The sequence below is a fragment of the Microbispora amethystogenes genome (assembly GCF_016863015.1).
GTDB classification, from domain to species: Bacteria; Actinomycetota; Actinomycetes; order Streptosporangiales; family Streptosporangiaceae; genus Microbispora; species Microbispora amethystogenes.
In genome coordinates this window covers 56959-114629 of the sequence record NZ_BOOB01000046.1, presented here as the reverse complement: position 1 = coordinate 114629, position 57671 = coordinate 56959, and the positions used below count along the sequence as shown (strand labels likewise).

Annotated in this window: 42 protein-coding genes (1 of these 42 running past the window's edge); 25 read left to right on the top strand and 17 right to left on the bottom strand. The window is 73.0% G+C overall.

Annotated elements, in window-relative coordinates; genetic code table 11:
* Nucleotides 1–380: 380 nt before the first annotated feature.
* A complete protein-coding gene (locus tag Mam01_RS28425; RefSeq protein WP_204288216.1) occupies nt 381–1319 on the top strand; it encodes a ribonuclease Z in 939 nt (312 codons plus the stop codon).
* 4 nt (nt 1320–1323) lie between these two features.
* Here the strand turns inward: Mam01_RS28425 and Mam01_RS28420 are convergent, their stop codons facing one another.
* A complete protein-coding gene (locus tag Mam01_RS28420; protein WP_204288215.1) occupies nt 1324–2031 on the bottom strand; it encodes a class III extradiol ring-cleavage dioxygenase family protein in 708 nt (235 codons plus the stop codon).
* Between the two features lie 60 nt (nt 2032–2091).
* On the opposite strand from Mam01_RS28420, the gene Mam01_RS28415 reads away from it, so the two are divergent.
* From Mam01_RS28415 to Mam01_RS28375, 9 genes are all read left to right on the top strand, one after another.
* A complete protein-coding gene (locus tag Mam01_RS28415; RefSeq protein ID WP_204288214.1) occupies nt 2092–2625 on the top strand; it encodes a methylated-DNA--[protein]-cysteine S-methyltransferase in 534 nt (177 codons plus the stop codon).
* Nucleotides 2626–2653: 28 nt separating this feature from the next.
* Nucleotides 2654–3565: a tRNA (adenosine(37)-N6)-dimethylallyltransferase MiaA gene (gene miaA, locus Mam01_RS28410; protein WP_239101690.1), complete on the top strand. Its 912-nt coding sequence runs from the start codon at nt 2654–2656 to the stop codon at nt 3563–3565.
* A 9-nt stretch (nt 3566–3574) separates the two neighbouring features.
* Nucleotides 3575–4387 (top strand): diaminopimelate epimerase, encoded by an 813-nt coding sequence (gene dapF, locus Mam01_RS28405; protein ID WP_204288213.1) that lies wholly within the window; start codon nt 3575–3577, stop codon nt 4385–4387.
* 101 nt (nt 4388–4488) lie between these two features.
* Nucleotides 4489–5256 carry an SCO6745 family protein gene (locus Mam01_RS28400; protein ID WP_239101689.1) on the top strand — a complete coding sequence of 256 codons (768 nt, stop codon included), beginning with the start codon at nt 4489–4491 and terminating at the stop codon, nt 5254–5256.
* Nucleotides 5257–5309: 53 nt separating this feature from the next.
* Nucleotides 5310–7625: a tetratricopeptide repeat protein gene (locus tag Mam01_RS28395; protein WP_239101688.1), complete on the top strand. Its 2316-nt coding sequence runs from the start codon at nt 5310–5312 to the stop codon at nt 7623–7625.
* Between the two features lie 510 nt (nt 7626–8135).
* Nucleotides 8136–9206, top strand: coding sequence for a quaternary amine ABC transporter ATP-binding protein (locus Mam01_RS28390; RefSeq protein WP_225311885.1), 1071 nt, complete (start codon nt 8136–8138; stop codon nt 9204–9206).
* 2 nt (nt 9207–9208) lie between these two features.
* Nucleotides 9209–11167, top strand: a complete 1959-nt coding sequence (locus Mam01_RS28385; RefSeq protein ID WP_239101687.1) for an ABC transporter permease — start codon at nt 9209–9211, stop codon at nt 11165–11167.
* Nucleotides 11164–12144 carry an ABC transporter substrate-binding protein gene (locus Mam01_RS28380; protein WP_204288212.1) on the top strand — a complete coding sequence of 327 codons (981 nt, stop codon included), beginning with the start codon at nt 11164–11166 and terminating at the stop codon, nt 12142–12144. Before Mam01_RS28385 ends, Mam01_RS28380 begins: the two co-directional genes overlap by 4 nt.
* 184 nt (nt 12145–12328) lie before the next feature.
* Nucleotides 12329–13288 carry an ABC transporter substrate-binding protein gene (locus Mam01_RS28375; protein ID WP_204288211.1) on the top strand — a complete coding sequence of 320 codons (960 nt, stop codon included), beginning with the start codon at nt 12329–12331 and terminating at the stop codon, nt 13286–13288.
* Nucleotides 13289–13603: 315 nt separating this feature from the next.
* Here the strand turns inward: Mam01_RS28375 and Mam01_RS28370 are convergent, their stop codons facing one another.
* On the bottom strand, nt 13604–14548 hold the full coding sequence (locus Mam01_RS28370; protein ID WP_204288210.1) for an SDR family NAD(P)-dependent oxidoreductase: 945 nt from the start codon (nt 14546–14548) through the stop codon (nt 13604–13606).
* Between the two features lie 102 nt (nt 14549–14650).
* On the opposite strand from Mam01_RS28370, the gene Mam01_RS28365 reads away from it, so the two are divergent.
* Together Mam01_RS28365 and Mam01_RS28360 are read left to right on the top strand one after the other, a co-directional pair.
* Nucleotides 14651–15496 carry a helix-turn-helix transcriptional regulator gene (locus Mam01_RS28365; RefSeq protein WP_204288209.1) on the top strand — a complete coding sequence of 282 codons (846 nt, stop codon included), beginning with the start codon at nt 14651–14653 and terminating at the stop codon, nt 15494–15496.
* A gap of 186 nt (nt 15497–15682) precedes the next feature.
* On the top strand, nt 15683–16441 hold the full coding sequence (locus Mam01_RS28360; RefSeq protein ID WP_225311889.1) for an HNH endonuclease family protein: 759 nt from the start codon (nt 15683–15685) through the stop codon (nt 16439–16441).
* Between the two features lie 100 nt (nt 16442–16541).
* On the opposite strand, the gene Mam01_RS28355 is transcribed toward Mam01_RS28360, so the two are convergent.
* The 11 genes from Mam01_RS28355 to aceB all read right to left on the bottom strand — a co-directional run bounded on the left by Mam01_RS28355 (nt 16542) and on the right by aceB (nt 31869).
* The gene (locus tag Mam01_RS28355; protein WP_204288208.1) at nt 16542–19568 is read right to left on the bottom strand and encodes a DUF6493 family protein; all 3027 of its coding nucleotides are present in this window, start codon (nt 19566–19568) and stop codon (nt 16542–16544) included.
* The gene (locus Mam01_RS28350) at nt 19565–20977 is read right to left on the bottom strand and encodes an SWIM zinc finger family protein (protein WP_204288207.1); all 1413 of its coding nucleotides are present in this window, start codon (nt 20975–20977) and stop codon (nt 19565–19567) included. Before Mam01_RS28350 ends, Mam01_RS28355 begins: the two co-directional genes overlap by 4 nt.
* A gap of 81 nt (nt 20978–21058) precedes the next feature.
* The gene (locus Mam01_RS28345; RefSeq protein ID WP_204288206.1) at nt 21059–22081 is read right to left on the bottom strand and encodes a CU044_5270 family protein; all 1023 of its coding nucleotides are present in this window, start codon (nt 22079–22081) and stop codon (nt 21059–21061) included.
* A gap of 2 nt (nt 22082–22083) precedes the next feature.
* Nucleotides 22084–22821: an RNA polymerase sigma factor gene (locus Mam01_RS28340; protein ID WP_307820145.1), complete on the bottom strand. Its 738-nt coding sequence runs from the start codon at nt 22819–22821 to the stop codon at nt 22084–22086.
* Between the two features lie 145 nt (nt 22822–22966).
* Complete coding sequence (locus Mam01_RS28335; RefSeq protein ID WP_204288205.1) at nt 22967–24955, bottom strand: FHA domain-containing protein; 1989 nt, start codon at nt 24953–24955, stop codon at nt 22967–22969.
* A gap of 103 nt (nt 24956–25058) precedes the next feature.
* Nucleotides 25059–25295 (bottom strand): DUF2277 domain-containing protein, encoded by a 237-nt coding sequence (locus Mam01_RS28330; RefSeq protein ID WP_204288204.1) that lies wholly within the window; start codon nt 25293–25295, stop codon nt 25059–25061.
* 103 nt (nt 25296–25398) lie between these two features.
* A complete protein-coding gene (locus Mam01_RS28325) occupies nt 25399–26127 on the bottom strand; it encodes an IclR family transcriptional regulator (RefSeq protein WP_239101695.1) in 729 nt (242 codons plus the stop codon).
* Nucleotides 26128–26129: 2 nt separating this feature from the next.
* Entirely contained in the window at nt 26130–27401 is a 1272-nt protein-coding gene (locus Mam01_RS28320; RefSeq protein ID WP_204288203.1) for a (Fe-S)-binding protein, read from the bottom strand.
* The gene (locus Mam01_RS28315) at nt 27401–28804 is read right to left on the bottom strand and encodes an FAD-binding oxidoreductase (RefSeq protein ID WP_204288202.1); all 1404 of its coding nucleotides are present in this window, start codon (nt 28802–28804) and stop codon (nt 27401–27403) included. The genes Mam01_RS28320 and Mam01_RS28315 overlap by 1 nt, the downstream gene beginning before the upstream one ends.
* Nucleotides 28804–30255: an FAD-linked oxidase C-terminal domain-containing protein gene (locus tag Mam01_RS28310; protein ID WP_150937032.1), complete on the bottom strand. Its 1452-nt coding sequence runs from the start codon at nt 30253–30255 to the stop codon at nt 28804–28806. Before Mam01_RS28310 ends, Mam01_RS28315 begins: the two co-directional genes overlap by 1 nt.
* A 24-nt stretch (nt 30256–30279) precedes the next feature.
* Nucleotides 30280–31869 carry a malate synthase A gene (gene aceB, locus Mam01_RS28305; protein WP_204288201.1) on the bottom strand — a complete coding sequence of 530 codons (1590 nt, stop codon included), beginning with the start codon at nt 31867–31869 and terminating at the stop codon, nt 30280–30282.
* Nucleotides 31870–32014: 145 nt separating this feature from the next.
* On the opposite strand from aceB, the gene Mam01_RS28300 reads away from it, so the two are divergent.
* Nucleotides 32015–32701, top strand: a complete 687-nt coding sequence (locus tag Mam01_RS28300; RefSeq protein ID WP_204288200.1) for a DUF4097 family beta strand repeat-containing protein — start codon at nt 32015–32017, stop codon at nt 32699–32701.
* 33 nt (nt 32702–32734) lie between these two features.
* Here Mam01_RS28300 and Mam01_RS28295 read toward each other — a convergent pair whose 3' ends face one another.
* Nucleotides 32735–34090, bottom strand: a complete 1356-nt coding sequence (locus tag Mam01_RS28295) for an FAD-binding oxidoreductase (RefSeq protein WP_204288199.1) — start codon at nt 34088–34090, stop codon at nt 32735–32737.
* A 153-nt stretch (nt 34091–34243) separates the two neighbouring features.
* On the opposite strand from Mam01_RS28295, the gene Mam01_RS28290 reads away from it, so the two are divergent.
* Nucleotides 34244–37600: an ATP-binding protein gene (locus Mam01_RS28290; protein ID WP_204288198.1), complete on the top strand. Its 3357-nt coding sequence runs from the start codon at nt 34244–34246 to the stop codon at nt 37598–37600.
* A gap of 144 nt (nt 37601–37744) precedes the next feature.
* Here Mam01_RS28290 and Mam01_RS28285 read toward each other — a convergent pair whose 3' ends face one another.
* Nucleotides 37745–39109: an FAD-binding oxidoreductase gene (locus tag Mam01_RS28285; RefSeq protein WP_204288197.1), complete on the bottom strand. Its 1365-nt coding sequence runs from the start codon at nt 39107–39109 to the stop codon at nt 37745–37747.
* A gap of 208 nt (nt 39110–39317) precedes the next feature.
* On the opposite strand from Mam01_RS28285, the gene Mam01_RS28280 reads away from it, so the two are divergent.
* From Mam01_RS28280 to holA, 9 genes are all read left to right on the top strand, one after another.
* On the top strand, nt 39318–42788 hold the full coding sequence (locus Mam01_RS28280; protein ID WP_204288196.1) for an ATP-binding protein: 3471 nt from the start codon (nt 39318–39320) through the stop codon (nt 42786–42788).
* A gap of 102 nt (nt 42789–42890) precedes the next feature.
* A complete protein-coding gene (hflX, locus tag Mam01_RS28275; RefSeq protein ID WP_239101686.1) occupies nt 42891–44294 on the top strand; it encodes a GTPase HflX in 1404 nt (467 codons plus the stop codon).
* Between the two features lie 492 nt (nt 44295–44786).
* Nucleotides 44787–45995: an imidazolonepropionase gene (hutI, locus tag Mam01_RS28270; protein WP_150937044.1), complete on the top strand. Its 1209-nt coding sequence runs from the start codon at nt 44787–44789 to the stop codon at nt 45993–45995.
* 74 nt (nt 45996–46069) lie between these two features.
* Nucleotides 46070–46924 (top strand): DegV family protein, encoded by an 855-nt coding sequence (locus Mam01_RS28265; protein ID WP_204288194.1) that lies wholly within the window; start codon nt 46070–46072, stop codon nt 46922–46924.
* Between the two features lie 175 nt (nt 46925–47099).
* Nucleotides 47100–48146, top strand: a complete 1047-nt coding sequence (locus Mam01_RS28260) for a ComEA family DNA-binding protein (RefSeq protein ID WP_204288193.1) — start codon at nt 47100–47102, stop codon at nt 48144–48146.
* Entirely contained in the window at nt 48146–50665 is a 2520-nt protein-coding gene (locus Mam01_RS28255) for a ComEC/Rec2 family competence protein (protein WP_239101685.1), read from the top strand. Before Mam01_RS28260 ends, Mam01_RS28255 begins: the two co-directional genes overlap by 1 nt.
* A gap of 369 nt (nt 50666–51034) precedes the next feature.
* Complete coding sequence (locus Mam01_RS28250; protein WP_204288192.1) at nt 51035–51556, top strand: hypothetical protein; 522 nt, start codon at nt 51035–51037, stop codon at nt 51554–51556.
* Nucleotides 51557–51921: 365 nt separating this feature from the next.
* A complete protein-coding gene (locus Mam01_RS28245) occupies nt 51922–52206 on the top strand; it encodes a hypothetical protein (protein WP_204288191.1) in 285 nt (94 codons plus the stop codon).
* A gap of 186 nt (nt 52207–52392) precedes the next feature.
* Nucleotides 52393–53358, top strand: coding sequence for a DNA polymerase III subunit delta (gene holA / locus Mam01_RS28240; RefSeq protein WP_239101684.1), 966 nt, complete (start codon nt 52393–52395; stop codon nt 53356–53358).
* 231 nt (nt 53359–53589) lie between these two features.
* Here the strand turns inward: holA and rpsT are convergent, their stop codons facing one another.
* The gene (gene rpsT, locus Mam01_RS28235) at nt 53590–53862 is read right to left on the bottom strand and encodes a 30S ribosomal protein S20 (RefSeq protein WP_150937054.1); all 273 of its coding nucleotides are present in this window, start codon (nt 53860–53862) and stop codon (nt 53590–53592) included.
* A 138-nt stretch (nt 53863–54000) separates the two neighbouring features.
* Complete coding sequence (locus Mam01_RS28230) at nt 54001–55101, bottom strand: glycoside hydrolase family 18 protein (RefSeq protein ID WP_204288190.1); 1101 nt, start codon at nt 55099–55101, stop codon at nt 54001–54003.
* A 133-nt stretch (nt 55102–55234) separates the two neighbouring features.
* Between Mam01_RS28230 and lepA the strand changes: the two genes are divergently transcribed.
* Both lepA and Mam01_RS28220 read left to right on the top strand, forming a co-directional pair.
* Nucleotides 55235–57058 (top strand): translation elongation factor 4, encoded by a 1824-nt coding sequence (gene lepA / locus Mam01_RS28225; RefSeq protein WP_373868730.1) that lies wholly within the window; start codon nt 55235–55237, stop codon nt 57056–57058.
* A 70-nt stretch (nt 57059–57128) separates the two neighbouring features.
* Nucleotides 57129–57671: the 5' portion of an MOSC domain-containing protein gene (locus Mam01_RS28220; RefSeq protein WP_204288188.1), read on the top strand. 105 nt of this gene lie beyond the right edge of the window; 543 of the gene's 648 nt are visible here — the first part of the coding sequence; it begins with the start codon at nt 57129–57131; its stop codon lies beyond the right edge, outside the window.

Genomic DNA, 57671 nt, shown 5'->3' with positions numbered 1-57671 from the left:
CGAAAGACCCTTCTCGTCCGAAGCGCGGGCCGGCGGTGGGTGAGTGGGCGGCGGAGGACGCCGCCAGGTCCTGACCGGGCATGACGGCCAGGACGACGCCGAGTCCGGCGATCGCGGTCACACCGATCGCGCCCGTCAGGGCGAGAACGGTGCTACTGCCGCGCCGATGCCGTGGGGTGGGGGAGTTTTCCGGCAAGGTCGTTTTCTTCCATGTGACAGTGTGTCGGTCTCGACCCTCATTTTGCCCGCCCCGTACGGAGTCCAGCGCCGGTTCCCCCGATTTCCGGGAACTCCAGATATGCCGCTTCCAGCGGAATTCGATAAATATCCTCGTAAGTCGGCCTGAACGAAGTCCGAGCGCGGGACTTAGCATCGGCGGTGTGTCCGTACGTGAACTCGTCGTCCTCGGCACCTCCAGCGCCGTGCCCACGCGCCACCGCAACCACAACGGCTATCTGCTGCGCTGGGACGGCGAGGGGTTCCTGTTCGACCCGGGGGAGGGCACGCAGCGGCAGATGCTGCACGCCGGGGTGAGCGCCCACGACGTCACGTGGATCTGCGTCACCCACTTCCACGGAGACCACTGCCTGGGGGTCCCCGGCGTCGTCCAGCGGATCGCCAGAGACAAGGTGACCCACGAGGTGCGGGCGGCCTATCCCGCGGGCGGCGAGACGTACTGGCGCAGGCTGCGCAACGCGTCGGCCTTCGCGGACACGGACGTGATCACTCCCCGGCCGGTCTCCGGCGAGCTGACGCGGTGGCCGGCGGGGCCGGTGACGCTGACCGCGCGCCCGCTGTCGCACCCCGTCCAGTCGTACGGCTACCGCGTGGACGAGCCCGGCGGGCGCCGCATGCTGCCCGGCGAGCTGGAACGGCGGGGCGTGCGCGGGCCGATGATCGGAGAGCTCCAGCGGCGCGGCTCGCTGACCCTCCCCGACGGGTCGGTGGTCACGCTGGAGGACTGCAGCGCGCCCCGGCCGGGGCAGAGCGCCGCCTTCGTGATGGACACCCGCCTCTGCGACGGCGCGTTCGCCCTGGCCGAGGGGGTCGACCTGCTGGTGATCGAGTCGACGTTCCTGTCGGGTGAGAGCGTGATGGCCGCGCAGTACGGGCACCTGACGGCGGCGCAGGCCGGGCGGATCGCGGCGGCCGGCGGGGTGCGGTGCCTGGTGCTCACCCACTTCTCCGAGAGGTACACGACGGCCGACGAGCCCAGGTTCGTGGACGAGGTGCGCAAGGCCTACTCGGGCGAGGTGGTGACGGCCCGCGATCTGATGCGGGTGCCCGTGCCGAAGCGGAGCGCCGAGGCGGGCGGCTGACCGCTCACCAGAGCCAGCGCGCCACGAAATACCCCACGCCGTACGGCGCCTCGTCGCGCAGCAGTTCGGCGGCGGGCGGCGGCGCGCCCTCCGCCGCCCCGCCCAGGACCTGGAAGGCGGCCCGGCCGGCCACCTGCAACTCCGCGGCCCGGGCCGGGTCCAGCGCGAGGAGCGCGCCGGAGTCACCGGACGCGAGCGCCGCGGCGATCATGTCGTCGTACGGCACCGCGTCCGGATGCACGTAACCGGGCGACTTCTCCGTGCGCCGGGCCGAGCCGTCTCCCATGACCAGCAGCGCCACCCGATCCGCCGAGCCGGCCAGGCGGCGGCCCAGCGCGGCGCACCCGGCCGCCGGCGCGTCGGAGGCGACCGCCTCGAACCGCAGAGGGAACCGCGCTTCGGGAACGCCGGCGGAGTGTTCCAGCAGCCAGCGGCCGATCGTGAGCGACAGCGGCAGCACCGGCTCCCCGCCCGCCGGGCCGACCCTGACGTCGGGCCCCCAGGGGCGCAGCGACCCGGCGGCGTCGCCGGGAAAGGACGCCGGGGAGCCGTCGCCGCCGGTCACCACGAGCACGCCGGGACCGGCGTCGGCGAGCGACCGCACCGCCTCGGCGCAGGCCGCGCGCAAAGCGTCGAGCTCGGCCGCGGCGGCACCGGCGACCTGCGGGACGAGCAGCGGAGGATGCGGGCAGACGGCCGCGGCGACCAGCACCCGATCACCCTACCCGGCCCGTTCACCCCCACAGATTGGACGTATGGGCAGAATGGACGTATGGACAGCAGCACGGTGGCGTTCGCGACCGTCCCGACCCGGCTGGGCGACGTGCTCGCCGCCGTCACCGCGGACGGGGTCGCCGCCACCCACTTCCGGGACGGCAGCCGGGTCAGGGCACGCATCGCCGCCCGCCTCGGCATGCCCGCCGCCGACGACCCGGTCCGTACGGCCGCCGTCCGCGAGGAGCTGGCCGCGTACTTCCGGGGCGAGCTGAAGGAGTTCCGCGCCCCGGTCGACTGGCGGCTCATGTCGCCCCTCCAGCGGCAGGTCCTCGGCACGCTGCACGCCACCGTCCCGTACGGCGAGGTGGTGACGTACGGCGAACTGGCGGCGCGCAGCGGCACGGGCGTCCCGGCCCGGGCCATCGGCTCGATCATGGGCGGCAACGCGATCCCGATCATCGTGCCGTGTCACCGGGTCGTGGCGAGCAACGGCCTCGGCGGGTTCAGCGGCGGCGACGGCGTCGAGTCCAAGCGGTGGCTGCTGACCCTCGAAGGCCATCTGCCGCCCACCCTCGACTGGGACCTGTGACCTCCCCGTCCCTGGGACACTGGAGGGTGTGGGGCAGCTACCTGTGATCGCCGTCGTGGGCGCGACCGCGGCGGGCAAGTCCGACCTGGCCGTCGAGCTCGCGCTCCGCCTGGGCGGCGAAGTGATCAACACCGACTCCATGCAGCTCTACGAGGGTATGGACATCGGCACCGCGAAGCTGTCGCTCCAGGAGCGGCGTGGGGTGCCGCACCACCTGCTGGACATCTGGCCGGTGACCCGGACGGCCAGCGTGGCCGAATACCAGCGGCTCGCCCGGCCGCTGGTCGAGGACCTGCGCTCGCGCGGCAGCGCGCCCGTCCTGGCGGGCGGTTCCGGGCTCTACGTGCGGGCCGTCCTCGACGACCTGGAGTTCCCCGGCACGGACCCCGACGCGCGGGAGCGCCTGGAGAAGGAACTCGCCGAGACCGGCCCGGCGCCTCTCTACGACCGGTTGAAGAGCCTCGACCCGGTGGCCGCCGAGAACATCCTGCCGAGCAACGGCCGCAGGATCGTCCGCGCGCTGGAGGTCATCGAGCTGTCCGGGCGGCCGTTCTCCGCGACCATGCCGTCGTACGACGCGGTCTACGACAGCGTGCAGATCGGCGTCGAGGTGCCGCGGCCGGTCCTGGACGAGCGGATCGAGCTCCGGGTCGCCCGCATGTGGGAGGCCGGGCTGGTGGACGAGGTGCGCGCGCTCGCCGCGCGCGGCCTGGCCGAGGGCAGGACGGCCGGGCGGGCGCTCGGCTACGCGCAGGTGCTGCGGTTCCTCGCCGGGGAGTGGACCGAGGAGCAGGCGCGGGCGGAGACGGTGCGCGCCACCCGCAGGTTCGCGCGGCGGCAGGAGTCGTGGTTCCGCCGCGATCCGCGGGTGGTCTGGCTGCCCTTCGACGCGCCCGATCTGGCCGACCGCGCGATCACCGTGATCACCGGCGCCTCCTAGACTGCTGCCATGCGGTTTCTGAAGGGGCACGGCACCGAGAACGACTTCGTCATCCTGCCGGACCCGGACGCCCGGCTCGACCTGTCCACTCCGCAGGTCGCGGCGCTGTGTCACCGGCGCACGGGCATCGGGGCCGACGGCGTGCTGCGCGTCGTCCGCGCCAAGCTGTGCCAGGAGGCGGCCGAGCAGTCCGGCGAGGCCGAGTGGTTCATGGACTACCGCAACGCCGACGGCAGCCTCGCCGAGATGTGCGGCAACGGCCTCCGGGTCTTCGCCCGCTATCTGGTGGACGCGGGGCTCGCGGCGCCCGGCGAGTTCGCCGTCGCGACGCGCGGGGGAGTCAAGCGCGTACGGCTCGGCGTGTCGGGCGACGTCTCGATCGACATGGGCAGGCCGCGGGTGCTGGGGGAGAGCCGCGCGGTCGTGGACGGGCGCGAATATCGCGGCGTCAACGTGAACATGGGCAACCCCCACCTGGCGTGCCTGGTCGAGGAGCCGGTGGCCGGGTTCGACCTCGGCCGGGAGCCCGAGTTCGACCGGGGGGTCTACCCGGAGGGCGTCAACGTCGAGATCTTCAACGCCGTGGGCGGCCGTACGGTGTCGATGCGCGTGCACGAGCGGGGGTCGGGGGAGACGCGCTCGTGCGGCACCGGCGCCGTCGCGACGGCCGTCGCGGCCGCCCGCGCGGCCGGCGAGACGACCGGCACCTGGGAGGTCCGGGTGCTCGGTGGCACGGTGACCGTCACGCTCACCGAGGAGACGAGCCACCTGGCCGGTCCCGCTGTCCTGGTGGCCTCGGGCGAGTGGCCCGCCGTCCTCTGACCGCCGTCCTCTGACCGCCGGCCTCTGATCGTCCCGGACGCTTGCGGAACCTTGTTCTGATCCTTCACTCTGAGTCTCACATCTGGACCTAGGAGGGGTGGATGGATCCGCGTGACGCGGTGGTGACGACGAAGGCGGCGATCGGGAGTCTCGGCGGAGGCTTCATGCTCTCGCGGGAGGTCAAGGCGCTGTGCGAGCGCCACGGCCTCGGCGGCCGTGAGATGTACTTCCGGGGCAGGTGCGGGGTCCTCGGCGAGGTGGACGCGGACGTCGTGGTCGCCGCGGTCGTCTTCTTCCACCCCGGGCACGTCCGCGAGTCGTGGGAGGGCGGGCGCAAGATCGCGGCCGAGGAGGCCGCCGCGCTCTACGCCTCCGCCTGCCACGACTGGGGACGGCGCAGGCTCGCCGGGCTGCGGGAGGCCGACCGGCTGTCGGAGCTCCTCGCCGTCGTCGCCGACCGGTCCGACCCCTTCTGCGCGCCGCTGTTCGCGGGGTGGCGGGCCATGCCCCGCCCGGACGGCGGGCCGGCCCTGACGGCCCACCTGCTCCACGTCGTACGGGAACTGCGCGGCGCTCTCCACGCGGTGGCCGTGGTGAGCTGCGGTGTCGGCCCGCTGGAGGCCACGCTCGTCGCCGGGGACGGCGTGGGGGCGCCCGTCTCGTTCGACCGCACGTCCGACTTCGCCAGGTTCCTCGCGTGGCCCGAGCCGTACCCGCAGCCCTCGCCCGAGGCGGTGGAGCGCAGGGCCAGGGCGGAGGAGCTCACCGACGACCTGCTCGCCCGCGCCTTCTCCGTGCTCGGCCCGGCGGAGCTGGCCGAGCTCACGGCGCTGCTCGGGCAGGCGTCCGAGGTGGCCCTCACCCGCTGAGAGGGAGCCCGAGCACGGGCGCGCGCTGTTCGGGTCGGCGTGCTGTTTGGGTCATGGTCGGCGACCTGGCAGACTGGCTGCCCATGGACGTGGACATCTGGGCCTGGGTCGGCGGCACCCAGCGTGAACTGCACGAGGCGGGCAACACGGGGCTCGCCATGGCGCTGGGCGACGTGCCCGCGCAGGCGCTCGAGGGCCGTTTCGCCCAGCTGGACGTCGTGGCGCCGGCCATCACACAGCACGCCGAGTCCCTCGAGAAGCCGTGGCTGGAGCTCTTCGCCCGCTACTGGCACCTGCTGGGGCGGGTGGGCGACCGCGCCATGGGCGCCGTCGCGCTCGACGACGCCGCCGCGCTGGCGGAGTTCGCGGAGCGGGGCGACGTCAGCGAGTGCCCCGCCGCCCCCGGCGGCGTGGAGATCCTGGCTGTCACCCAGGCCAACACCGACGGTCCCGGCTACGCGGCCACCCGGCTGAGCTCGCTCGGCGCCGCGCTCGACGGCGTGGGTCCCGACTCGCTGGCCTTCTCCGGACTGGCCACGCAGTATGTCCTGGCGCTCGTCGACGCCGGCCAGGCGGCCGAGGGCGTGGCGTACGCGGAGGCGGCCGTCGAGCGGCTGCGCGGGGCCGGGCGCGAGGCGAGCTGGGAGCTGGGCGCCGCCTCGGCGCGGGCGCTGCTCGCCGCCGGACGTCCCGGCGACGCGCTGACCGCGCTGGACGCCTCGACCGGCTTCAAGCCCGACGACCCGGTCGCGAAGGGCCGCCGTGAGGCCCTGCTCCGGTCGCTGGTGCTGGTCACGCTCGACCGCACGCAGGAGGCCGTGGAGGCCCTGCCCGACCTCGACGTGGTGGGGGACCACCCGCGGGAGTGGGTCGAGTGGGCGCACACCGTCCGCATGCTGGTCGCCGGCGGCGGCTCGATCGCCAACAGCTGGCAGCTCGGCCGCATCCTGCGCCAGTGGATGACGTACTTCGAGACGATGGGCGGCCACCGCGCCCGCTTCGAGCTCGCCCTCACCGCCGGGCACCTGGCCGTCGCCCGGCAGGGCCTGTGGCAGGCCCGCCTGCTCGCGGACGAGGCGGAGGCGGCCCTCGCCGGCCTCCGCGCGACCGAGGGCCTGGCGGACCGGGTGGCCGAGCTGCGCGCCGCGGCCGACGCGGCCAAGGAGGCGCCGGCGCCCGGCCCGCGCGACGAGCTGGTGGCCTACTTCGACGCCGCCGACGGCAGCTCGGCCGACCCCGAGCGCTGGGTGGGCTGGTTGTGGCCGCTGTCGGGCACCGACCTGGAGGCCACCCGCCGGCACACCACCACCCTCGGGTTCCTCGGCTACCCCGGGGTGGGCGCCGACATCTACTGGAAGGCGCTCGCCGAGGACGCCGACCCGGCCGCCGCGGGCGAGGAGGACCTCGCCTACCTCACCGGCCTGCTGATCGAGGCCCGTCAGGACGAGCGGGTGGAGAGCCTCGCGGCCCGCCTGCCGCAGACCGCCTCCCACCTCGCGCTCGCCCGCCTGCACCGCGCGCGTGAGCGGTGGGAGCAGACGGCGGCCGAGGCGGAGCTGGCGGTCGCCAACGGCGGCGGGCTGGAGGCGCGCCGCCTGTGGTCGGGCGCCGTCCAGCAGCTCGGCGAGAACGGCAAGGCGGCCGAGATCCTCAAGCCGCTGCTGGAGACGGGCGAGGCCGAGGAGGAGGACGTCTGGCGGGTCATCGTCATGTCCACCGCCGTGGAGGACTGGGCGACCGTACGGGCCGCCGCGACCGGGCTCGGCATGCCGATCGAGCAGGGTGAGGGGCCGATCGAGGAGGAGTGGCACCTCGTCCGGGTGATCCTCCCCGCCCCCGACGGCAGCCAGCGTGAGGTCCTCGCCGTACGGACCGGCCCGGCCACCGCCCGCCTCGCGATCCCGCAGCCGCGCGGCATGGAGTACAACGCGGGCGACGTGGTCGTGATCGACCCCCGGCCGCTGGAGCCGATCCCGGAGGGCGAGGAGGAGCGGGAGAGCTTCGTGATCCCCTTCGCCGGGGTGACGATGCTGCGTCCCGGCGGCTACACGAGCTGGTTCTTCGACGGCGCCGCGCCGTCGGAGGACGAGTGGACCGAGTTCAACGAGGTCCTGGCCGAGCGCGGCTGGCCGATGTGGGTCTACAGCGACGAGAACTACCGCGTCACCCACCCCGCCAGCGGCGAGCAGCTTCCCGGTGTGTTCGGCTGGATCGCGATCCCGCCCGCCGTACGGCCCGCGGATCTGGACGCCGTCCTGGACGACGTCACCGAGCAGTGGTCCCACCCGCTGGCCTGGCTCGACCTCGCCCGCGAGGTCGGCATCGAGGCCGAGCGGCACGAGCGGATCTCCAAGGAGTACGGCCTCTGACGGGAGGCCGGGGCGCCACCGGTGCGCCGTTGGTGCGCCGTCCCGCCGGGGCGGCCGCACCCGCGGCGCACCGCCGCGCTCCAACCGCCGCCCTCTCGGCCCCAAGCTTCCACCCTCGCGCTTTCACCGCAGCGCTCTCGGCCCCGCTTCCACCGCTGCGCTTCACTCACGTGACCGGGTCCTCACCCCGTGCCGTCGTGCTTTCACCGCCCGCTGCCATGTCTTCACCGCCCGGAACGACCGGTGATTGTAAAGATCACCGGACGGTCACGATATGGCGAGCAGAAGGCGTTTTTCCCCATAAGTGGGGCGTTTGGGGCCTAGCCTCAGTCCTGTTGTCAAACAGGATCCGTGTTGCGAATTGAGCAACGCCTGTGCGTGTGCCCTGAGGAGTCGTTGGCCCCCCGCTCTTCATCCACGGCGTGTGAGCGGCAGCCTCCGCGCCGTGCTGTGGCGTTTCCGGGCGTCCACGCCGCCTCGCGGGCGACCGCGAAGTGAGGGGAAATCACAGTGGGCACAGCCGCGATCGAGGTTCGCGGGCTCTGGAAGATCTTCGGTCCCAAGGCCGGCAGGATCATCGGCAGCCCCGACGCCGATCTTGAGCCCGCGCAGCTGCGGGCGAAGACGGGCTGCACCGCCGCCGTCAGGGACGTCAGCTTCCAGGTGCGGCCGGGCGAGGTCTTCGTCGTCATGGGCCTGTCGGGCAGCGGCAAGTCGACGCTCGTGCGCTGCCTCACCCGGCTGATCGAGCCGACGGCGGGCGAACTGCTGATCGACGGCCAGGACGTGTGCGCCATGTCGGCCAGGCAACTGCGGGATCTGCGCCGCCATCGGGTCAGCATGGTCTTCCAGCACTTCGGTCTCCTCCCGCACCGCAGGGTCGTGGACAACGTCGCGTACGGCCTGGAGATCCAGGGCATGGGCAAGGCCGAGCGGCACGAGAAGGCCGGACGGATCCTCTCGCTGGTCGGGCTGGAGGGCCATGAGGACTCCTATCCCGAGCAGTTGTCCGGCGGCATGCAGCAGCGGGTCGGCCTGGCCCGCGCGCTGGCCGTCGACCCGGAGGTGCTGCTGTTCGACGAGCCGTTCAGCGCGCTCGACCCGCTGATCCGGCGCGACATGCAGGCCGAGGTCATCCGGCTGCACCGCGAGGTCGGCAAGACCATGGTCTTCATCACCCACGACCTGTCCGAGGCCCTGAAGCTGGGCGAGCGGATCGCGATCATGCGGGCCGGCGCGATCGTGCAGGTCGGCACCCCCGAGGAGCTGGTGGGGGCGCCCGCGGACGACTACGTGGCCGACTTCGTGCGGGACGTCCCCCGTTCCCAGGTGCTGTCGCTGCGCTGGATCTGCCGGGACCCCGAGCCGGGAGAGCCGCTCGACGGTCCAGAGCTTCCCGCCGGCACCGTCATCCACGACGCGGTTCCGGCCGCGATGGGATCGGACCGGCCGATCCGCGTCGTCGACGGCGGCGAACTGGTCGGCGTGGTGAGCCGGGTCGACATCCTCGGCGCGGTGCGGCCCAGGACCGAGGCCCCGCCGGTCCCGCCGGTCTCCGCGGGCGTGAGCGGGGAGGCGTAGTGGTGAGCGCACCCGTGCGGACGGCGCCGCCCCCCATGCCGCCCCCCGCGCCGCCCGTGCCCGGCCCGGCGCGGGCCCGGCGCCTCGTGCGATGGGCCGGGCCCGCCGCGGGAGTGGTCGCGGTGGTGGCGCTCTACGCGGCCTTCCGCGGCACCGCCGTGCTGCCGCACGACGACGACGCCGCCCTGTTCCACTGGCTCAACGACGCCCGCGACTGGGTGGACGCCAACCGCAACAGCAGCCCGATCTTCCTGTACGTCGTCAACTACATCCGGCTGGGTGTGGCGGAGCTCTACACGCTGGTCCAGGGCGGGCTGGTCGCGCTGGGCTGGCCCGGGCTCATCGGCCTCGCCGCCGGTCTCGGCTGGCTTGCCGGCGGGTGGCGGATCGCGCTCGTCGCGGCGGCCGGCTTCGCCGGCGTCGGTGTGCTCGGCTTCTGGGAGGCGAGCGTCGACACGCTCGCGCTGACGCTGTCGGCGGTGACGCTCTCGCTGCTGATCGGCATCCCCCTGGGGATCTGGGCCGGCCGCTCGGCCCGCGTCCGCCGGATCGTCACCCCGGTGCTCGACGTGATGCAGATCATGCCGACCTTCTCGTACCTGTCGCCGATCCTGCTGCTGTTCCTGATCGGGCCGGCGTCCGCGACGATCGCCACGATGATCTACGCGATGCCGCCGGCGATCAGGATCACCGCGCTGGCCGTCCAGCGGGTGCCCGGAGTGACGGTCGAGGCGTCGGAGTCGCTCGGCGCGACCGGCCTGCAGACGCTGCTGAAGGTGCGCCTGCCGCTGGCGCTGAACACGATCATGCTGGGCGTCAACCAGACGATCGCCGCGGCGCTGTCGATGGTGCCGCTCGTCGCGCTGATCGCCGCGCCCGGGCTGGGCGTCGACCTGATCCGGGCGCTCGCGCGGGTCAACGTGGGCGCCGCGCTGGTGCCCGGCGTCGCGATCGTGCTGATCGCCATCGTGCTCGACCGGGTCACCAGGTCGGCGGCGCGGCGCCGCGAGGGCGGGCGCCGGGCGAGGGCCGTCCGCTGGGGCGGGTTCGCCGTCCTGACCGCCGCCGGGATCGCCCTGACCCCGGCGCTCGCGACGGAGTTCCCCGAGCAGTGGCAGGTGCAGGTCGTCCGGCCCATCAACGACGTGGTCGACTGGATCGAGGGGCACTGGTACGTCTTCACCGGCTTCCTCAACGACACGGTGGCGTACGGGCTGCTCAACCCGCTGCAGGACGTGCTGACCAGCGCTCCCTGGTGGCTGGTCACGGCGGCGGTGCTGGCGTTCGCCTGGCGGGTGAGCGGTCCCGCGGCCGGTCTGGTCGCCGCCGCCTGCCTGGTGGGCGTCGCCGCGCTGCACCTGTGGGAGCACGGCATGGAGACGCTGACGATCGTGCTGGTCGCCTCGCTGATCACGATCGCGGTGGGGCTCGCGCTCGGCGTGGCGGCGGCGCGATCCCGGTGGTTCGCCGCCGGGCTGCGACCCGTCCTCGACGCCGCGCAGACGATGCCGTCGTTCTCCTACCTGCTGCCGGCCGTGGCGCTGTTCAGTAACGGCCGCTTCACCGCGATCGTGGCCTCGCTCATCTACGCGGTGCCGGTGGTCGCCCGCCTCGTCGAGGACGGCCTGCGCGCGGTGCCCGCCACCGTGATCGAGGCGGCCAGGTCGGCGGGCTCCACCGACCGGCAGGTGCTGTGGAAGGTCCAGCTGCCGATGGCCCGCAACTCGCTGCTGCTCGCGGCGAACCAGGGCATCGTCATGACGCTGGCGATGGTGGTGATCGGTGCGCTCGTCGGCGCGGGCGCCCTCGGATACGACGTCGTGGCCGGAATCGCCCAGCAGGAGGACTACGGCAAAGGCTTCGCCGCCGGCGTCGCCCTGGTCCTCCTCGGCGTGATGCTCGACCGGATCACGCAAGGCGCCAACGGGCGCCGCTCTCCCCACAAGAAGAGGAACGCATGAAGAAGCTACGCCTGATCGCAGGGGTCATCGCTCTCGGCCTCGCCGCGAACGCCTGCGGAGGCGCCAAGGTAGAGGACGACTCGAACGCCGCCCCGAGTGCGAGCGCGGCGGGCTCGGCGGCCGCGTCCGCGGCCGGCACCGTCAAGATCGCCATCAACCCCTGGGTGGGTTACGAGGCCGACGCCGCCGTGCTGGCGTACCTGATGGAGCACGAGCTCGGCTACAAGGTCGAGAAGGTGACGCTCGCCGAGGAGCCGTCCTGGCAGGGCATGGAGTCGGGTGACGTCGACGTCGTCATCGAGAACTGGGGTCACGAGGACCTCAAGAAGAAGTACATCGAGGAGAAGAAGGTCGCCGTCGAGGCGGGCAGCACCGGCAACAAGGGTGTCATCGGCTGGTACGTGCCGGAGTGGATGGCGCAGAAGTACCCCGACATCACCGACTACAAGAACCTGAACAAGTACGCCGACCTGTTCAAGACCTCGGAGTCGGGCGGCAAGGGCCAGCTTCTCGACGGCGACCCCTCCTACGTCACCAACGACGAGGCGCTGGTCAAGAACCTCAAGCTCGACTACAAGGTCGTGTACGCCGGCAGCGAGGCCGCGCTGATCAAGGCCGCCAAGCAGGCGACCGACCAGAAGAAGCCCCTGCTCATGTACTTCTACGAGCCGCAGTGGCTGTTCAACCAGGTCAAGCTCGTCAAGATCAACCTCCCCGTCTGGGAGGAGGGCTGCGACAGCGACCCCAAGAAGGTCGCCTGCGACTACCCGCCGTACGACCTCGACAAGATCGTGAGCAAGAAGTTCGCCGACACCGGCGGCAAGGCGTTCGACCTCGTCAAGAACTTCCAGTGGACGAACGACGACCAGAACTCGGTCGCCGACGACATGACCAACAACGGCATGTCCGCCGAGGACGCGGCCAAGAAGTGGGTCGAGGCCAACGCGGCCAAGTGGCAGGCGTGGATGCCCAAGTGACCTGAGGGTCCGAGCACCCGAGGGCCGCCTCCCGCGCCCCGTCCGGACGGGGCGCGGGACGTTCCTCCTGGCCGTGATCTGCGGAGATCGCGGACCGTCCGGCCCGTTGTGGAATACTCTCCCGGTGTCGCCGCGGCCCCACCGCTCGCGGTCGCCGCCCGTACGACATCAGATGAGGTCAGATATGAGGATCCGTCTCCTTACCGGCGTGCTGTCGCTCGCGCTGGTCATGACCGCCTGCAGCGGCGGGAGTTCGAGTGGGAGTTCGGACGCCGCCGGAGCGGGAGCGGCGGGCGGCTCGAAGACGGTGAGGATGGCGATCAACCCCTGGATCGGCTACGAGGCCAGCGCGGCGGTCGTCGACTACCTCCTGGAGCACGAGCTCGGCTACAAGGTGGAGAAGATCGAGAGCGGCGAGGCGGACTCCTGGAAGGGCTTCGAGAAGGGCACGGTCGACGTGGTCCTCGAGAACTGGGCCCATCCTGAGCTGAAGAAGGAGTTCATCGAGCAGAAGAAGGTCGCCGTCACGGCGGGGGAGAACGGCAACAAGGGCGTCATCGGGTGGTATGTCCCCGAGTGGATGGTCAAGAAGTATCCGGACATCACCGACTGGCACAACCTGGTCAAGTACAAGGACCTGTTCAAGACCGACAAGAGCGGCAACCTGGGGCAGTACCTCGCCGGTGACAAGTCCTTCGTGACCAACGACGAGGCGCTGATCAGGAACCTGCACCTGCCGTACAAGGTGGTCTACTCCGGCAGCGAGGACGCGCTGATCGCGGCGGCCCGCAAGGCCACCGAGAACGAGACCCCGCTGCTCATGTACTTCTACGAGCCCCAGTGGCTGTTCAACCAGCTCAAGCTCGTCAAGATCAACCTTCCGCCGTACGCGATCGGGTGCGACGCCGACGTCAAGACGGTCAAGTGCGACTACCCGCCGTACCTGCTGGACAAGATCGTCAGCGTGAAGTTCGCCAAGAGCGGCGGCAAGGCGTACGAACTGATCAAGAACTTCGTCTGGACCAACGACGACCAGAACGCCGTCGCCTTCGACATGGCGGAGAACAAGATGAGCGCCGAGAACGCCGCCCGGAAGTGGGTCGAGGCCAACAAGATCGTCTGGCAGGACTGGATCCCCACCTGATCCTTGCGACCATCTGATCGAGGGGCGCGGCGCGATGCCGCGCCCTTCGTCGTTCCGCTCGCCGCTCCCCGCTCCCGAGCGGCTTCGCGCATTCGCCGAGGCAGCCGACGCCGGCCGCCCCATCCCGTTGCCCTGACCGGAGCTACGGACCCCGCCGGACGAGCGCGAGGCGTTCACTCGACCTAACCTCGGTCACCCATAGCGGGCCATTGTCGTGTCCCGGGAGTGCTTGACACTCCGGTCCCAAGACATGGGTGACAGCTGTTCCTGGGGTCCTCAACCCCGTGCTCCTTGCGCACTCGCGCCCGCGCCTCGTCAACCCTGAACGATCTCGCCCGCCTGTTCCAGCAACTCTGTGGTCGCCTCCCACAGGCGCCGCTCCCGGTCGCGATCGTGAGCGACTGGCCGTACCTCGGTCAGCTTGGTTTTCACCACGAACGCGCCCCCGCGCAGGTGCGCCCACTCGTCGTCGAGGGTCATCGCGGCCAGCAGCGGCCCCGAGCGTCGCGGCTTCGACACGCCGGGTACCCGGCCCAGGGCGCGGCTCATCGCCTGAAACGCCTGGGGGGCGCCACGGCCCAGCGCGGTGCCGGGCATCCAGCCCGGTTCGAACACCGACACGTTGATCCCGGCGCCGACGCGACGCTGCAGCTCATGGGCGTAGTACAGGATCGCCAGCTTGGCGTTGGAGTAGGCGAGACCGGACGCGGCCAGGCCCGAGGCCCGCTCACCGGTGGCCGGGCGGGCGAGCTCGACGGGATCGGCCCACTGGGCCTCGGGCACGCGGAGCAGCTTGCGCCAGAAGTTGGCGTGATAGGTGTTCGAGCCGAGCAGCACGACCCGCGCCGGCGCGGTGAACGAACCGAGCAGGTCGCCGATGAGTTGGGCGTGGGCGAGGTAGTTGACGGCGAAGGTCAGCTCGTAGCCGTCGGACGAGGCCCGCCGGGTGTCGCTCGACATGGTTCCGGCGTTGGCGACGAGCGCGCGCAGCGGCCGTACGACGCCGGTGGCGAGCAGGTTCCGCACGGTGGCCGCGGCGGCACGGACGTCGGCCAGACGCGACAGGTCGCAGCCGATCTCGCGGACGTTGGCGCCGCGCGCACGGGCCTCACCGGCGACCGCCGTCAGGTCCCGCCCGGCGCGGCCCACCAGCAGCAGGTCAGGTTGCCGCCCCTCCGGGCGGCCGGCCATGGCCAGCGTGGCGTGACGGCCCAGGTTGCGGGTCGGGCCGGTGATCAGAACGGTTCCGGGTTCGGTCATGGTGCCAGCCTGCGGGACCGATCGGGCCGTAGGCAGCCGTCCGGTTTTCGTAGGACTGCCAGGGCCAGGACAACCCGTGCGGATGCCCGCAGAATGCAAGGTGTGGAAACGTGGGAGTTCGGCCGGACGGTGCGCCGCTGGCGCGACCGGGTGGCGCCCGAGGCCGTGGGCGTGCGGGTGGGCCGCCGGCGGCGGGCCAGCGGGTTGCGCCGCGAGGAACTGGCCGCGCTCGCCGGCATCTCGGCCGACTACCTGACCCGCCTGGAGCAGGGGCGCGCGACCGCGCCGTCGGCGCAAGTCGTGGAATCGCTGGCCCGAGCGCTGCGCCTGCCCGACGCCGAACGCGACCTGCTCTACCGGCTGGCCGGGCATGCCGCGCCCGGCCCGGACATCGTGCCGTCGCGCGTCGCCCCGAGCGTGCAACGCCTGCTCGACCGGCTGTCGCACACCCCGGTCGTCGTGTACGACGCCAGCTGGACCCTCGTGCTGGCCAACGAGCCCTACGACGCGCTCATGGGCGAGACGACCAGCTGGCGCGGCCTGGAACGCAACGCCGTCTGGCGCAACGTCGCACGCCTGCCCTCGCGGGTGGTGCACACCCCGCAGGAGCAGGCCGTGCACGAAGCCCGGCTCGTGGCCGACCTGCGCCTGACGGCCTCGCGCTACCCCGCCGACCGTACCCTGCGACGTTTGATCATCGACCTGACCTCCGGCAGCCCGCGCTTCGCCGAACTCTGGGACGCCCCGGCCCCGCCGCCCTCGACCGACACGTCCCGGCGGAAGACCGTCGACCACCCGGCGGCCGGCCCGATCACCCTCGACTGCGACACGCTGTTCGTCGCCCTGGACGACCTGCGCATCACCGTCTACACCGCCGAGCCCGGCACCGAGGACGCCGACCGCCTGGCCCTCGCCATCGTCCTGGGCACCCAGTCACTACAGCTTTGACCGACGCTGCCGCCTGATCGCACCGAATGCCAATGAGGCCCTCTGCTGCCGTCGCATGGCCCCGGCCGCCCGTGTAGATCTCTAGGCGCGCCTCCTTTGCCAGCTTTTTACACTTTGCTATACCTGGGTGGGATATTTCAGATATTTCTTTACTTAGGGGTAGCTTTGAGCGGGCGAGGTACCCGATTGATCGCCGCTACCGCGGCGGCGCTGGCGTTGCTGACGGGATGCGGGCGGATAGGCGATCTCGCCGCGGAGCCCGCGGGCCAGAACGGCGGCGGCCAGAACGGCGGAAGCGGCGGATCGGGCGAGGACCGCGGCGTCAACCCGCTCGACAACCCCGACGGCACCGGCCCCGGGCTGATGGCCCTCACCGCGGACAAGGACCGGGCGAAGGCCCGCGACCTCATCGGCAAGGTGGCGACGAAGGGCCGCGGCGCGAAGACCGGCTACGACCGGGAGAAGTTCGGCTACGCCTGGGCCGACAACGTGGACGGCATCCCCTGGGGGCGCAACGGCTGCGACACCCGCAACGACATGCTCAAGCGGGACGGCGAGAACATCGAGTACCGCGGCGGGTCGAACTGCGTCATCGTCACCATGAAGCTGTACGACCCGTACACCGGCAAGAAGATCGACTGGAGCAAGTCGGAGGCCTCGAAGGTCCAGATCGACCACGTCATGCCCCTGTCGTACGACTGGCAGATGGGCGCGTCGCGGTGGAGCGAGAGCAAGCGCAAGCAGATCGCCAACGACCCGCTCAACCTCATGCCCGTGGACGGCTCCACCAACGGCTCCAAGGGCGACTCCGGCCCGGCCACCTGGCTGCCGCCCCGCCGCGACATCCGCTGCTCCTACGCCGTGCGGTTCGCCCAGGTCGCCCTCAAGTACGACCTCCCGGTGACCTCCGCCGACAAGGACGCGATGCTGGAGCAGTGCAAGTGATCCGCCCGGCTCACCGGTAGACGACAGCGCCCGCGGCCAGGGGTCACGGCACCTGGCGTTCGCCTCCGCCCGGCGTACGCGGCGAGCGGGGTGTCTCGCGTCATCCGGTGAGCAGGTCACACAGGCGCGCGCACTCGCGGGCGAAGCGGCTTCCCCGGCTCGCCCTGCCGGTGGCGGCGTGCGCCGACACGGCCGGGATCTCGCCGCGGGCTCCCACCCAGGCGGCCACGTCGGCCGCGAACGTCACCGCCTCGGTGTGCGTGACGTTCGGCCGCCCTCCGGCGGAGGGCAGCAGATCCGGCAGCAGAGCCCGTACGATCTCCCAGACCTGCTCGTGCGCTCCCTGATGCGCGGCCTCCCGCAGGGATGCCAGCACCGGCCGGGTCTCGAACCAGGTGCGGCGGATCAGCAGTGCGAGCTGACGGCCGATCGCCCCGGCGGGCAGGTCTCCCCGGCTCGTCATCCGCAGCAGCACCGGAACCGGGTCCGGCCGGCGCTCGGCCAGGAAGTAGGCCAGGATGAGCGCGGTCGCCTCCCCGAGCGGGCCGTCGGCGTCCGCCACGGCCTCCAGGTACGCCGGACAGACCCCCGGCTGATTCCACTGGTAGAGCAGGTGGGGTAGATAGTGGACCGAGACGACCTCACGGTGCGACGGCAGGATCGACGGCCACCAGCCCATCACGTGGCCGTGATCCTCCCACCGCCACTTCGGCGGCGCGCTCAGCAGTTCGTCGATGAGGTGGTGCCCGGTCGGCTCCGCTCGCAAGACCGGCACCAGCCGCACCTGCCCGTTGTGCCCCGGGTCGCGCTCCTCGAACAGGTGCTCGTCCCCGCCCTCGAGGTAACCCCACTTCAGGCCCGCCTCCGGATCGGGCAGGCCGCCCCGGGCGAGCCAGGCGGCGACGGCCGGCGCCGCCTGTGATCGCACGCGCCCGGCGCGTTCGGCGGCGAGGGGGTGCGCTCCCCTCGGCAGCCGCAGCAACGCCTGCTGCAGGTCGGCCGGCAGCGGTTCCGCGCCCGCGGCGGCGCACAGCTCCAGCCGGTCCACCAGCACGCCGGGGTCGAGGTGCCCGGTCATCACCGTCGGCGTCGCCAGCAGGACCGGTGGCAACGTCCCTTCTCTCAGCGCCCGGTAGATCTCGCTGAGCCGGTGCAGCAGGAACCTGTGCGGCGTGGAGACCTGCATGGGTTCCGGCAGCCGGTTCCGCCGGCGGAACTCCACCGCGGGGTCCGGCTCCTCCGGCTCGCCGAACAGCGGCCGGAAGCCCGAGTACGTGATCCACACCTGGAAGTCGGGGTCGCCGGGGTGCGAGGGAAGCTCGGGCAGGCCGTCGCGCATCGCCGCCACCCGATCGGCGGAGACCCCGATCTCGAGCATCTGGCGGAAGATCTCCTCCCGGACGTGCTCTGGCAGGTCGCCGAAGGCCTGCCCGGGCACGGCCCCCTCCTCCGAGTCGTCTTCGCCTTCCGGCCCGGCCTCGTCCACCGGCCCGGGCTCGTGGTCGTCGGCATCCTCGGGCGGCACGGCCGTGACGCGTACGGAGAAGCTCGACCCCGCCCAGGGATCGACGGGCTCGGGATCGGGCACGCCGGGATCCGTACCGGGAGCGATCACCTCCTTCGCCAGGGCGGCGATCCAGGCACCCGGATCGAGCCAGCGCTCCATGTCGTACAGATAGGGAAAGGAGTTCTGGAAGACGGGGGTGAGCCTCCCGCGCAGGGCCGCGCGGTCCCTGCCCACCCGCTCGACGAAACCGGCGAGCCACTGCTCGCACGCCATCCACCCGTGGAGATCCCCCGTGGTCTGATCCACCGCCGGTGCGGGGAACGGGCCCGGTTCTGGGAGGACGGGCAGCGGCGCGGGAGCGAACGGCTCAGGCGTTCCCTCGGCCGTGACCTCGCCCCCGAACACGGCGGCGAGTTCCCGGCCGAGATCGGCCGGCAGCAGCGGGACCGCGCCGGCGATCAGCTCGGCGTCCGCGCCCAGCGCGGTGGCGTGCCTGAGCGCGATCCGGACGGCTCGCCGCCGTACGTCATCGGAAGCGTGAGCGAGCGCCGTGACGAGCGCGGGAGCCAGCTCCCCGGCGCGTGCGGGCCGCTGCCGCACCTCCTGGTCCAGCCGGCTCAGGCCGGCGCGGGCCAGCTTGGCCTCCGGCCTGAAGGTCAGCGCCTCGATCGCCTCCTGCACGTCGGCGTCGTCGTGGGGGCCGGTGCGGCTGATCTGGGCCAGGGCCAGCTCGGCGACCGGGCCGGGGGCGGCGGGGAGCAGCCGCAGGTAGTCCCGGGCCCGTTCGGCCGCCTCCTGTGGCACCGGGTCGACCATTTCGTGCAGTCGTACGAAGAAGCGCAGGTCCGCGGCGTCGCCCCCGCGCAGGAACCGGCTCACGCAGCCGTCCAGGAGTTCGGCCCGCGACACGCGCCCGGCGTCCAGGAGCCGCCGGATCAGGGAGAGCCACGGTGTGGGCGACGGCGTGAGCCGTTCCGCACGCAGGGCGCGGCCCGCGCCCTCGGCCTCGAAGATCCGCGGCAGCAGCGGGCCGAGCAGCGGATCGCCGTCCAGCGCCGGGCCGGTCAGCCACGCGACCACGAGCGGATCGTGCGACGGCGGCGTCACACCCGAGGCCCGCAGCAGCGCGAGCACCAGCGGGGCGACCCGGTCGTCGTTCGCCCTGCGGATCTTCCCGGCGAGCCGGCCCGCCACGTCGGCCTGCCACTCGGCCGGCCGGGTGACCAGCACGCGGACCACTTCGGCCGGGTCCGGAGCCGGACCCCACTCGGGGTAGAGCTCGCGGCGGGTCAGCCAGGCCGCCGCGGCGGCGGGCCCGGAGATCGTCCCCGCGCCCGCGATCCGCAGGGGCGCGCCGAACTCGGCGAGGGCGTTCCGCACCGTCCGGCGGCGCTCCCAGGCGAGCCACGCGTCGTCGAAGCCGTTCAGGGCGTCGCGGTCGTCGGCCTCCTGGCTCTCCCGGGCCATCCCCGCGGCGGTGTCCCGCATCTCCTTGAGGAAGCCCGGCAGCCGTCTCGCCACCTCGGCACGCTCGGCCTCGGTGAGGGCGATCACACGGTCGGCCAGCTTCTTCGTCTCACGCGCGGTGACGAGATCGCGCACCTCCTGCCAGGCGCTCATCGGGCCGTCTCCGCGCCGCTCTCCAGGCCGCTCTCCAGGCCGCTCTCCATGCCGCTCTCCATGCCGCTCTCCACGGTGGACAGCGTGGGCGTGGCCCTCGCGACGATCCTGGCCGCGAGCACGTGCTTGCACGGGCCGCGCGAGCCGTGGTGGTCCCACCACCAGGGGCAGGTGCACGATCCGTCGGCCAGGCCGACCTCGCGCACCCCGCCGTCGGTCCGTACGCGGGCCGTGTCGCCCGCGATCTCCACGGCGCCCGACTCGGCCAGCGCCCGCGCGGCCGTCAGCCGCGGGTTGAGGTGCTGCACGTGCTCCCTGTCGTAGGGCAGCTCGCGGTGGAAGTGCGCCGCCTCGTTCAGGTCGTAGCCGACCCGCCCGGCCGTGCCGAGCTGGGTCAGGGCGGCCCGTACGCGCGTGGTGGACAGCCCGGCGCGGTCGGCGAGCAGGCCGATCTCCACCTCGGGTTCGAAGTTGAGCAGCATGCCCATCACGTCGGCGTCGGCCTCGGCCTCGTCGGTGGCGAGGTCGGCCAGCACCGCGCCCTCGCCGGAGAAGCCGCGCCAGCGCTCGGGGGACAGGACCAGCGTGTAACGCATGCCGGGCAGCTCCAGCTCCCACGCGCTCGACGCCGGGCCGCCGGGCGCGGCCGGGCCGTAGACCTTGAGGCTTCTGACGAAGCGGAGCAGGGGCAGCAGCGTCGCCAGGCGGCCCACGCCGGACAGGCACACCGCTCCCGGGCCGGGCCGGTCGGTGACCCGCAGGTCGCGGCCCGCGGGAGCGACCCACAGGTCGGCCGCCGCCCGCTTGGGCAGGGACCGAAGGAACCGCACCGCGCTCATCCCGGGCAGCTCGGCCCGCAGGTCCATGCGCGCCGCGATCACCTGTACCTCGGCGAACCCCCGCAGCCACCGCTCGGGCAGCGGCACCTTCTTCTCCACCACCGCGCCGTCGAGTGTGGTCACGGTGAGCTCGTCCGCGCCGACTCCGAGGTGCAGCGGGTCGCGCGCGCCCACCCGGGCCAGCGCCTCCCGCAGCGGGCCGTTGACGTCGACGTTGGTCGTCCCCCGGTCGAACACCTCGCCGTCGAGGGCGCCGCCCAGCAGGTCGAGCCGGGCGTACACGCCGCCGCAGGCGGAGAACGACTCGAAGCGCAGCCGGTCGCCGCCGCAGGTGACGACCGGGTCGCGCGTCCATCCGGGGCGCGGCTGGTGATAGCGGGTGAGGGCCACGTCGGCCACGCCCAGCAGGCCCGCCGCCGCGGGCGCCGCCTGGGTCACCACCCCGCTGAAGAACCTCGGCGCGACGGCGGGGCCGCGGAGGGCCCTGCCACCGGACGTCGACAGCCCGAGACGTCCGTCCACCAGCATCGAAGGCGCAGCGTAGCTGTACGCCTGCGTCGCGTTTGTCATGTGCCGGAGGCTAGAGATCACCACCGACAATTCGCGCCCGCGGAGCCAACCGGGCGTACGGCGGGCTCCGCGGGCGGGGGATCAGAGGCAGCCGCCGCGGGGGTCCTTCACCTCGGGCGCCGCGTCGTCGACCGTGACCTCCAGTTGCGCGGTGGAGGCCACAAGACTGCCGGCGGGCGCCTTGGCCTCCTGCGCGTTCACCACGACGCCGCGCTCGCCGAGCAGCTCGTACGTGGCAGGGTCGAAGATGATCTCCTCGCGCACGCCGTTCGAGACCCGGCCGACGCCGATGCCGGTTCGGCCCGCCGCGTCCCCCACGTTCTCGTTCACCGTGACCCCGGGGATCGTCGCGGCGGCCTTGAACAGCGCCGCCCGCTGCGGCGCCGGCACGTACGTCTCCCGCAGCAGGTCGCCCACGGCCGTCCACGCCCCCGCGTCGGACGGGACGTCGCCGTGCGGCCGGGCGTACAGGTAGGACCGCATCCTCTCCGTGTCCGCGGGCAGCTTCTTCAGCATCGTGTAGGCGGTGTCGCTCACCTTGTCGCAGGTCGGGAGCCCGACCCACTCCGTGCCCTTCTCCTGGTACGCCTCCGGCGGGATCGGCCATCCCGGATAGGCGCGGGGCTCCAGGTGTTCGATCTTGAGTGCGCCGTCCCTCGTGCCGTCGGCGGACAGCCAGATCGTCCGCTTCGTCCGGTAGAGGTAGCGGGACTCCTTCTCGTTCTCGCCCACTATGGAGGCCTCGTACATCGTCTGCGAGCCGACCTTGACGAACTGGTCGTCGCGCGGGGACAGGTCGGTCACGGCGTCGGCCGCTTTGCCCAGCACCTCCTCCGCCGACATGGCCGACACCTTCGGCAGGGTCACGACCACCTCACCGGCTCGTGTCGGGTGCGCGGGCCGGCCGGGCCCGGCGGCGGCGACGGCGACGACCCCCGCCCCGGCGAGCAGCGCGGCCCCGCCCGCCAGGAGCGCGTACGGGCGCGAGCGAACCGGCGGCCTGCCCGGGCCGGTCAGCCGCCGCCGTACGGCCGCCTTGGCGGCGAGGGAGTAGGGCGGCGCCTGCGGCCGCTCCCGGCCCACCAGGTCGATCTCGTCGATCATGATCAGTCCTCCTCGGGAAGGTCGAGATGGCGGCGCAGCTTCGCGCGCACGCGGTGCAGGCGCGAGCGCACCGTGCCGATGGGGATCCGCAGCGCCTCGGCCGCCTCCTCGTAGGAGAGGTCGGCCCAGGCGACCAGCAGGAGCAGGTCGCGTTCGGCGGACGACAGCCTTGCCAGGGCGGCCGCGAGGGCGGGCCGCAGCGCTGCGGCGCTCGCCCGCTCCGCTCCGCGCTCCTCCTCGTGGGCGCCGCGCTCGCCGGCGTCGCGCGGAGCGCGGGCCAGCGCCCGCAAGCGGCGGACCTCCGCCCGGCGGTGCCCGGAGATGAGGTTGCCCGCGATGCCGTACAACCAGGGCCGGGCGTCCGGCCGGGAGGTGTCGTAGCGGTGCCGCTTCCGGAACGCCACGAAGAACGTCTCCGCGGTGACGTCGTCGGCGTGCTCAGGTCCGAGACGGCGACCGGCGTAGGCGTGGATCTCGTCCGCGTGCCGGTCGAAGACGCCGGCGAACCGCTCGGGCGCGCTCAGCGACGCCTCGATCAGCCGGGCGTCGCTCGGCTCGCCGTCGTCCGGTTGATGGTCCTCCGGCCCGCCGCTCTGCACGCCGGGATGCGTCGTCAGGGCGTGCTCCGGCTCGCCTTCGTCCGGCCCGCCGCCGTTCGCCTCGTCGGCGTCGCGGGCGCCGCCGGGCCGGCGATCCGCCGCGGCCGAGGGGAGGCGGGTGCCGCCGGAGACCGTCCTCACCACCCGTTGTGTCCGTTCATAGGGGGAATCCTTCCGTGGGCGCCGTCGCGCCCTTCACCCCTACTCCGCCGGACGGCCCGGGCCGGTTCCATGGTTCTCGAAGACGATCTCGAAGACGATCTCCATGACGATGCCGAAGGCGAGGTCAGCCGGAGGGCAGCGTGTCGCCCGGTCCTCCGGCGACCCTTCCGGGCGGCCCGGCCTGCGCGTCCGCCCGCCGCGTGACGAGCGGCCTCTCGGCGGGAGGCGGCACGGCGGACGCCGCGGGGGGCGCCGCCGCGGAGACGGGCTGGTCGAAGATGTCGATGTCGACCTCCTCGCCGCCGACCGTCAGCGTCTCCCAGGCTCCGCTCACCAGCAGGGTGCGCAGCGTCTCGGTCCGCAGTTCGCGCAGGTGCCGGAGGAGGGTCGCGTCGTCGGGCATGCCGGGGATGCGTGGGGACAGCCGGTCGCGGATCTGCCGCAGGCGCTCCATCAGGGCGTCGATGTCCGCGTCCCGGTCCGAACCGGCGCGGCCCTCCTCGATGCCCTGGACGATCGTGTCCTTGATCGCCCGGGTGACCCCCTGCTCGTCGGTGGTCACCATCGCGTTCCACGCGCGGCTCTTGTGCCGATACTGCAGCATCGACATCGCCGCCTCGTGCCGTACGAAGTCGGCGTCGCGGAGCGGCCTGCCGCGCCAGTTGCGGTTGAGCGACCGGGCCAGCGAGATGGCCGACGCGAGCCCGCTGTTGAGGCCTCGTCCCGGCCAGAAGTGGATCGCGTTGGCAGCGTCCCCCAGGAGGAACCCGTACGTCCCCGGGGTGGTGGACGTGGGGGAGTACAACCGGGCGGTGAACCGCGGCCGCTGCACCATGTCCAGCCGGAAGGCGGTGACCGCGCTCACGTCGCCGTCGGCGACGCCGAAGAGCGCGAGCCCCTCCTTCGCCCGCCGCCACAGCGCCGAACCCCTGATCAGGGCGGGCAGGAACAGCGTGTGGTGGGTCGAGCAGTGGAAGTCGCCGTCCTCGGTGCGCTCCATCAGGCAGGGACTGGAGGCGACGCACTCCTCGAACACGTGCCGGACGGGGTCGATGCCGACGACCTCCGCGGCCTCGTCGTCGGTGAGGCGCATGTTCAGGAAGCCCTCGCCGCGCAGCGAGTTCAGGAGGAACCGGTTCTGCGCCACGGTCAGCAGCACGATCGCCGGGTCGGGCAGGGCGGACTTCACCCGCAGCCCCAGCACCACGTCCTGCACGTGCCGGCCGTCGAGCGAGAAGATCGAGTCGTCGGCCCGGCCGAACCTGTCGGTGAAGTGCTCGCGGGTCCGCGAGCGCCCTCCCTCGCAGATGGCGAGCACGTGGTCCCTGGCCACGGCGTCCTGGCGCTCGGCGGGGTCGAATCTCTCGGGCACCAGGCGGATGCGGGCGGACCTCTCGTTCGCCATCTCCAGCAGGGTGTCCTCGATGTAGGCGATGCGGATGTTCCGCGGGCCGTAGCCGCGGATCGAGTCCGGACCGGCCGGCCACATCTCGCTGTAGGACCCCTCGGTGAACAGCCGCGACTGGACGTCCTCCGGAAGGTTCAGATACTGGCGGCTCTGCACCGTCACGACCTGCTGCCGCCGGTTGTTGCCCTGCGTGGCGTCCTTCCACACGATCCGCGGCCCGTCCTCGGTCCAGCGGCCGTCGTAGATCGTGATGGCGACCCGGTGCCCCATGAGGTGTTCGAGGAGCAGGGCGAAGGCCAGCCCGACGGGCCCGCCGCCGGAGACGGTGACGTGCAGCACCTGCTCCGGTTCGACGTCCGGGACCGCCCGGCGGAACCGTTGCATCAGGGAGGTGTCCATGACCGTCTCGGAGTCGTCGAACGCCTCGAAGCGGAACGTCTCCCCTCCGATGGCGATCGTGTCGCCGGGCCGGAGCACATGCGTGGTGACACGCCTGCCGTTGACCAGCGTCCCGTTGCTGCTGCCCCGGTCCTGGAGCACGTAGCCCTCGGCCTCCCGGCGCACCTCCGCGTGGAAGCGGGAGGCTCTCTCGCTGGTGATCACCACACTGTTGTCGCCTCTGCGACCGAACGTGATCGGCTTGTCGTCGATCGGGAAACGCTGGCCGGCAAGTGGACCTTCATGCCCGACGATCGCAGGTGGCACCGGTCCGCCCCCTCTCCCTCGGAAACGCCGATGCGATCATTAATCGTGACATGCTTCCCGGCTGCCGCAAAGCGTCCCAGTCAGGACAGGCGATCGCCGCTTCTCACCCCTGCGCGGGAGAGGCGGGGGCGGGCGTCCCGCGGACCCGCAGGGACGCCAGCAGTTCGGCGCTGACCCGCGTGATCTCCTCCACGGCGTGGTCGAACGCCTCGGCGTTGTGCGCGGCGGGCGCGCGGAAGCCGGAGATCTTCCGTACGTACTGCAGGGCCGCCGCCCGGATGTCCTCCTCGGTCACCTCGTCGGTGAAGGGCGGGCGCAGGGTCTTGATGCTTCGGCACATGAGCCCATACTGACCCATCCGAGGCCGTCCCGGTCGGCGACGTCGAACCAGGTGCGTCGAACCAGGTGCATCGATCCAGGAGTGCCGGGTCAGGAGCGTCGGGTCAGGAGCGGAAGACGGCGGCGCCGAAGTCCTCGGCGACCTTGCGCAGCATCGCGGCCAGTTCCTCGCGGTCGATCGCGTCGATGCGCTCGGCCGGGCCCGACACCGACAGCGCCGCGAAGGTCCGCCCGCCGTCATGGACCGGTACGGCCATGCAGTGCACGCCGCTCTCCTCCTCGCCCAGGTCCAGCGCGTACCCCCGGGAGCGGACCCGGCCGAGCTCCGCCAGCATCTCCTCCGGCACCGTGATCGTCCGGTCCGTACGGCGGGGCAGGCCGGTGCGCCGGAACACCGCCGCCGCGTCGGCGCGCCCGGCCAGCAGCGCCTTGCCCACGGCCGTGCTGTGCGGCAGCACCCGGCGGCCGACCTCGGCGAACATCCGCAGCCTGCGCGGCGAGGGCACCTGGGCCACGTAGACGACGAAGTCCCCCTCCAGCACGGCGAGGTTGGCCGTCTCCCCGGACAGCTCGACCAGCCGGGTGAGGTACGGCTCGGCCCAGACCGCCAGCATCCGCTCCGCCACCCCGCCGATCCGCACCAGCGCGCCGCCCAGGGCGTACCGCCGGTCGGACTCCTGCCGGACGTACCCCCGGGCGAGCAGCGTCTGTAACAACCGGTGGATCGTTCCGTACGGCAGGCCGGTCCGCGCCGCGATCTCCGACAGCCCGGCCTGGCCGCCCTGCTCCGCCAGGGCCTCCAGGACGTCAAGCGCCCGGTCGACGCTCTGCACGCTCACCGCATCATCCTCCTGGGCTTCGGGGGCCGTCCCAGCACATCGGGATCGAGCCCGCGCAGCGAGGCGTCGAGCACCTCGGCCGTGTGCGCGACCCGGATCTCGCCGCCGCCCGCCCTGCGGACCGCCGCCGCGATCTGCATGGAGCATCCCGGGTTGGCCGACACCAGCACGCCGGCGCCGGTCGCGAGCACCCGCTCCGCCTTGCGGTCGCCCAGTTCCCTGGCCGCCGCCGGCTGGAAGAGGTTGTAGGTGCCCGCCGACCCGCAGCAGATCGCCGAGTCGGCGACCTCCCGTAACTCCAGCCCGGGGACGGCGCGCAGCAGGTCGCGCGGCTGCGCGCGCACGCCCTGGGCGTGGGCCAGGTGGCAGGCGTCGTGGTAGGCGATCGAGACCGGCAGTGGGCGCCGCTCGGCGGCCGGTCCGAGCTCGGCCAGGAACTCCGCCAGGTCGCGGACCGGCAGCGCCCGGGCACGGGCCGCCCAGGCGGGCTCGTCCGCGAGCACCTCGGCGTAGGTCTTCATGCTCGACCCGCAACCGGCGGCGTTGACGACGACCGCGTCCACACCCGCCCGGCCGAACACCGCGACCGTACGACGGGCGAACCGCCTCGCCTCGGCCTCGCGGCCGGAGTGCAGCGACAGCGCGCCGCAGCAGCCCTGCCGGGGCGGGATCACCACGTCGCAGCCCTCCAGCGCGAGCACCCGCGCCGTGGCCGCGTTGACCTGCGGGAAGAACTCACCCTGCACGCAGCCGGTGAGCAGCCCGACCCTGGCCCTGCGCGGCCCCCGCGCCCGGACCAGCGGCGGCAGCCGTACGGCCCGGGGGACGGCGGCGGGGGCGAGTTCGGCCATCGCGCCGAGAGAGGGGTTCACCCGCTCCAGGAACGGCTGGAGACGCCTGCCCAGCCGCATCGGCAGCCGCATCGCCCGCAGCCTGCGCCGGTAGGGGAACAAAGCGAACACCAGGGCCCTGACCGCCCGCTCGTCCGGGCGGCGCACGTGCTCCCGCTCGACCACTGCCCTCGTCTGCTCGATCAGCCGGTCGTAGCGCACCCCGGACGGGCACGCGGTGACGCACGCCATGCAGCCCAGGCAGGCGTCGAAGTGCCCGGCCATCGCGCCGGTGAGCGGGGTGCCCTCGGCGTGCTGCCCCATCAGATGGATGCGCCCGCGCGGTGAGTCCATCTCCTCGCCCCACAGCACGTACGTCGGACAGGTGGGCAGGCAGAACCCGCAGTGCACGCAATCCTTGATCAGCTCGGGGTCCATCAGATCCCTCCGACGAAGCGGCCGGGGGAGAGCCGGCGGCCGGGATCGAACCGCTCCTTGACCCGCCGCATCAGCGGCAGCGCGCCGACGCGCCCCCACCGGTCCAGACGGCGCGCGGCCTCCACCGGCGCACAAAGCACGACCACCCGGCCGTCGTACGTCCCCTCGGCGTCGTCGCGCACCAGGCCCACGAACCCGGCGACCTCACCGGGCGTGCCTCGCAGACCGATGTGCAGGATCCCGGCGGCGAGCGAGCCGCGGATCACCGGGTGCGCCCCCGACGCGTGAGCGGCATCTCTCAGGGCGGGGAGCAGGTGGAGAAGCGAGGAGGCCCCGACCCTGAGCTCCAGCAGGGTGTCGTCTGGCTCGGGCAGGCGTCCCCACCAGGGTGGCGGCTGCTCGCTCACCTCGGCCGTGCCGCCCATCAGGGCCGACAGGGCCTTGGCGCGCTCGGCGGCGGCGGAACCCTCGACGAGGACCGCCACCCAGCAGGGGCCGTCCACGTCGGGCCAGTCGACCTCGACGGCGCTCGGCTCCAGCGGCGACTCGGTGATCGCGGGCACCATCGCCCGTAGCGCGGCGGCCACGTCGGTGGAGGTGGTGTCGAGCGTCTGCCCCTCGTACGCATAGGGCGTGGCGGTCTCCGTCACCGGCCGTCCGACGGACGCCGTCACCCAGGCGCGGGCGGCGGGCAGCGGTCGCAGGCGGAAGGTGGCGTCCGCGATGATCCCGAGGGTGCCGTACGAGCCGGTGAAGAGCTTGCCGAGGTCATACCCGGCGACGTTCTTGACGACCTTCCCGCCGGACCTGGCGATCGTGCCGTCGGCCAGCACGACGGTGATCCCGATGAGCAGGTCGCGCGCGGTGCCGTGACGGAACCCGCGCGGCCCGGCGATCCCGGTCGCCAGCAGCCCGCCGACCGTGGTGCCCGGCACCGGCACGTCGAGCGCGAGCTCCTGGTTCTCCGCCGCGAGGGCGCTCGCCAGCGCCTCCGCGGTCACCCCGGCCTGGACCCGTACGACCAGGTCGCCCGGCGTGTGCTCCAGCACCCGGTTCATGCGGCCCAGGTCCACGAGCACGTCGCAGCGCTCGGGCGGGGCGGCCCAGTGCAGCTTGGTCCGGCCGCCCGTCGCGACGGCCGCCAGGTCGTGCGCCGCGCAGGCGCGCAGGACGGCCGCGATCTCCTCGGCCGACTCGGGCAGGGCGACCCAGCGCGGCCGGACGCCCGCGACCTCGTCCCCGTCGCCCGCCTCGCGCACGGTCACGCCGGTCGCCGCGAGCGCGTCTCCCGCCCCGCTCGGCTCCAGAGCGCTCCGCGCGCCGGGCGTGTCCCCGGCGTCCGGGCCGGGGTGGCTCGTGACAGCCGAGGGGTCCAGGGGGTCGGGCGTCCCTTCTCCGTGCATCAGAACTGCTCCGCCAGACCGGCCTCCACCAGCGGGTGCACGCCCGTGCGCACTCCCGGCGCCTCCCCGCACAGCCGGGGGGTGGGGAAGACCTTGCCGGGATTGGCCAGGCCCTCCGGGTCGAACGCGCACCGCAGAAGCTGCATCGTGCCGAGGTCGTCCTCGGTGAACATCCGGGGCATGTAGCGGGCCTTGTCCACGCCCACGCCGTGCTCCCCGGTGATCGAGCCGCCGTGCTCGACGCACAGGTCGAGGATGCGCCCGCTGACGATCTCGGCGCGCTCGCGCTCACCGGGCACGGCGTCGTCGAACAGCACGAGGGGATGGAGGTTGCCGTCGCCCGCGTGGAAGACGTTCGCCACCCGGATGCCGTACTCCTCCTGCAGCCGGTCGATGCCCGCGAGCACGCGCGGCAGCGCGGTCCGCGGCACCACCCCGTCCTGCACGATGTACGCCGGGCTGATCCGGCCGACGGCCGCGAACGCCGACTTGCGGCCCTTCCAGATCGCCGCGCGCTCCTCGGCGGAGGCGGCCGTCCGGATCTCGAAGGCGCCGCTGTCGCGGCAGATGCGTTCGACGGCCGCGAACTGGTGCTCCACCTCGGCGCGCGGCCCGTCCAGCTCGACCACCAGCACCGCTCCCGCCCCGGCCGGGTAGCCGCAGCGGACGGCGGCCTCCGCCGCCTCGATCGCCAGCGCGTCCATCATCTCGATCGCGGCGGGGACCACGCCCGCCGCGATGATCGCCGACACCGCCCGGCCGCCGGCCTCGATGCCGGTGAAGGCGGCGAGCAGGGTCGTCACCGCCTCCGGCGCCCGTGACAGCCGTACGGTGATCTTCGTCGCGATGCCGAGCGTGCCCTCCGAGCCGACGAACGCGCCGAGCAGGTCGTAGCCGGGATCGCCGGCGGACAGCTCCACGACGTCCCCGTCGGGCGTGACGATCTCGGCGGCGAGCACGTGGTTCACCGTGAAGCCGTACTTGAGGCAGTGGGCGCCGCCCGAGTTCTCCGCCACGTTCCCGCCGATCGAGCAGATCTGCTGGCTGGAGGGGTCGGGGGCGTAGTAGTAGCCCTGGTCGCGGACGGCCTCGGTGATCGCGAGGTTCGTCACCCCGGGCTCCACCACGGCCCGCCGGCCCGGGATGTCGATCTCGACGATCCGCCGCATGCGGGAGGTGACGACCAGCACGCCGTCCGCGCGGGGGAGGGCGCCGCCCGACAGACCCGTGCCCGATCCCCGCGCGACGAACGGCACGCCGTGCTCGCGGCACAGCCGTACGACGGCCGCGACCTGCTCGGTGGTCTCGGGTAACACGACCACGCCGGGGGTGGCCCGGTGGACGGTCAGCCCGTCGCACTCGTAGGTGCGCAGCCGCACCGGGTCGGTCACCACCGCGTCCGGCGGGAGCACGGCGGTCAGCCGCGCCGTCAGCCGTTCGAGCACGGACATCTGTTCTCGCTCTCGCTCACGTCGTCACGGCATCCGCCGGTACGCGGGAAGCGTGAGGAACTCCGCGAAGTCGTCGTCAAGGGCGACCTCCTTGAACAGCGCCGTGGCCTGCCGGTAGAGCTCCTCGTCGTAGCCCGGTTCGGCGGCGATGCCGGCGAGCTCCTCCTCGATGATCCGCTCGACCAGATCGCGTGTCACCACCTCGCCCGTGTCGGCCAGGGTGATGTCGTTGTGGATCCACTGCCAGACCTGGGAGCGGGAGATCTCGGCGGTCGCGGCGTCCTCCATGAGGTTGTGGATCGCCGCGGCGCCGTTGCCGCCCATCCAGGCCGCGAGGTAGCGCAGGCCGACGTCCACGTTGCCGCGCAGCCCCGCCTCGGTGATCTCGCCGGGGGTCTTCGACACCGACAGCAGGTCCTCGGCGGTGACGTTGACGTCCTCGCGCAGCCGGTCGAGCTGGTTGGGCCGGTCGCCGAGCACGCCGTCGAACACCTCCCGGCAGATCGGGACGAGGTCGGGGTGGGCCACCCAGGAGCCGTCGAAGCCGTCGCCCGACTCGCGCGTCTTGTCGGCCCGCACCTTCTCCAGCGCGACCCTGTTGACCTCGGGGTCGCGGCGGGAGGGGATGAAGGCCGCCATGCCGCCGATCGCGTGCGCGCCGCGCTTGTGGCAGGTGCGCACCAGCAGTTCGGTGTAGGCCCGCATGAACGGCGCGGTCATCGTCACCGCGTTGCGCTCGGGGAGCAGGAACTCCCGGCCCCGGGTGCGGAACTTCTTGATGACGCTGAACAGGTAGTCCCAGCGGCCGGCGTTGAGGCCCGCCGAGTGCTCGCGCAGCTCGTAGAGGATCTCCTCCATCTCGAACGCCGCCGGGTACGTCTCGATCAGCACGGTCGCCCGGATCGTGCCCCGGGGAACGCCGAGCAGTTCCTGGGCCCGGACGAACACGTCGTTCCAGAGCCGCGCCTCCAGGTGCGACTCCATCTTCGGCAGGTAGAAGTACGGCCCGCGGCCCTTGCCGATCTGCCGCGCGGCGCAGTGGAAGAAGTAGAGCCCGAAGTCGACCAGCGACGCGGACATCTCCGCGCCGTCCGCCAGGATGTGCTTCTCCGGCAGGTGCCAGCCGCGCGGACGGACCACGACCGTCGCCAGCTCCTCGTCCGGCCGCAGCGCGTACGTCTTGCCGCCCGACTCGAAGTCGATCGTACGGTCGAGGGCGTCGCGCAGATTGAGCTGGCCGTTGACCGTGTTCTCCCAGGTCGGGGAGTTGGCGTCCTCGAAGTCGGCGAGCCAGACCTTGGCGCCCGAGTTGAGCGCGTTGATCGTCATCTTGCGGTCGACCGGCCCGGTGATCTCGACCCGGCGGTCCTCCAGTCCGGGGGCGGGCGGGGCGACCCGCCATTCGGCCGCCCGGAGGTGGGCGGTCCCGGGAAGGAAGTCGAGCGTGCCCCCCGCGGACAGCTCCGCCTGCCGTGCCCGGCGGGCGGCGAGCAGCTCCCGCCGCCGGGGGTCGAACTCGCGCTGCAGGGTGGCCACGAAGCCGAGGGCCTCGGGGGTGAGGATCTCGTCGAACCGGTCCAGCAGGGGTCCTGTGATCTCGACACCTTCCACCATTTCCACCCTCCGGAAAAGTTATTCTGAATGGTGGAATCGACGCTACGTCAGGGTGTGGCCGGGGGTCAACGTGAGGGCCGCACCAGGGACGGCCTAGGGCCTTCCCTGATGGGAGCCGGCGCACGCGTGCCGGAGGATCGGGACCATGAAGAAGACAACCCTGGCCGTCGCGGGGGCCGCCCTGGGGCTGACCCTGACCGTGACGGCGTGCGGCGGGACGCTGGGCTTCGGCGGGGAACAGGCCCTGCAGTCCTACGACGTGAAGGACGCGGTGACCCTCGTCGACGCGCACACCGGCTCGGGCGACGTCGTGGTGAGCGAGAGCGACCGGTCCGGGATCCACGTCACCGAGACCCTGCACTGGTGGGGGATCAGGCCGAAGACCGAGGACGGCCACTCCGTGGACGGCGGCACGCTCACGCTGAAGTACAAGTGCGGCCGGTGCTCGGTGGACTACAAGGTGGAGGTGCCGCGCGGGCTGGCCGTCAAGATCGACACCGGCTCGGGGGACCTGACCCTGCGGAACCTGACCGGCCAGGTCGAGGCGTCGACCGGCTCCGGCGACGTCGACGCCCGCGGTCTCGCCGCGAAGGAGGTCAACGCCCGGACCGGGTCCGGTGACGTCACGCTCCGCTTCACGGCGGTCCCCGCCGAGGTGCGGGCCGTGACGGGCTCGGGCGACGGCAAGGTCTGGCTCCCGGACGGCGCCTACGCCATCGACGCGACGACGGGAAGCGGCGACCGCCGGGTCGACTTCGCGGAGGACGACTCGGCGCCGAACAAGATCGTCGTCAGGGCGGGCTCGGGCGACGCCGAGGTGCGCAAGCTCTGATCGCCGCTGTGATCATCGCTGTGACCGGCGCTACTACTGGGCGGACACCGGCTTGTTGCTGCGGAAGACGCCGTGCGGGTCCCGGCGGCGCTTGATCTCGCGCAGGCGGGCCAGCGTCTCCGCGTCGAACGCGGAGGCGGCGGTCTCGTCCGCGTGGAGATAGGTGAACGGCTTGCGGCCGGTCGTGTGCGGCGCCACGGAGCGGGCGATCTCCGCCAGCCGCGCGTGCACCGCCCGCCCGCCCTCGGGCGACATGATCGGCCCGATCATGCCCAGGGCGTACGGCTCGGCGATGTGCCCGCACGCGCCGCCGCCGGCGGCCGGCCGGCGCAGCGCGCCACCCAGGTGACGCACCTGCACGCTCGCCAGCGGCGCGATGTCGCCGACGGCGGCGAGCAGATCGCCCGCCACGGTGTCGTCGAGACCGGTCAGCAGCTCGCCGCGGCCCGCCCCGGGCACCGGCTGCGTCGGCTCGGCGCAGATGCCGCCGAGCTCGTCCAGCGGCATGGCGGTACGGCTGTCGAGCAGCAGGCCGGGAACGTCCTCGAACCGCCGGAGCAGGGCGCGTCCCTCCTCCTCGCCGCCGAGGAACGTCGTGTCCACTGCGACCGCGGCCAGGCCGCGCAGCGGCTCGGGGACCTGCGGCACCGGGGGGAACCTCACCATCGTGAACCAGACGGTCAGCTCCGCGGGGGCGCCGGCCGTCACCTCCCGGAACGCGGCGAGCAGCTCGGGGGCCCGGTCGGCGGGCCACAGCATCCGTCCTCCGTACAGCCGGGGCACGGGGTGCAGGTCCAGCTCGACCGCGGTCACCAGCGCGAAGTCGCCGCCGCCGCCGCGCAGCGCCCAGAACAGGTCGGGGTCGGAGTCGGCCGTGACGCGGGCGGGCACGCCGTCGGCGCCGACCGTCTCGAAGGCGCGCACGCCGTCGGCGGCCCAGCCGTACCTGCGGGCGAACCAGCTCAACCCGCCGCCGAGGGTGTAGCCCACGACGCTCACCACGGGGGAGCTTCCGGGCAGGCCCGTCAGCCCGTGTTTGCCCGTCGCCGTGAGCAGCTCGCCCCACTGCACGCCGGCCCCGACTCTGGCGACACGGCGCTCCGGATCGACCTCGATACCGCGCAGCCGGCCGGTGCGCACCAGGATCGTCCCGTCCAGGCTGGTCGTGGCGCCGTGCCCGCCCGGCTGCGCCGCCACGGCCAAACCCGCGAGCGCCGCGTGCCGGACGACGACGGCGGCGTCGGCCGCGTCCTCGATCTCCACGACCGCCCGGACCCGCTGGTCGACCGCTCGGTTCCAGGGCAGCCGGGCGGTCTCGAAGATCGGGTCGCCGGGCACGTGGACCTGGCCGCGCACCATCCGCCGCAGATCGCTTTCCAAGGTAGACATGCTCGTCCTTCCGCTCGATGTTCCGGGGAGTCGGAGAACATCCTGCGAGGGAAGGCTTGCGGTCGATTAGGAGACGGCTAGTCGCGCGCTGTTCGTGCGGTGGCGGGTCCGGCAATACGCTACGAACCGGACCCTCCGCTCTTATGGGGAAAAATGGACTTTCGCCTGTTCGGCCCGCTGGAGGTCGTCGACTCGTCCGGCCGTGCCGTCGACGTCGGCACCCCCAAGCGGCGCGCCGTGCTGGCCATGCTCGCCCTGGAACCCGGACGCGTCGTCTCGCTCGATCGCCTCATCGACGAACTGTGGTCGGGGGAGGCGCCCGCCAGCGCCACCGGGACCCTGCAGGCGTACATCTCCCAGCTTCGCCGGGCGCTGGAGCCCGGCAGGGCGCCGCGCACGCCGCCGCGGGTCCTGCTCACCCGCGAGCCCGGCTACCTGCTGGCCATCGCGCCGGGCCAGGTGGACCTGGCCCGCTTCGCCGCGCTGGCCGAGGACGGCCGCCGGATGCTGGCGAGGGGCGCGCCCGGCGAGGCGGCCGACCTGCTGCGCCGCTCCCTGGAGACGTGGCGCGGCGAGCCGCTCGCCGAGTTCACGGCGTACGAGTTCGGCCGGCCGGTGGTCGCGCGACTGGCGGAGCTGCGGGCCGCCGTGACAGAGGACTGGTTCGAGGCCCGGCTGGCGCTCGGTGACGCGGCGTCGTGCGTGCCCGACCTCGAACGCCTGGTGGAGGATCACCCGTACCGGGAACGGCTGTGGGGACTGCTCGTGCTCGCCCTCTACCGGTCGGGCCGGCAGGCCGACGCCCTCGCGGCGCTGCGCAGGGTCCGGGCGCTGCTGGACGGGGAGCTGGGCCTGGAGCCCGGCCCCGAGCTGCGCCGGCTGGAGCAGGCCGTCTTCGGCCAGGCGCCCGAGCTCGACGGCGCCGGGCCCGCCCTCCTCACCCCGCCCGCCGAGCCGGGGGCGGCGGTGCCGGTCGGGACGACGGTGGTGCCGCCCGGGACGACGTCGGTGCCGGTCGTCCACGCCGGGCTCGTCGCCCGGCGCGAGCAGACCGGCCGCGTCGCCACCCGGCTCGCCGAGGCGCGGCGGGGGCGCGGCGGCGTGCTGCTGGTCGCCGGGGAGGCGGGCATCGGCAAGACCCGTCTCGCCGAGGCGGCGGCCGGCGAGGCGGCCGCCCTGGGGATGACGGTCGCCTGGGGCCGCTGCGCGGAGGACACCGGCGCACCCGCGTTCTGGCCCTGGCTGGGAGTCCTGCGCGACCTCGGCCGGGACCGGCGGGCGGACGTGGCGGAGGCGCTCGCCGCCCTGTCCGGAGGCCCTCCCGATGACGCCCCGGCCGACGCGGAGGGCGGCGACGACCCCCGCAGGGTCCTGTTCGAGCTGCACGAACGCGTGACCGCCGTGCTGGGGGCGGCGGGTCCGGCGCTGCTCGTCCTCGACGACCTGCACTGGGCCGACGCGTCGTCCCTGCGCCTGCTCGCCTTCGCGGCCGGGGAGCTGCACCGGGCGCCGGTGCTGGTGCTGGCGACGATCCGTCCCGAGCCCGGCGGCGACCCCGAGCAGCTCCGCGACACGCTGGCCGCGCTCGCCCGCGAACGCGGCGTGGAGCGGCTCACGCTGCCGCCGTTCACGCGGGAGGACGTCGCCGCCTACCTCGCCGGGCGGGAGCTGCCGGACGGGCGGCTCGCCGCGCTGCTCCACGAGCGCACCGGGGGCAACCCCTTCTACCTGGGCGAGCTGATCCGGCTGCTGGACAGCGAGCACCGGCTGGACGCCGCGTCCCTCGGCGTCCCCGAGGGCGTGCGCGAGGTCATCGGCCGCCGCGTCGGACGGCTGCCGGAGGAGACCCGCGCGCTGCTGGAGACGGCCGCCGTGCTCGGCCGGGAGGTGAGCTTCGACGCGCTGGAGACCGCCTGCGGCCTGGGCGCTGAGGAGGTGATGCTGCGCCTCGAACCGGCCGTGGCGACGGGCCTGCTCGTCGAGGTGCCCGGCGGCTTCGACTACCGGTTCTCACACGCCCTCGTGCGCGACGCCCTCTACGCGGGTCTCGGCCGGGCGCGCGCGGCGCGGCTGCACCTGCGCGCCGGAGAGGCGCTGGAGAGCCTTCCCGGCGTGGAGGTGTCCGTCCTCGCGCACCACTTCGTGGCGGCCTCCCGGGCGGGCGGCGCCGCCAAGGCCGTGGAGTACGCCGTCCGGGCCGCCCGGCAGGCCGCGGCCCGCTGCGCGTACGACGAGGCGGCGGACTGGTGGGGCAGGGCCGTCGACGCGCTCGGTTCGGGGGACCCCGCCCGGCGCTGCGCGCTGCTGGTGCGCCGAGGCGAGGCGCTGCGCGTGGTCGGCGACGTCGCCGGGGGGAGGAAGGCGCTGGAGGAGGCGATCGTGCTCGCCGCGGGAATCGGCGAGCGCGCGACGCTGATCGAGGCCGTCACCGCGTTCGGCGGCATGTCGGTGTGGAACTGGCGCCACTACGGCGTCGTGGACGGCGAGACGGTGGCCCTGCTGGAGCGCCTGCTGCGGGAGCCGCTCGGCGACGTGGAGCGCGCCACCCTGCTGGGCACCCTCGGTATGGAGCTGTACTACTCCCCGCGCAGAGCCGAGGGGGAGCGGCTGGCGGCCGACGGCGTGCGGCTGGCCCGCCGCACCGGCGACCCCCGCCTGCTGGCCCGCTCGCTCAACAACTACCTGGTCGCCGCCTGGGTTTCCGAGAGGGAGGACGAGCGCCGCCGCGCGGTCGAGGAGATGCTCGCCCTGCCCCTGGGCCCGGCGGAGGAGGCCGTCGCCCGCGTCTTCCGCATGGCCCACCTGCTGCGGGCGGGCGAGCTCGCGGAGTGGGACCGCGACCTGGCCCGCTGCACGCGGCTGACGGACGAGATCAGGCGGCCCGAGCTGACCGGGATGGCCCGCATCGCCGAGGCCGCCGGCCGCACGATGCGGGGCGACTGGGCCGCGGCCGAACGTCTCGCGGACGAGTTCACCTCGCTGATCGCGGGTTTCAGCATGTGGGGCCTCGACTATCCCGGCATGATCACCCTCTACACCTGCCGCCGCGAGCAGGGCCGGGTGGGGGAGGTGGCCGACCGGCTCGTGTCCCGGGCGCACGACCCCGACATGGTGCCGCTGCGTCCGGTCGCCGCGCTGGCCGCCCTCGACGCGGGCGACCCCGCCCTCGCCCGTAGGCTGGCGGAACGCTGGGGCGGGGAGATCCGCGACGACTGGACCACCGAGTTCCTCGTCGTCGTGTGGGGCCACCTCGCCGCCCGGCTCGGCGTGCCCGATCCCGCCGCCCTTTACCGCAGGCTCGCGCCGTACGGGGAAAGGCTCGTGGTGAGCGGCATGGGCGGCGCCGGATGGGGCTCGACCCACCTGGTCCTGGCCGAACTCGCGGACGCCACGGGCGGCCGCGACCTCACCCTGCGTCACGCGCGGCGGGCGCACGAGACGCACCTGAGCCTGGGCCTGGACCACTGGGCGGGGCGGAGCGCGCGTCTCCTCGCCGAGCTGGACGGCTGAGCCCGCCTCACCCGCGGCTCCCGTCCCCCCAGTCCCCGTCCCCCCACCCCCGTCCCCCCAGTCCCCGTCATCCCAAGTCCCCGTCCCCCCAGTCCCCGTCATCCCAAGTCCCCATCACCCCAGTCCCCGTCACCCCAGTCCCCGTCACCCGAGGACGGGGTGGTTGCCGGTGAGCACGCCGTCCGGGTCGCGGCGGCGCTTGATCTCGCGCAGGCGAGCCAGGACCTCGGCGGGGAAGGCGGACGCGGCCGGCTCGCCGTGGCCGAGGAAGGTGAAGGGCCTGCGGCCGCTCGCGGCCCCCGCCACCGCCGCGGCGACGGCCGACTGCCGCTCCCGGATCGCCTCCTCCATGCCGGGCGCCGCGAGCACGCCGAGCGCGCTCAGCAGGTACGGCTCCGCGATGTGGCCGCAGGCCCCGCCCTTCTCGTCCACCCGGGCGAGCGCCCCGCCGAGGTGGCGGATCTGCACGGAGGCGAGCGGCGCGACGGTGCCGGGCCCGGCGGCGGCCAGCATCGCCGCCGCGGTGGCGTCGTCGAGCCCGTGGAGCAGTTCGGCGCGCAGCAGCGCGGGCGTCGGATCGGTCGGCTCCGCGCAGATGTCCGCGAGGTTCGCCACCGGCATCCGGCCGCGCGTGTCGAAGATCGGGCCGGGAATCAGGTCGAACCGGTGCAGCAGGGCCCGCGCCTCGTCCGGGTCGCCGAGATAGGTGACGTCGACCGTCACCGCCGACAGGCCGCGCAGCGGCTCGGGCAGCTCGGGCAGCGGCGGGAACTGCAGCAGGTGGAACCAGACGGTCAGCTCCTCGGGCGCCTCCGCCGTGACGGCGCGGAAGGCGGCCAGCACCTCCGCGGCCCGCCTCGCCGGCCACAGGATCCGCCCGCCGTACAGCACGGGCGCCGGGTGCAGGTCGAGCTCCATCGCGGTCACCACGGCGAAGTCGCCGCCGCCGCCGCGCAGCGCCCAGAACAGCTCCGGGTCGCTGTCCGCCGTGACGGTCGCCTGCTCGCCGGAGGCGTCCACGACCTCGAAGGCCCGCACACTGTCGGCGGCGAAGCCGTATTTGCGCCCGAACCAGCCCAGGCCGCCGCCCAGGGTGAAGCCGGTGGCGCTGACGACCCCCGTGCTGCCCGCCAGCGGCGTCAGCCCGTGTTCTCCGGCCGCCGTCAGCACCTCGCCCCACGAGACACCGGCCTCCACCCGCGCCGCCCGCTCCCCGGGGCGTACGGTGAGCCCCCGCAGGTTCCCCGTACGCAGCAGGATCGCGTCGTCGAAGGCGGCGGGGGCGTGCCCGTTCGGCTGGGTGGCGACGCGCAGCCCGGCGAGCCCCGCGTAGCCGACCACGGCCGCGACGTCCTGGGCGTCCCGCGCCTCGACGACCGCCGCGACCCGCTGGTCGACGGCCAGGTCCCAGGGGCGGCGGGCGCCGTCGAAGCCCTCGTCGCCGCGCGTCAGCACCCGGCCGCGCACCACCCGGCGGAGATCGGCGCCGAGCGCCTCGATCTGGTTCATGTCTTCCCCTCCACATGTGTGGGTTCCCCGTGCGGAACCACCCTGCGGAACCACCGTGGAACACGAGGATTGGGGCGGGTATGAGCGCCGCTTGAAGACCGTCCAAGTCGCCCCCAAGTGGCGTCCCGAATGGACCGTTCCGGTTGGGCCTGTCCCGGCTTTACGCTTACACGCGGCGGTCACAGGAGAGCGATCGGAGCACGTCGTCATGAACTCGCTGTCCTTCCGGCTGCTCGGCCCCTTCGAGGTGATCGACGGCGACGGCCGGGTCCTCGACCTCGGCCCGCGCAAGCAGCGGGCGGTGCTCGCCGTCCTCGCCCTGGACCCCGGCAGGATCGTCTCCCTCGACCGGCTGATCGACGAGCTGTGGGCCGGCGAGCCGCCCTCCAGCGCCACCGCGACGCTCCAGTCGTACGTCTCGAACCTGCGCAAGGCGCTGGAACCGGGACGCAGGCCGCGGACGCCCCCGGCTGTGCTGCTCACCCGCGAGCCCGGCTACCTGCTGTCGGTCGCGCCGATCCGGGTCGACCTGGCGCGCTTCGTCTCCTGGGTGGAGGACGGCCGCAAGGCGCTCGGCCGGCGCGAGCACGCCGCCGCGCTCGGGCTGCTCGACCGCGCGCTGGAGACCTGGCGGGGCGAGCCGCTCGCCGAGTTCGCGGCCTACGAGTTCGCCCAGCCCGTCATCGCGCGCCTGGGCGAACTGCGGGCGGTGGCGGTCGAGGACCGGTTCGACGCCAGGCTCGCGATGGGCGACGGCGCCTCCTGCGTGGCCGACCTGGAGCGGCTGGTCGAGGCGTACCCGTACCGCGAGCGGCTGTGGAGCCTGCTCGTCCTCGCCCTCTACCGGTCGGGCCGGCAGACCGACGCGCTAGGCGCGCTCCGCCGGGTGCGCGCGCTGCTCGACGAGGAGATGGGCCTCCAGCCCGGCCCGGAGCTGCGGCGGCTGGAGCAGGCCGTGCTGGAGCAGTCGGCGGCCCTGGACGCGCCCGCGCCCCCGGAAGCGGCCCTGAACGCGCCCCCGCAGGCGTCCTTCGAGCAGGCGTCGTCCCCGCAGCCGCCGTCCTCGCCGGGGCCGTCTGAACAGGGACCGTCTGAACAGGGAGCGGCCGCGGAGGGAACGTCCCTGCGAACGTCTTCCTGGCACGTGGTGTCCCAGCCGGCCCCCGAGCCGGTACCGCCCGCGGCGTCGCCGTACGGGGCGTTCATCGCCCGCGAGCAGGAGCTCGCCCGTCTCGGCGAGCGGCTCGGCGCCGTACGGCGGGGACGCGGCGGCGTGCTGCTGGTGACCGGCGAGGCGGGGATCGGCAAGACCAGGCTCGCCCAGCTCGCCGCCGAGGAGGCCGAGGCGCGCGGCGTCGCGGTCGTCTGGGGCCGTTGCGTGGAGGCCGAGGCCGCCCCGCCGTTCTGGCCGTGGCTGCAGGCGCTGCGCGAGCTGGGGGAGCGGGGCAGGGCCGCGGCGCGGCTCCTCGCGGGCGAGGGCGCCGACGCCCCCGCCGACCCCGAGGCCGCGCTCTTCGAGCTGTACGAGGGAGTGCTGGCCGCGCTCGCGCGGTCCGGCACACCGACGCTGGTGGTGCTGGACGACCTCCACGCGGCCGACGCGGCCTCGCTGCGGCTGCTCGGCTTCCTCGCCTCCGAGCTGCACCGCAGGCCCGTGCTGGTGCTGGCCACCGTACGGCCGGAGCCGGGCAGGGAGCCCGAGCGGCTGCGTGACGCCCTCGCCGCCCTCACCCGCGAGCCCGGCGCCGAACGCCTCACGCTCAGGCCGTTCACCCCGGAGGACGTCGCGGCGTTCCTGCGGCGGCACGACGTGACCGACCCCGCACTCGCCGACCTGCTCTACCGGCGCACCGGCGGCAATCCCTTCTACCTCGGCGAGCTGCTGCGGCTGCTCGGCAGCGAGCACCGGCTCGACGCCGCCTCGCTGGGCGTGCCCGAAGGCGTCATGGAGGTCATCGGGAGGAGGGTCGCGCGGCTGCCCGGGCCCACCACGGAACTGCTGCGCCGCGCCGCCGTCCTGGGCCGCGACGTCAGCCTCGACGTGCTGGAGGCGCTCACGCGGACCCCCGCCGAGGAGGTGATGTCGCTGCTGGAGCCCGCCGTCGCCGTGGGCCTCCTGGCCGAGGCGCCGGACGGCTTCGACTACCGCTTCTCGCACGCGCTGGTGCGCGACGCGCTCTACGCCGGGCTCGGCCGTCTCGACAAGGCGCGGCTCCACCTGCACGTGGCGGAGGCTCTGGAGTCCCTGCCGACGACGCTGCCCGCCGGCGACGGGACGGCCCGCCTGCCCGTCCTCGCCCACCACTTCGCCATGGCCGCGCGGGTCGGCGGCGCGGACAAGGCCGTCGACTACGCCGCCCGGGCGGCCAGGCAGGCCACCGCTCAGCGCGCGTACGACGAGGCGGTCGAGCTGTGGGACAAGGCGCTGCTCGCCCTCGGCAGGCGCGACCCTGCCCGGCGGTGCCGCCTGCTGATCGAGCTGGGCCGGTCGCTGCGCGTCGTCGGGGACGCCCTGCGGGCCCAGACGGCACTCGAGGAGGCCATCCGGCTGGCGGAGGACACCGGCGACCGGGCGGCCCTGGTGGAGGCCGTGGCGGTGTTCGGCACCCTCAGCGTCTGGAACTGGCGGTCGTACGGCGTGGTCGACGACCACACGGTCGCCCTGCTCGAGAAGCTGCTGGCGGGCCCGCTGGACGACGCCCACCGGGCGGCGCTGCTCGGCACTCTCGGCATCGAGCTCAACTACGGGCCGCGCCGGGCGGAGGGCGAGGCGATGGTGGTAGAGGCCCTGGAGATCGCCCGGAGGATAGGCGACCCCGCCCTGCTCCTCCAGGTGCTCAACAACTACATGATCGCGTCCTGGGTGCCGGAGCGGGAAGTCGAGCGCCGCCGCGCCGCCGACGAGATGCTCGCGGTGCCCGATCTTCCCGCGGCGGCCGAGGTCGTGGCCCGGGTACGCCGGATGTCGTGCCTGTTCAGGGAGGGGGAGCTGGCCGAGTGGGACCGCGATCTGGCCCGCGCAGAGCAGCTGCTGCAGGAGGTCAGGAGCGCCGAGCTGACGGCCATGGTGCGCATCGCCCAGGCGGCGCGGCTGACCCTGGAGGGCCGCTGGGACGAGGTCGAAGACCTCGTCGCCGAGCTCGGCGAGGTCTTCGGCGACAGCAGCATGTGGGGCCTCGGCAACGTGCGGCCGACCATGCTCTACACCTGCCGGCGGGGACAGGGCAGGGTCGCCGAGATCCTCGACGACATCGTCACGGCGGCCTCCCAGCCGCACAACGATCCGCTGCGTCCCATAGCCGTGCTCGCCGCGCTCGACGTGGGCGACCGCGAGCTGGCCGAGGAACTGGTCGCCCGATGGGGCACGACGATCCCCGACGACTGGTCGGGGGAGTTCGTCGCCGTCGTCTGGTCGTACGTGGCGGCCCAGCTCGGCGTCCCCGATCCCTCTGGCCTGTACGACAGGCTGGCGCCGTACGGGGACCGGCTGGCCCTGCACGGCCACGGCACGGCTGGCTGGGGCTCCGTCCATCAGGCCCTGGCGCTGCTGGCGGAGGCGACGGGCGACCGCGAACGGGCCCTGGACCACGCGCGCCGGGCCCACGAGACCCACGTCCGCCTGAAGCTCGGCTACTGGGCCGGGCAGAGCGCGCGACTCCTGGATCGGCTCCGGGCATAAGGGAGTGCGGCACTCCCGGGCCTCGTGTCACCATCGACAGAAGACGTCCGTGCGGGAAGGCATCGGGGCGTCCGACTGTTCTGTCTAGTAGAGATGACATATATGCGATACGAGCCCGAAGACCTCGCCGTGGGCGACTACGACCTGGAAGAGCGCCAGGCGCTCCGCCGCGTGGTGGGTCTGTCGACAGAGCTCGAAGACATCACCGAAGTCGAATACCGTCAGCTCCGTCTGGAGCGCGTCGTGCTGGTGGGCGTCTGGGCGGGCGGCACCGCCGTGGACGCGGAGAACTCGCTGCAGGAGCTGAAGCTCCTCGCCGAGACCGCCGGATCCCAGGTGCTGGAGGGTCTGATCCAGCGCCGCGACCGGCCCGACCCCGCCACCTACATCGGTTCCGGCAAGGCGGTCGAGCTGCGTGACATCGTGGCCGCCAGCGGGGCCGACACCGTGATCTGCGACGGCGAGCTGACCCCCGGCCAGCTCCGCCAGCTCGAAGAGGTCGTCAAGGTCAAGGTCATCGACCGGACCGCGCTCATCCTCGACATCTTCGCGCAGCACGCCAAGAGCCGCGAGGGCAAGGCCCAGGTCGAGCTGGCGCAGCTGCAGTACCTGCTGCCACGCCTGCGCGGCTGGGGTGGCAACCTGTCACGTCAGGTCGGCGGCCGGGCCGCCGGCGGCGTGGGCATCGGCGGCCGCGGCCCCGGCGAGACCAAGATCGAGCTGGACCGGCGGCGCATCCGCGAGCGCATGGCCAAGCTGCGGCGGCAGATCAAGGAGATGTCCACCGCCCGGCAGACCATGCGGCACCGCAGGCAGGCCCGCGAGGTGCCCGGGGTGGCGATCGCCGGATACACCAACGCCGGTAAGTCGTCGCTGCTCAACCGGCTGACCGGCGCGGGCGTGCTGGTCGAGGACGCCCTGTTCGCGACCCTCGACCCCACCGTGCGGAAGGCGCGCACGCCCGAGGGCCGGCTGTTCACGCTGGCCGACACCGTCGGGTTCGTCCGGCACCTGCCCCACCAGCTCGTCGAGGCGTTCCGCTCGACGCTGGAGGAGGTGGCCGACGCCGATCTGATCCTGCACGTGGTGGACGGATCGCACCCCGACCCCGAGTCGCAGATCGCGGCCGTCCGCGAGGTGCTCGCGGAGATCGAGGGCGCCCGGGACATCCCGGAGATCATCGTCGTGAACAAGGCCGACGCCGCCGACCCGGTCGTGCTGACCCGGCTGACCATGACGGAACGGCACAGCATCGTCGTCTCCGCGCGCACCGGGGCCGGGATCGGCGAGCTGATGGCGATGATCGAGCGCGAGCTTCCCCGCCTCGACCACGAGGTCAGGATGCTGGTGCCGTACGACAGGGGCGACCTCGTCGCGCGGGCGCACAGCGAGGGCGAGGTGTTGTCGCTGGAGCACACCGGCGACGGCACGATCCTGCACGCGCGGGTCCTCGCCGACCTGTACGCGGAGCTCGACAGGGTGGCGAAGCCCGTCGAGACCGTCTGATCCGGTCCGGATCGCCCAGATCCGGACCGCCTGATCCGCGCCATTTCCTGACGGGCCGCCTCCGGCGTGTCGGTGGCCCGTCAAGGCATGCCCTTGGTACGATAAGGAAAGCCCAATGGGACCTTATGGTACGGGTGGAATATGTCTCCAGGCAGCGTGGTCACCCATCCGCAGGCGCTCGTGGACAAGCAGGTCGGAGCCGGGCATCCGAACCTCACTGCGGCGCGTGAAACTTCTGGTATGTCTCGGTGCTCGCGAGGCTGACGTGGGTTCTTGTCGTTAACCCTGTACATCGAACCCACCCGTGAAATAACGTAACTGAACTGAATCGCCCGGGTTCGACACCCCGGCGGTAGTGTCATCGCACAACAACCCCGTGCGCGATGAGGTCAGGAGACCCCCAATGGCGTCCGAATACGAAGCGGACACGGCGGGCCCGGAGCCCACCGGCTGGGGCCGCTCGACGTCCAGGGGTGACCGGCGGGTGGTCGGATGACCGTTCGCCTTCTCACCAACATCGGCCGGCTGTGGACCGGGCACGATGTGTGCAGCAACGCCGCGATCCTGGTGCACAACGACCGCATCGCCTGGGTGGGCCGCGCCGCCGACCTCCCGCAGAGCGTCCCGGGGGTCGTCGACGACATCGTCGACGTCGACCACGTGGAGAACCTCGGCGGAGCGCTCGTCACGCCCGGCCTCATCGACGCGCACACCCATCCTGTCTACGCCGGCAACCGTTACGCCGAGATGGCGATGCGCTCCGGCGGCTCCAGCTCCTCGGCCATCGCGGCGGCGGGCGGCGGCATCGGCTCCACCGTCACCGTGACCCGCGGCACCGACCCCTGGACCCTGTGCAACGGCGTGCGGGAGCGGCTGCGCGAGTGGCTGCTCAGCGGCACCACGACCGTCGAGGCCAAGACCGGCTATCACCTGACCCGTGACGGCGAGCTCGCCGACGTGCGGCTCCTGCGCGAGCTCGAAAAAGAGCCGATGATGCCGCGGGTCCACGTCACGTTCCTGGCCGCCCACGTGGTGCCGCCGGAATACTTCGGACGCCAGCGCGACTACGTCGAGGCGGTCGCCTCCTGGTGCGCGGACGCCGCCGGAGCCGGGGCCGACAGCGTCGACGTCTACTGCGACGACGGCCACTTCACCGCCGAGGAGGCCCGCTGGGTGCTGGCCTCCGGCCGCAACGTCGGGCTCCTGCCGCGCGTCCACGCCGGCGCGTACAACCGCCGCGGCGCCGTCCAGCTCGCCGCCGAGATGGGCTGCGCCTCCGCCGACCTGCTCCACCACGCCTCCGACGAGGACATCGCCCTCATGGCGAGGTACGGCGTGCCCGCGGTCGTGTGCCCGGGCGCGGCGCTCCAGGTGGGGCATCTCCCGCCGGTGCGCCGGATGCTGGCCCAGGGCGTGTCCGTGGCCCTCGGCAGCGACCACAATCCCGGCCACTGCGGCATCACCTCCATGTCCCTGGTGATCAGCCTGGCCGTGGCGGCGTTCGGGATGAGCGTCGGCGACGCTCTGCGGGCGGCCACGCTGGGCGGCGCCCAGGTCCTCGGCGCGCCGGACCGCGGCATCCTCGCTCCCGGCCGCCTCGCCGACATCGTGCAGTGGGACGCCGATCACGAGGGCGCCTTCGCCTGGTCGTTCGGTCTCAAGCCGCGGCGCGTCTGGCGGGGCGGCGTCCCCGTCCAGTGAGGCCGGTGCGGCGCGGTTCACGCACGGGTTCCCGGGCGGGTTCCCAGGCGATCATCGCCGGGTAATCTCGCGATATGTCACCATCCGTCGCGGTCGTCACCGACTCCACGGCGTATCTCGGCGCCGAGGCGACCGGCAGATGGAACGTGACCGTCGTACCGGTCCAGGTGATCCTCGGGGGTCACGAGATCGACGACGTGACGCCGTTCGATGCCGGGCTCCTCACCCACGCACTGCAGGGCCGCTCGCCGATCGTCACCTCCCGCCCGTCCCCCGAGCGGTTCGCCGAGGCGTACGAGCGGGCGGCCGCAGGTGGCGCCACCGAGATCGTCTCCGTCCACCTGTCCGGCGCGCTGTCCGGCACCGTCGACTCCGCACGCCTCGCCGCCCGTGAGGCGCCCGTACCGGTCCAGGTGGTCGACAGCCGGTCGATCGCGATGGGACTGGGGTTGGCGGTTCTCGCCGCCGCGCGGGCGGCCGGAGCCGGAGCCCCGGCCGCCGAGGTGGCCGCGGTGGCGAGCCGCACAGCCGCCGCCTCCGACACGGTCTTCTACGTCGACACGCTCGAATATCTCCGTCGCGGCGGACGTATCGGCCGCGTGGCCAACCTGCTGGGCTCGGCGTTGTCGATCAAGCCGCTGCTGCGTCTGGCCGACGGCGAGATCACCGTGCTGGAGAAGGTCCGCACCGCGAGCCGCGCCCTCGCCCGCCTGGAGGACCTGGTGGTGGAGGAGGCCGGCGAACGGCCGGTCGACGTCGCGGTGCAGCACCTGATGGCGGCCGAGCGGGCCGAGGCGCTCATGAAGGGCCTGACGGCCCGGCTGCCCCGGCTCGTACGGATGTGGGTGGTCGAGATCGGGCCGGTCCTCGGCGCCCACACCGGGCCCGGAGTGCTCGGCGTCACCATCACCCCCGGCGCCGCGGACTGATCCACGCCGGACACGCGGCCGAGCTTTCTCGTGCCGCAGGCGGTGCGTGTCCGGCGCGCGGCTTTCCGGGCTTACGGCGGCGTCGCGCGGGCGGGGGAGCGGCAGGCCCGATAGTTGTCCACAGAACCGAGTTCGGGAGCCGCCGGGCGTACGCCGCGTGTCTACCGTCCATGGCGTGCTGAGCAAGGAGTTTCGCGGAACCGCACGCGACGTCGCCGTCGGTGAGTCCCGTCTGCGCGGGCTGCTGCGACCGGCGGACCCGGTCCCGCCGTCCGCACGCCTGCGATCGGTGCCGTCCCCGCCCGGCCCGCCGCCGTCGTTCGGCGCCCCTCATCCGGCGGGGGAGGCCCGCGATCGTGATGACCGCGATCACCGAGGGACGGTCCCGCCGCCGGAAGAGGAGGACGGCGAGCCGTACGCGCAACCCGTGCTGGAGCGGGCGTCGCTGGGCCGGGCTCTCGCGCGGATGGATCCGGGGGTGCCGGGTCTGCGGGTGCTGGTGGCCGCCGGCCTGCTCGCCGCCGTCGTCACCGGGGTGGTCGTGTGGCGGTCACGGGCGGTGGCCGAACCCGTCGCACCCCCGCTCCCGGCCGCCGCCAAGCTGGAACTTGACCCAGGTGCGCGTCCAGCAGCGCCTCCGAACCCGGCAGCGGGCCGAGGTCCGGGCACGAGTCCGGGCCTGGGTCCGGATCGGGACCAGGACTCGGTGCGGACCGGAGGGCCGGGCGCGACCGCCTACACGCCGGGGGCGGGCGGATTCGGCGGTCCGTCCTCTGGGCCGGCGGCGCGGGTCGTGGTCTACGTGACCGGCAAGGTCCGCAGGCCAGGGGTGTTCGTCCTGCCGCCGGGCGCGCGGGTGGCGGACGCGATCGAGGCGGCGGGAGGCGTCCGCAAGGGAGCGAGTCCGGGCGGCGTCAACCTCGCCCGGCACGTGGTGGACGGCGAGCAGATCACCGTGGGGAGCCCGGCCCAGTCCGCCGAGGCGGCCGGTCCGGACGCGCCGCCGGGAGGGGCGGGGACGCCGGGAGGCGCAGTCGTCAACCTCAACACCGCCACCGCCGCGCAACTCGACGCGCTGCCCGGGGTCGGGGGTGTGATCGCGCAACGCATCGTCGACTACCGCGACGCCCGCGGGGGCTTCCAGAGCGTCGACCAGTTGAAGGACGTCCCCGGCATCGGGGAGAGGAAGTTCGCCGAACTCCGCGACAAGGTCACGGTCTGATGCCCGCCCAGCCCTTCCGCCGTCCCGGCGCGGGTCCGGTGGCTCTGGTGGCTCCGGCGCTGGCCTCCTGGCTCGCCGCGCTCGTGCTGCTGACCTGCCCGGTCGTCGCCGGGGTGGCGGTGGCGCTGACCGCCGCCGTCGCGGCCGTCGCCCTCCGGACGGCGGCGTCCCGGCGGCGGTGGAGAGGAGGAGGGCCAGGCGCAGCCGCGAGAGCCGGTCTCGCCGTGCTGGCGTCCGTGGCGGTGACCGCGACCGTGGTGGCGTTCAGAGTGCACGAGGTGACGACCGGGCCGGTGCCGGACCTGGCCCGGCGTCAGGCGGCAGTTTCCGTGGAGGCGGAGATCACCGACGACCCGCGCATCCGGCCGCACCCGGGCGGCGTGACCCGCCGCGACACGGCCGTGGTGCGGGCGAGGGCCCTGCTCGTGTCGGCCACTCGGGAGTGGTACGTCGTGGACGTCCCCGTCGTGCTGCTCGGCCCCGCCGCCGGATGGCGCTCACTGCTGCCCAGCCAGCGGGTGCGGGTACGCGGAAGGCTGGGCCCGGCGCGGCCGGGCGAGCCGGTCGCGGCCGTGCTGCTCGTCCGCGGGCCGCCCGAGCCGATCGGCGGCCCGTCCGCCGTGCAGCGTGCGGCCGAGGTGCTGCGCGCGGGCCTGCGCGAGGCGAGCGACGTGTTGCCTGACGATCAGCGCGGCCTGCTGCCGGGCCTGGTCGTCGGCGACGTGTCCCGCATGGACGAGGGGGTGCGCCTCGACATGACGACGGCGGGCCTCAGCCACTTAACGGCCGTATCCGGGACCAATTTGGCGATCGTCGCGGGTGCGGTGCTCATGCTGAGCCGCTTCGCCGGGCTGCCTCTCGCCGTCCGGGCGGTCGTCGCGGTCATCGCGATGATCGCTTTCTCGATCGTGGCCAGGCCGTCGCCGAGCGTGCTGCGCGCCCTCGTCATGGGCATGGTCGCGGCTGTCGCGCTCGGCACGGGCCGGACGAGGGACGGGGTGGCCGCCCTGTCCGCCACCGTGCTCGGGCTCCTGGTGTTCGAACCCGGTCTGGCCCGTGAGTGGGGGTTCGCGCTGTCGGTCTTCGCCACAGGCGGCATCCTCGTCCTCGCGCCGCGCTGGCGTGACCGTCTGGAGCGCCGCATGCCCCGTCTGCTCGCCGAGGCGCTGGCCGTGACGGTCGCGGCGCAGGCGGCGGTCACGCCGCTGCTGGTGCTGATGTCCGGGCGGCTCGATCTGGCCGCGATCCCGGCCAACCTGCTCGCCGAGCCCGCCGTCCCTCCGGCGACCGTGCTGGGGTTCGCCGCCGCGGTGACGGCGCCGATCAGCGTGGATGTGGCCCGGCTGCTGGTGCGTCCGGCGGGATGGGCGGTCGGCTGGATCATCGCGGTGGCGGAGCGGGCCGCGGACCTTCCCTTCGCCGCCGCCGAGTGGCCGGGAGGAGCCCTGGGCCTGGCCGCGCTCGCGGCCATGGCTCTGGTGGGCTGGGTCGTCCTCCGGGGCCGTGCGCGCAGGCGCTTCGCGGCCGCGCTCGCGGCGGGGGCGCTGCTCACCGCTCTCGTGGCCGTGCCGGTGGTCTCGCCGTGGCCCCCGCCCGGATGGCTGCTCGCCGCCTGCGACGTGGGCCAGGGAGACGCTCTGGTGCTGGCCGCCGGTCCGGGCCGGGCGGTGGTGGTGGACGCGGGACCGGCGCCCGGTCCTGCCAACCGCTGCCTGCGTGCCCTCGGCGTGCGGCAGGTGCCGCTCGTCGTCCTCACGCATCCGCACCTCGATCACGTCGGCGGGCTCCCGGGGGTGCTGCGTGGCCGGTCGGTCGGCGCGGTGGTGGTCAGCCCGGGCCGGTTGCCGGAAGGGGAGGCTGGCCGGGTCTCCCGGCAACTCCAAGCGGCCCGGATCCCGGAGTGGCGGGCCGTGCGCGGCATGCGGTGGCGGTTCGGGCCCACAGAGATCACCGTTCTGGCGCCGGAGCCCGGCACCGCGCCCCAGGGCACCGGAGAGGGCTCGATCGCCAACAACGCCAGCGTCGTGCTGCTCGTCCGCTGGTCCAACACGCCCGGAACGGCCACCGCCCACGCGGTCAAGCAGACCGAAAGCAACTCGGCGGTACGAGGGGCCTTGGTCACCCCGGCGACGGACGGGGCACGGGGAGGCGGGGCACAGGAGGAGGGCGCATCGGGTGCCCAAGAAGATCAGGGAGCGCCCCTGGGCACGGCCCTGCTCGCCGGAGATCTGGAGACGGAGGCACAGGAGGCCCTGCTGCGTGACGGCGTCCCCCGGGTGGACGTGTTGAAGGTTCCCCATCATGGTTCATCCAGACAGGCGCCGGCGTTCCTCGCCGCCACGGGGGCCCGGGTGGCCCTCGTCAGCGTCGGCGCGGTCAACGACTACGGACACCCCGCCCAGGTGACGCTCCGCCGCCTGCGCGGGCTCGGCATGCGGCCCTACCGCACGGACCTGTCCGGAGACATCGCCGTCGTCGCCGCCCACGGCCATTTCGCCGTGGTCGTACGCGGCAGATGACCGAGCACAGCCAGAGGCCCACGACCAGCGGCTGAGGGCGGAGGGACCTGCGAGGCCGCTTTTGCGTAGCGTTGGGAACCGCGCGGTGGGGGATCGAGGAACGGCGCGACCGGGCCTCGTCGTCACCCTGCCCGCCAAGGGCACATAGGTGGTCGAACTCGTTCTCCGGGCATGGCCGGGAGTCCCCGGAGGCTGCCCTGAGCTTGTCCCTCGTCAACCTGAGTTGTGCCCTGGACGTCCAGGACATGCGGGTCGATCATGTAGGCGGGAGACTTTGCGAGGGAGACGATGGCAGGACGGGCTCGACGGCAGAGGTCCGCGGACGACAAGGAGACGCGGCAGATATCGGCACAGTCGAGGAGCGCCATCGTGGTCGCTCTGGTAACGGTCCTGGGCACCATCGTGGTCGCGTTGATCCAGCAGGTCTGGTCACATCAGGACTCCTCGTCGGTCGCGGAGTCGGCCACTCACGCGCCGTTCCAGACATCCCCGCCTGCCTCTCCCTCGGGAGGGGTGGCACACGTCGTACGACGTCAAGGGCGGCTCGTGCTCAAGAGGTGGTGGGGCTATGACCTTGACTCCCAAGCACCCGACTGGAACGGAACCCCGAACGGCTGGAGAGGCCACGATGTCGGATACCAGCCCAGGCCCGAGATGAAGACGATCGTGGCTCGCCAGGATCAACCCAGCATCGCGCCATTGCAGGCAGCCCCTATTCACAGCTACGAGGATTGCGCGACCACGCTCTATACCGCGCCGCTGGTCACGGAACCGTGGGTGGCCCGAGGCTATGCGTCCTGCGTGCTCACCGACCAGGGCCGGTACGCCCTCCTGAGCATCGACGAACTGGACGATAAACAAGTCTCGGCAACGGTGACCGTCTGGGATTAGCCGGTACGGCTCACGACTTCGAATCCTTGAACCGTGCCGAGTTTCGTGGATCGCTGTGACGTGCTTCGGGTTCCGTGGGGTGAGCGTGGCGGGACTCGCGGGGCCGCTCTTTGATCCGCGCTTGCTTTCCTGCCCGGTGTCCTTGGGGCGAGTGCGGGGATGGTGCCGGTGTGCGCTCGCCTGTCGGGGAGCGGGCGCGCACTCCAGGCACGACCCCGGCGGAACCCGGAGAGCGCCGGCCCGTCCCGCCTGCCGACGCGGACGTGCCGTTCCTCCCCTGACCAGAACAGACGGAACCGAGCAGCCTCGCCAGAGCGACCTTAACGGAGAGTGACCAAGTGACGACACCGGTCAAGAGGATCACGATGTCCAAGCCATTCTGCGCCCTCGCCGGCGTGGGCCCCTACGCAATCGCCAAAGCCAACGAGGTCTACGAGGACATGGCTCTTCGCGGCCGCAGGCTCGTCAGCAGGATGACCAGGGAGGCCGCGCAGGAGTTCCAGGAGACCGCGCACGAGCTGGAGGACCTCTCCAGGACAGCTCGCCGCACGCAGGAGATGGAGGAGCGGGAGAAGGCGAGGGAGACCGCCACCCAGACGCCGGCCACCCAGACGCCGGCGCGGAGCCGCGCCGCGGCCACCCGGGGCTGAGCCGCGCCGACGGCGACGTCGACGACCGGGGGAGCGTTCCGCCAGGGCCGGGGCTGGGGGCGGGGCCACTCGTCATCAGGCCGTCCGGTTCGGTCCCGCCGGGCGTGAGCCGGACGGCCGATGCCGGGACGGACGCGCCGGGCGCCGGGTGTGCCGCCGCCCGGCCGGCGTGGCATGCTGCGTGCCATGGCGAACGCAGCACCCGTGACCCTGGTCGTCGGCGACGAGGAGTTCCTGGCCGATCGGGCGGTCCGGGCCGTCGTGGCGGCGGTCCGCGCCGAGGACCCGGGGGCGGAGGTGCACGACCTCCAGGGGGGCAAGGTGGAGCCCGGGGAGCTGACCGGGCTCACCTCGCCCTCGCTGTTCGGCGACAGGTCGATCATCGTGATCCGCGCTGCGCAGGACCTGCCCAAGGACGTCGTCGCCGAGGTGGTGAAATACACCGCGCGCCCGGCCGACGAGGCGGTGCTGGTGCTGGCCCATCCCGGCGGGGTCAAGGGAAAGGCACTGGTCGACGGGGTGAAGAAGGCGGGCGCCGACGTCGTCACCGTGGCCAAGCCGACCAAGGCGGGGGAGCGGCTCGACTTCATCAAGGCCGAGGTCCGCAGGGAGGGCCGTACGATCTCGCCCGCCGCCGCTCAGGCGCTGCTCGACGCCGTGGGCAGCGACCTGCGGGAGCTCTCGGCGGCCTGCGGCCAGCTCGCGTTCGACACCCAGGGCAAGAACATCGATGAGGCGGCGGTCGCGAAGTACTACCGGGGGCGGGCCGAGGTCAGCGGCTTCACGATCGCTGACCTGGCCGTGGAAGGCCGGTTGGGTGAGGCGCTGGAGCAGGTCCGCTGGGCCCTGGCGACGGGCGTGGCGCCGGTGCTGATCGTCAGCGCCCTGGCGGGTGGCCTGCGCTCGCTCGCCAAGGTGGGAGGCGCGCCCCGCAACCTCAGGGGCGGCCAGCTCGCGAGTCATGTGGGTATGCCGCCGTGGAAGATCGACCGGGTCAAGCGCCAGCTCGGCGGCTGGGGCCCGGAGGGCATCTCCGCCGCCCTTCAGGCGGTCGCCGTCGCGGACGAGCAGGTCAAGGGAGGCGGCGCCGACCCGGGGTACGCGCTGGAGAAGGCCATCCACACGATCGTCGCCAGCCGCACCGCCCGCTGACGCCCTCGCGGGCGGAGCGAGGCGACAGCCGGTCGCGGGGCCAGCCAACAGGGCCGGCCAACAGGGCCTCGCCTGTGGGCGGGATGCCGGCCTCACCGCGGGCCTCACCGGAGGAGGCCTCGATTGCGGGCCTCATTGCGCGGGAAAAGGCCGGGGCGAGGGGCGGGATCGGGAACGCGAAAACGCCGCATCTCCCGATCAGGGAAGATGCGGCGTGCGCTCGGTGCGGAACTACTTGGCGGCCTGCAGGGCCGCGGCGCGCTTGGCGATCGCGGACTTGCGGTTGGCGGCCTGGTTCCTGTGGATCACGCCCTTGCTGACGGCCTTGTCGAGCTGCCGCGACGCGGCCTGGAGCGCGACGAGGGCGTCGTCCACGTTGCCCTGGTCGGCGGCCTCGCGGAACTTGCGGACCGCGGTCTTCAGGGACGACTTGACGGCCTTGTTGCGCAGCCGGCGCTTCTCGTTCTGCCGGTTCCGCTTGATCTGGGACTTGATGTTCGCCACGAAGAGAGCCTCAGTGTTAAGTCTCGGTCGGATGGGGCGCGCGGGCTCGTGAGAGGGCGCGCCACACGCAGTTGGACAGGATACCAACAGCCCGGGCCGTCGCTCAAATCCGCGACGGCGGGCAGCCCTGCGTCCATGTTATCGCGGCACGACCGCCGTGGTCCGCACATCGGCCCGCCCGAGCGACTCGGCGGAGCCTCCGCCGGCTCCTCCGCGCACCCAGGCCGTCTCGTACTCCCTCCAGTCCTCCTCCGTGGCCGCGAAGTCGACGTACAGGGCCAGGCCGAACTCGGTGCGCGGCCCGTGCTCGCCGAGCGCGAGCCGCGCGCCCTCGGCCGCGGCCTCGACGCTCTCGGCCCGGTCGGCGTACGGGACGCCGTGGTCGTGATAGGCGGGCGCGCCGATGAGGAGGGTCTTGTCCTCGGGCACCAGGCCGAGCGCGAGCGAGGTCTGCCGCGCGACGTAGCCGCCGTAGAGGGAGCGCAGCGGCGTCCACGAGTCGTACGTCATGATCGCCACCTGGTCGGTGAGGCCGACGACCTGCCGGAAGTAGTCCGGCGTCCAGTATTTGTCGTGGCCGATCGCGAGGCCGGTGGGGGCGCGCAGGCCGGGCAGCGGCTCGATCTGCTGGGTGGCGACGGACAGGAGTCGGGCACCGATCGCCGCCCGCGTCTCCCGCAGCACGCCGAGGAACGGCCCGTCCCCGTCGGGCACCGGCTCGAAGTCGTAGTGGATCCCGTCGAACCCGACGGCGACCAGGTCACGGGCGCCCGCCACGATCCGGGCCCGCGCGGCCGGGTCGGCCAGGCTCAGGTGGGGCTTGCCGTTGTCGTTGACGGTCTGGCCGAGCCAGGCCGACACCCGGACACCGGGCACGTTCTTGCGCCACCATTTCAGGAAATTTCCGGCGTTGGCGTAGCGGTCCGGCGGCAGGGTCCCGTCGTACTTGAACGGCCCGCTGTGGACGTACACGTCCCTGATCCCGCTCGCGCGCAGCCGTACGGCGAGGGCCCGCACGTCGGCCTCGGTGCGGCGGCCGTCCACCCAGGCGTGGCCCATCCACAGCGCGTCGTGCCCGGTGGTCCGGGTCCAGGCGGCGGGTGTCCCGGCGAACTGGACGCGCAGCGCGGCCGCCGCCGCGAGGCCGAGCGCGAGCGGGACGGCCGCGGCGAGGGCGGTCCAGCGGAGAACGCGTCTGACGGTCCGTCTGGTGGGTCGTCTGGTGGTCGAGGCAAGCACCCGGACATGCCACCATGGAGGGTGGCTGGTCCGCCAGCCGCGAGAGGGCCCGCCGAACGCGAGGCGAGGGCGGCCCGATCGACAGCAGTCAGTCGAAACCCGTATGACCACACCCTTGTTGAAACGGACTCCGGTGCGCACTCAGCCTGGCCAGACCGACCCCGCGTTGATCCGCAACTTCTGCATCATCGCGCACATCGACCATGGCAAGTCGACACTCGCCGACCGCATGCTGCAGCTCACCGGCGTGGTGGACGACAGGTCGATGCGTGCGCAGTACCTCGACCGCATGGACATCGAGCGGGAACGGGGCATCACGATCAAGTCGCAGGCCGTGCGGCTGCCCTGGGACGGCCACGTCCTGAACATGATCGACACGCCCGGCCACGTCGACTTCACCTACGAGGTGTCGCGCTCGCTGGAGGCCTGTGAGGGTGCGATCCTGCTGGTCGACGCGGCGCAGGGCATCGAGGCCCAGACGCTGGCCAACCTCTACCTGGCCATGAACGCCGACCTGCACATCATCCCGGTGCTCAACAAGATCGACCTGCCCGCCGCGCAGCCCGACAAGTACGCCGAGGAGATCGCGGGCCTCATCGGCTGCGACCCCGGCGACGTGATGCGCGTGTCCGGCAAGACCGGTGTGGGCGTCAAGGAGCTGCTCGACCACGTCGTGGAGCACGTGCCGGCGCCGGTCGGCAACCCCGACGTCCCCGCCCGCGCGCTGATCTTCGACTCCGTGTACGACACCTACCGGGGCGTGGTGACGTACGTCAGGGTGGTGGACGGGCACCTGTCCAAGCGTGAGCGCGTGCTGATGATGTCGACGGTCGCCCAGCACGAACTGCTGGAGATCGGCGTCATCTCGCCGGAGCCCATGCCGTCCGACCGGGGTCTCGGCGTCGGCGAGGTGGGCTACCTGATCACCGGCGTGAAGGACGTGCGCCAGTCGCGGGTCGGCGACACGGTCACCAACGCGGTCAAGCCGGCCGCGGAGGCGCTGGGCGGCTACGAGCATCCGAAGCCGATGGTCTACTCGGGTCTCTATCCGATCGACGGCGACGACTATCCCGAGCTGCGCGAGGCCCTCGACAAGCTGCGGCTGAACGACGCCGCGCTGGTGTACGAGCCGGAGACGTCGGCGGCGCTCGGCTTCGGCTTCCGCTGCGGCTTCCTCGGCCTGCTGCACATGGAGATCGTGCGGGAGCGGCTGGAGCGCGAGTTCAACCTGTCGCTGATCTCGACGTCCCCCAACGTCATCTACCGGGTGATCATGGAGGACGGCAACGAGCACGTCGTCACCAACCCCTCGGAGTTCCCGGCCGGCAAGATCGGCGAGATCTACGAGCCGATGGTGAAGGCCACGGTGCTCGCGCCGGCCGAGTTCATCGGGGCGATCATGGAGCTGTGCCAGGGCCGCCGCGGCCAGCTCCAGGGCATGGACTACCTGTCGGAGGACCGGGTCGAGATCCGCTACACGCTGCCGCTCGGCGAGATCATCTTCGACTTCTTCGACCAGCTCAAGTCGAAGACCCGGGGATACGCCTCGCTCGACTACGAGCCGTCGGGCGAGCAGGCGGCCGACCTGGTCAAGGTGGACATCCTGCTGCAGGGCGAGACCGTCGACGCCTTCAGCGCCATCGTCCACCGCGACAAGGCGTACGCCTACGGCGTGGAGATGGCCAAGAAGCTCAAGGAGCTGATCCCGAGGCAGCAGTTCGAGGTCCCGATCCAGGCCGCGATCGGCGCCCGCGTCATCGCCCGTGAGAACATCCGCGCGATCCGCAAGGACGTCCTCGCCAAGTGCTACGGCGGTGACATCAGCCGGAAGCGCAAGCTGCTGGAGAAGCAGAAGGAAGGCAAGAAGCGGATGAAGATGGTCGGCCGCGTGGAGGTCCCGCAGGAGGCCTTCGTCGCCGCCCTCTCGTCCGAGGCGCCGGACAAGACCAAGAAGTAGCTTTTTTGCCTGGTTTCAAGACAACTTAATGGGATCGCGCGGAAACATGACCATCCGTTAACGTTTTGCCATGCGCATCCTCTCTGTGAACGTGGGCCGGGCGGTCGACGCCGAGTGGGCCGGCGACCTCCGGCGTACCGCCATCGACAAGCGCCGCGCCGAGGGGCGGGTCGCCGTACGCGAGAACGGCCTGGCGGGGGACGAGCGCGCCGACACGGTGAACCACGGGCACCGGGACCAGGCGGTGTACGCGTACGCCCGGGAGGACTACGACTGGTGGGAGCCCCGGATGGGCCGCGACCTGCGCGACGGCCAGTTCGGGGAGAACCTCACGACGTCGGGGGCCGACCTGACTGGGGCGCTCCTCGGCGAGCGGTGGCGGGCCGGCACCGCCGTGCTGGAGGTCACCTATCCCCGCATCCCGTGCGTCGTGTTCCGTAACTGGCTCGACGAGCGCGGCTGGGTCAAGCGCTTCACCGAGGCGGGCCGCACGGGGGCGTACTTCCGGGTGATCCAGGAGGGCGAGCTCGGCGCCGGCGACGAGATCGAGGTGCTGGACCGGCCTGCGGACGGCGTCACCATCGGCCAGTCGTTCCGGGCCTACCACGGCGAC

Coding starts and splice junctions, on each gene's coding strand:
- Mam01_RS28415 (WP_204288214.1), top strand. CDS start 2,092: ATGGACAGCAGCACGGTGGCGTTCGCGACCGTCCCGACCCGGCTGGGC.
- dapF (WP_204288213.1), top strand. CDS start 3,575: ATGCGGTTTCTGAAGGGGCACGGCACCGAGAACGACTTCGTCATCCTG.
- Mam01_RS28400 (WP_239101689.1), top strand. CDS start 4,489: ATGGATCCGCGTGACGCGGTGGTGACGACGAAGGCGGCGATCGGGAGT.
- Mam01_RS28395 (WP_239101688.1), top strand. CDS start 5,310: ATGGTCGGCGACCTGGCAGACTGGCTGCCCATGGACGTGGACATCTGG.
- Mam01_RS28380 (WP_204288212.1), top strand. CDS start 11,164: ATGAAGAAGCTACGCCTGATCGCAGGGGTCATCGCTCTCGGCCTCGCC.
- Mam01_RS28375 (WP_204288211.1), top strand. CDS start 12,329: ATGAGGATCCGTCTCCTTACCGGCGTGCTGTCGCTCGCGCTGGTCATG.
- Mam01_RS28370 (WP_204288210.1), bottom strand. CDS start 14,548: ATGACCGAACCCGGAACCGTTCTGATCACCGGCCCGACCCGCAACCTG.
- Mam01_RS28355 (WP_204288208.1), bottom strand. CDS start 19,568: ATGAGCGCCTGGCAGGAGGTGCGCGATCTCGTCACCGCGCGTGAGACG.
- Mam01_RS28350 (WP_204288207.1), bottom strand. CDS start 20,977: ATGACAAACGCGACGCAGGCGTACAGCTACGCTGCGCCTTCGATGCTG.
- Mam01_RS28345 (WP_204288206.1), bottom strand. CDS start 22,081: ATGATCGACGAGATCGACCTGGTGGGCCGGGAGCGGCCGCAGGCGCCG.
- Mam01_RS28330 (WP_204288204.1), bottom strand. CDS start 25,295: ATGTGCCGAAGCATCAAGACCCTGCGCCCGCCCTTCACCGACGAGGTG.
- Mam01_RS28320 (WP_204288203.1), bottom strand. CDS start 27,401: ATGGACCCCGAGCTGATCAAGGATTGCGTGCACTGCGGGTTCTGCCTG.
- Mam01_RS28315 (WP_204288202.1), bottom strand. CDS start 28,804: ATGCACGGAGAAGGGACGCCCGACCCCCTGGACCCCTCGGCTGTCACG.
- Mam01_RS28310 (WP_150937032.1), bottom strand. CDS start 30,255: ATGTCCGTGCTCGAACGGCTGACGGCGCGGCTGACCGCCGTGCTCCCG.
- aceB (WP_204288201.1), bottom strand. CDS start 31,869: ATGGTGGAAGGTGTCGAGATCACAGGACCCCTGCTGGACCGGTTCGAC.
- Mam01_RS28300 (WP_204288200.1), top strand. CDS start 32,015: ATGAAGAAGACAACCCTGGCCGTCGCGGGGGCCGCCCTGGGGCTGACC.
- Mam01_RS28295 (WP_204288199.1), bottom strand. CDS start 34,090: ATGTCTACCTTGGAAAGCGATCTGCGGCGGATGGTGCGCGGCCAGGTC.
- Mam01_RS28290 (WP_204288198.1), top strand. CDS start 34,244: ATGGACTTTCGCCTGTTCGGCCCGCTGGAGGTCGTCGACTCGTCCGGC.
- Mam01_RS28285 (WP_204288197.1), bottom strand. CDS start 39,109: ATGAACCAGATCGAGGCGCTCGGCGCCGATCTCCGCCGGGTGGTGCGC.
- Mam01_RS28280 (WP_204288196.1), top strand. CDS start 39,318: ATGAACTCGCTGTCCTTCCGGCTGCTCGGCCCCTTCGAGGTGATCGAC.
- hflX (WP_239101686.1), top strand. CDS start 42,891: ATGCGATACGAGCCCGAAGACCTCGCCGTGGGCGACTACGACCTGGAA.
- hutI (WP_150937044.1), top strand. CDS start 44,787: ATGACCGTTCGCCTTCTCACCAACATCGGCCGGCTGTGGACCGGGCAC.
- Mam01_RS28265 (WP_204288194.1), top strand. CDS start 46,070: ATGTCACCATCCGTCGCGGTCGTCACCGACTCCACGGCGTATCTCGGC.
- Mam01_RS28255 (WP_239101685.1), top strand. CDS start 48,146: ATGCCCGCCCAGCCCTTCCGCCGTCCCGGCGCGGGTCCGGTGGCTCTG.
- Mam01_RS28245 (WP_204288191.1), top strand. CDS start 51,922: ATGTCCAAGCCATTCTGCGCCCTCGCCGGCGTGGGCCCCTACGCAATC.
- holA (WP_239101684.1), top strand. CDS start 52,393: ATGGCGAACGCAGCACCCGTGACCCTGGTCGTCGGCGACGAGGAGTTC.